The organism is Enterobacter cloacae complex sp. ECL352 (assembly GCF_020149545.1).
GTDB classification, from domain to species: Bacteria; Pseudomonadota; Gammaproteobacteria; order Enterobacterales; family Enterobacteriaceae; genus Enterobacter; species Enterobacter asburiae_B.
On record NZ_CP083709.1, the window covers coordinates 3,043,915 to 3,101,585 of the forward strand.

General features: G+C 52.3%; 50 protein-coding genes (2 of these 50 only partly in view). 30 read left to right on the forward strand and 20 right to left on the reverse strand.

The genetic code is table 11. The annotated features are described in order from the left end of the window. The 17 genes from ftsL to mutT form a co-directional block, all read left to right on the forward strand. A protein-coding gene (gene ftsL / locus LBF07_RS14795) for a cell division protein FtsL (protein ID WP_008501989.1) crosses the window boundary here: on the forward strand, nt 1–218 show its 3' portion. 148 nt of this gene lie to the left of the window's left edge; 218 of the gene's 366 nt are visible here — the last part of the coding sequence; its start codon lies beyond the left edge, outside the window; its stop codon occupies nt 216–218. Nucleotides 219–233: 15 nt separating this feature from the next. After that, nucleotides 234–2,000, forward strand: coding sequence for a peptidoglycan glycosyltransferase FtsI (locus LBF07_RS14800; protein WP_033144627.1), 1,767 nt, complete (start codon nt 234–236; stop codon nt 1,998–2,000). Beyond that, nucleotides 1,987–3,474, forward strand: a complete 1,488-nt coding sequence (gene murE / locus LBF07_RS14805) for a UDP-N-acetylmuramoyl-L-alanyl-D-glutamate--2,6-diaminopimelate ligase (protein ID WP_048979011.1) — start codon at nt 1,987–1,989, stop codon at nt 3,472–3,474. The genes LBF07_RS14800 and murE overlap by 14 nt, the downstream gene beginning before the upstream one ends. Continuing rightward, on the forward strand, nt 3,471–4,829 hold the full coding sequence (gene murF, locus LBF07_RS14810) for a UDP-N-acetylmuramoyl-tripeptide--D-alanyl-D-alanine ligase (RefSeq protein ID WP_069303666.1): 1,359 nt from the start codon (nt 3,471–3,473) through the stop codon (nt 4,827–4,829). Before murE ends, murF begins: the two co-directional genes overlap by 4 nt. After that, nucleotides 4,823–5,905 carry a phospho-N-acetylmuramoyl-pentapeptide-transferase gene (gene mraY / locus LBF07_RS14815; RefSeq protein ID WP_008501985.1) on the forward strand — a complete coding sequence of 361 codons (1,083 nt, stop codon included), beginning with the start codon at nt 4,823–4,825 and terminating at the stop codon, nt 5,903–5,905. Before murF ends, mraY begins: the two co-directional genes overlap by 7 nt. Before the next feature lie 2 nt (nt 5,906–5,907). Next, nucleotides 5,908–7,224 (forward strand): UDP-N-acetylmuramoyl-L-alanine--D-glutamate ligase, encoded by a 1,317-nt coding sequence (murD, locus tag LBF07_RS14820; RefSeq protein ID WP_087823387.1) that lies wholly within the window; start codon nt 5,908–5,910, stop codon nt 7,222–7,224. Next, nucleotides 7,224–8,468 (forward strand): cell division protein FtsW, encoded by a 1,245-nt coding sequence (gene ftsW / locus LBF07_RS14825; RefSeq protein WP_023310395.1) that lies wholly within the window; start codon nt 7,224–7,226, stop codon nt 8,466–8,468. Before murD ends, ftsW begins: the two co-directional genes overlap by 1 nt. Next, the gene (murG, locus tag LBF07_RS14830; RefSeq protein ID WP_094934514.1) at nt 8,465–9,529 is read left to right on the forward strand and encodes an undecaprenyldiphospho-muramoylpentapeptide beta-N-acetylglucosaminyltransferase; all 1,065 of its coding nucleotides are present in this window, start codon (nt 8,465–8,467) and stop codon (nt 9,527–9,529) included. The genes ftsW and murG overlap by 4 nt, the downstream gene beginning before the upstream one ends. Before the next feature lie 56 nt (nt 9,530–9,585). Further along, nucleotides 9,586–11,061 carry a UDP-N-acetylmuramate--L-alanine ligase gene (murC, locus tag LBF07_RS14835; protein WP_033144631.1) on the forward strand — a complete coding sequence of 492 codons (1,476 nt, stop codon included), beginning with the start codon at nt 9,586–9,588 and terminating at the stop codon, nt 11,059–11,061. Beyond that, nucleotides 11,054–11,974: a D-alanine--D-alanine ligase gene (locus LBF07_RS14840; RefSeq protein ID WP_094934516.1), complete on the forward strand. Its 921-nt coding sequence runs from the start codon at nt 11,054–11,056 to the stop codon at nt 11,972–11,974. Before murC ends, LBF07_RS14840 begins: the two co-directional genes overlap by 8 nt. 1 nt (nt 11,975) lies before the next feature. After that, on the forward strand, nt 11,976–12,818 hold the full coding sequence (gene ftsQ, locus LBF07_RS14845; RefSeq protein WP_023310399.1) for a cell division protein FtsQ: 843 nt from the start codon (nt 11,976–11,978) through the stop codon (nt 12,816–12,818). Then, on the forward strand, nt 12,815–14,071 hold the full coding sequence (ftsA, locus tag LBF07_RS14850) for a cell division protein FtsA (RefSeq protein ID WP_023334508.1): 1,257 nt from the start codon (nt 12,815–12,817) through the stop codon (nt 14,069–14,071). Before ftsQ ends, ftsA begins: the two co-directional genes overlap by 4 nt. Before the next feature lie 63 nt (nt 14,072–14,134). Further along, nucleotides 14,135–15,286: a cell division protein FtsZ gene (gene ftsZ / locus LBF07_RS14855; RefSeq protein ID WP_008501978.1), complete on the forward strand. Its 1,152-nt coding sequence runs from the start codon at nt 14,135–14,137 to the stop codon at nt 15,284–15,286. A gap of 101 nt (nt 15,287–15,387) precedes the next feature. Further along, the gene (gene lpxC / locus LBF07_RS14860) at nt 15,388–16,305 is read left to right on the forward strand and encodes a UDP-3-O-acyl-N-acetylglucosamine deacetylase (RefSeq protein WP_008501977.1); all 918 of its coding nucleotides are present in this window, start codon (nt 15,388–15,390) and stop codon (nt 16,303–16,305) included. Nucleotides 16,306–16,585: 280 nt separating this feature from the next. Next, a complete protein-coding gene (gene secM / locus LBF07_RS14865; protein WP_058840578.1) occupies nt 16,586–17,089 on the forward strand; it encodes a secA translation cis-regulator SecM in 504 nt (167 codons plus the stop codon). Between the two features lie 58 nt (nt 17,090–17,147). After that, a complete protein-coding gene (gene secA / locus LBF07_RS14870) occupies nt 17,148–19,853 on the forward strand; it encodes a preprotein translocase subunit SecA (protein WP_023310402.1) in 2,706 nt (901 codons plus the stop codon). Nucleotides 19,854–19,910: 57 nt separating this feature from the next. Continuing rightward, nucleotides 19,911–20,303, forward strand: a complete 393-nt coding sequence (gene mutT / locus LBF07_RS14875; RefSeq protein WP_045888157.1) for an 8-oxo-dGTP diphosphatase MutT — start codon at nt 19,911–19,913, stop codon at nt 20,301–20,303. A gap of 34 nt (nt 20,304–20,337) precedes the next feature. On the opposite strand, the gene yacG is transcribed toward mutT, so the two are convergent. The 3 genes from yacG to coaE are packed head-to-tail and all read right to left on the reverse strand — an operon-like array spanning nt 20,338 to nt 21,905. Next, entirely contained in the window at nt 20,338–20,532 is a 195-nt protein-coding gene (gene yacG / locus LBF07_RS14880) for a DNA gyrase inhibitor YacG (protein ID WP_023310404.1), read from the reverse strand. Between the two features lie 9 nt (nt 20,533–20,541). Beyond that, nucleotides 20,542–21,285 carry a cell division protein ZapD gene (gene zapD, locus LBF07_RS14885; protein ID WP_023310405.1) on the reverse strand — a complete coding sequence of 248 codons (744 nt, stop codon included), beginning with the start codon at nt 21,283–21,285 and terminating at the stop codon, nt 20,542–20,544. Then, the gene (coaE, locus tag LBF07_RS14890; RefSeq protein WP_039260810.1) at nt 21,285–21,905 is read right to left on the reverse strand and encodes a dephospho-CoA kinase; all 621 of its coding nucleotides are present in this window, start codon (nt 21,903–21,905) and stop codon (nt 21,285–21,287) included. The genes zapD and coaE overlap by 1 nt, the downstream gene beginning before the upstream one ends. Nucleotides 21,906–22,133: 228 nt before the next feature. Here coaE and LBF07_RS14895 point away from each other — a divergent pair, with 228 nt between their 5' ends. After that, nucleotides 22,134–23,177, forward strand: a complete 1,044-nt coding sequence (locus tag LBF07_RS14895) for a GMP reductase (RefSeq protein WP_033144634.1) — start codon at nt 22,134–22,136, stop codon at nt 23,175–23,177. 43 nt (nt 23,178–23,220) lie between these two features. On the opposite strand, the gene hofC is transcribed toward LBF07_RS14895, so the two are convergent. The 3 genes from hofC to ppdD are packed head-to-tail and all read right to left on the reverse strand — an operon-like array spanning nt 23,221 to nt 26,189. Further along, nucleotides 23,221–24,405 carry a protein transport protein HofC gene (hofC, locus tag LBF07_RS14900; protein ID WP_094934517.1) on the reverse strand — a complete coding sequence of 395 codons (1,185 nt, stop codon included), beginning with the start codon at nt 24,403–24,405 and terminating at the stop codon, nt 23,221–23,223. Then, entirely contained in the window at nt 24,395–25,777 is a 1,383-nt protein-coding gene (gene gspE / locus LBF07_RS14905) for a type II secretion system protein GspE (protein WP_094934518.1), read from the reverse strand. The genes hofC and gspE overlap by 11 nt, the downstream gene beginning before the upstream one ends. A 10-nt stretch (nt 25,778–25,787) precedes the next feature. Further along, nucleotides 25,788–26,189 carry a prepilin peptidase-dependent pilin gene (gene ppdD / locus LBF07_RS14910; protein WP_049016022.1) on the reverse strand — a complete coding sequence of 134 codons (402 nt, stop codon included), beginning with the start codon at nt 26,187–26,189 and terminating at the stop codon, nt 25,788–25,790. A gap of 44 nt (nt 26,190–26,233) precedes the next feature. Here ppdD and LBF07_RS14915 point away from each other — a divergent pair, with 44 nt between their 5' ends. Further along, nucleotides 26,234–27,886, forward strand: a complete 1,653-nt coding sequence (locus LBF07_RS14915; RefSeq protein WP_094934519.1) for a recombinase family protein — start codon at nt 26,234–26,236, stop codon at nt 27,884–27,886. A 1,280-nt stretch (nt 27,887–29,166) separates the two neighbouring features. Here LBF07_RS14915 and LBF07_RS14920 read toward each other — a convergent pair. Next, entirely contained in the window at nt 29,167–29,778 is a 612-nt protein-coding gene (locus LBF07_RS14920; protein ID WP_224435045.1) for a LexA family transcriptional regulator, read from the reverse strand. 99 nt (nt 29,779–29,877) lie between these two features. On the opposite strand from LBF07_RS14920, the gene LBF07_RS14925 reads away from it, so the two are divergent. The 3 genes from LBF07_RS14925 (at nt 29,878) to LBF07_RS14935 (ending at nt 31,620) form a co-directional block, all read left to right on the forward strand. Next, nucleotides 29,878–30,141 carry a helix-turn-helix transcriptional regulator gene (locus tag LBF07_RS14925; protein ID WP_094934521.1) on the forward strand — a complete coding sequence of 88 codons (264 nt, stop codon included), beginning with the start codon at nt 29,878–29,880 and terminating at the stop codon, nt 30,139–30,141. A gap of 186 nt (nt 30,142–30,327) precedes the next feature. Next, a complete protein-coding gene (locus tag LBF07_RS14930; RefSeq protein WP_094934522.1) occupies nt 30,328–31,188 on the forward strand; it encodes an NADH-quinone oxidoreductase subunit J in 861 nt (286 codons plus the stop codon). 15 nt (nt 31,189–31,203) lie between these two features. Further along, nucleotides 31,204–31,620 carry a lysozyme inhibitor LprI family protein gene (locus LBF07_RS14935; protein ID WP_094934523.1) on the forward strand — a complete coding sequence of 139 codons (417 nt, stop codon included), beginning with the start codon at nt 31,204–31,206 and terminating at the stop codon, nt 31,618–31,620. Nucleotides 31,621–31,827: 207 nt separating this feature from the next. Here LBF07_RS14935 and LBF07_RS14940 read toward each other — a convergent pair whose 3' ends face one another. The 6 genes from LBF07_RS14940 to nadC form a co-directional block, all read right to left on the reverse strand. Then, nucleotides 31,828–32,460, reverse strand: a complete 633-nt coding sequence (locus tag LBF07_RS14940; RefSeq protein WP_206461980.1) for a recombinase family protein — start codon at nt 32,458–32,460, stop codon at nt 31,828–31,830. Between the two features lie 291 nt (nt 32,461–32,751). Beyond that, the gene (locus LBF07_RS14945; protein ID WP_094934526.1) at nt 32,752–34,437 is read right to left on the reverse strand and encodes an ADP-ribosylglycohydrolase family protein; all 1,686 of its coding nucleotides are present in this window, start codon (nt 34,435–34,437) and stop codon (nt 32,752–32,754) included. A gap of 9 nt (nt 34,438–34,446) precedes the next feature. Further along, nucleotides 34,447–35,112: a DarT ssDNA thymidine ADP-ribosyltransferase family protein gene (locus tag LBF07_RS14950; RefSeq protein WP_094934527.1), complete on the reverse strand. Its 666-nt coding sequence runs from the start codon at nt 35,110–35,112 to the stop codon at nt 34,447–34,449. After that, the gene (locus tag LBF07_RS14955; RefSeq protein ID WP_094934528.1) at nt 35,113–36,510 is read right to left on the reverse strand and encodes a 3'-5' exonuclease; all 1,398 of its coding nucleotides are present in this window, start codon (nt 36,508–36,510) and stop codon (nt 35,113–35,115) included. Nucleotides 36,511–36,681: 171 nt separating this feature from the next. After that, entirely contained in the window at nt 36,682–36,744 is a 63-nt protein-coding gene (locus LBF07_RS24745) for a prepilin-type N-terminal cleavage/methylation domain-containing protein (protein WP_094934557.1), read from the reverse strand. 174 nt (nt 36,745–36,918) lie between these two features. Beyond that, nucleotides 36,919–37,812: a carboxylating nicotinate-nucleotide diphosphorylase gene (gene nadC / locus LBF07_RS14965; RefSeq protein ID WP_038417651.1), complete on the reverse strand. Its 894-nt coding sequence runs from the start codon at nt 37,810–37,812 to the stop codon at nt 36,919–36,921. Between the two features lie 87 nt (nt 37,813–37,899). On the opposite strand from nadC, the gene ampD reads away from it, so the two are divergent. Both ampD and ampE read left to right on the forward strand, forming a co-directional pair. After that, on the forward strand, nt 37,900–38,451 hold the full coding sequence (ampD, locus tag LBF07_RS14970; RefSeq protein ID WP_094934529.1) for a 1,6-anhydro-N-acetylmuramyl-L-alanine amidase AmpD: 552 nt from the start codon (nt 37,900–37,902) through the stop codon (nt 38,449–38,451). Between the two features lie 9 nt (nt 38,452–38,460). Then, on the forward strand, nt 38,461–39,315 hold the full coding sequence (gene ampE, locus LBF07_RS14975; RefSeq protein WP_094934530.1) for a beta-lactamase regulator AmpE: 855 nt from the start codon (nt 38,461–38,463) through the stop codon (nt 39,313–39,315). An 18-nt stretch (nt 39,316–39,333) separates the two neighbouring features. Here the strand turns inward: ampE and LBF07_RS14980 are convergent, their stop codons facing one another. The 4 genes from LBF07_RS14980 to LBF07_RS14995 all read right to left on the reverse strand — a co-directional run bounded on the left by LBF07_RS14980 (nt 39,334) and on the right by LBF07_RS14995 (nt 43,501). Next, a complete protein-coding gene (locus LBF07_RS14980) occupies nt 39,334–40,284 on the reverse strand; it encodes a family 43 glycosylhydrolase (RefSeq protein WP_094934532.1) in 951 nt (316 codons plus the stop codon). 10 nt (nt 40,285–40,294) lie between these two features. After that, nucleotides 40,295–41,692: a glycoside-pentoside-hexuronide (GPH):cation symporter gene (locus tag LBF07_RS14985; RefSeq protein ID WP_094934533.1), complete on the reverse strand. Its 1,398-nt coding sequence runs from the start codon at nt 41,690–41,692 to the stop codon at nt 40,295–40,297. Nucleotides 41,693–41,856: 164 nt separating this feature from the next. Continuing rightward, complete coding sequence (aroP, locus tag LBF07_RS14990) at nt 41,857–43,227, reverse strand: aromatic amino acid transporter AroP (RefSeq protein WP_045355157.1); 1,371 nt, start codon at nt 43,225–43,227, stop codon at nt 41,857–41,859. 46 nt (nt 43,228–43,273) lie between these two features. Continuing rightward, nucleotides 43,274–43,501 (reverse strand): hypothetical protein, encoded by a 228-nt coding sequence (locus tag LBF07_RS14995; RefSeq protein WP_080934400.1) that lies wholly within the window; start codon nt 43,499–43,501, stop codon nt 43,274–43,276. 263 nt (nt 43,502–43,764) lie between these two features. Between LBF07_RS14995 and pdhR the strand changes: the two genes are divergently transcribed. The 4 genes from pdhR (at nt 43,765) to lpdA (ending at nt 50,947) form a co-directional block, all read left to right on the forward strand. Beyond that, nucleotides 43,765–44,529, forward strand: coding sequence for a pyruvate dehydrogenase complex transcriptional repressor PdhR (gene pdhR / locus LBF07_RS15000; RefSeq protein WP_008501960.1), 765 nt, complete (start codon nt 43,765–43,767; stop codon nt 44,527–44,529). A 244-nt stretch (nt 44,530–44,773) separates the two neighbouring features. After that, entirely contained in the window at nt 44,774–47,437 is a 2,664-nt protein-coding gene (gene aceE, locus LBF07_RS15005; RefSeq protein WP_023310418.1) for a pyruvate dehydrogenase (acetyl-transferring), homodimeric type, read from the forward strand. 14 nt (nt 47,438–47,451) lie between these two features. Continuing rightward, nucleotides 47,452–49,347, forward strand: coding sequence for a pyruvate dehydrogenase complex dihydrolipoyllysine-residue acetyltransferase (gene aceF, locus LBF07_RS15010; protein ID WP_094934534.1), 1,896 nt, complete (start codon nt 47,452–47,454; stop codon nt 49,345–49,347). Nucleotides 49,348–49,522: 175 nt separating this feature from the next. After that, on the forward strand, nt 49,523–50,947 hold the full coding sequence (gene lpdA, locus LBF07_RS15015; RefSeq protein ID WP_003856313.1) for a dihydrolipoyl dehydrogenase: 1,425 nt from the start codon (nt 49,523–49,525) through the stop codon (nt 50,945–50,947). A gap of 53 nt (nt 50,948–51,000) precedes the next feature. Here lpdA and LBF07_RS15020 read toward each other — a convergent pair whose 3' ends face one another. Continuing rightward, a complete protein-coding gene (locus tag LBF07_RS15020; RefSeq protein ID WP_094934559.1) occupies nt 51,001–51,792 on the reverse strand; it encodes a DUF2950 family protein in 792 nt (263 codons plus the stop codon). 10 nt (nt 51,793–51,802) lie between these two features. Then, nucleotides 51,803–53,359, reverse strand: coding sequence for a DUF3300 domain-containing protein (locus tag LBF07_RS15025; RefSeq protein ID WP_094934536.1), 1,557 nt, complete (start codon nt 53,357–53,359; stop codon nt 51,803–51,805). Nucleotides 53,360–53,757: 398 nt separating this feature from the next. Between LBF07_RS15025 and acnB the strand changes: the two genes are divergently transcribed. Together acnB and yacL are read left to right on the forward strand one after the other, a co-directional pair. Then, nucleotides 53,758–56,355: a bifunctional aconitate hydratase 2/2-methylisocitrate dehydratase gene (gene acnB / locus LBF07_RS15030; RefSeq protein WP_033144650.1), complete on the forward strand. Its 2,598-nt coding sequence runs from the start codon at nt 53,758–53,760 to the stop codon at nt 56,353–56,355. A gap of 190 nt (nt 56,356–56,545) precedes the next feature. Beyond that, entirely contained in the window at nt 56,546–56,908 is a 363-nt protein-coding gene (gene yacL / locus LBF07_RS15035; protein WP_023310423.1) for a protein YacL, read from the forward strand. Between the two features lie 31 nt (nt 56,909–56,939). On the opposite strand, the gene speD is transcribed toward yacL, so the two are convergent. Then, nucleotides 56,940–57,671: the 3' portion of an adenosylmethionine decarboxylase gene (speD, locus tag LBF07_RS15040; RefSeq protein ID WP_032649781.1), read on the reverse strand. 63 nt of this gene lie beyond the right edge of the window; only the last 732 of its 795 coding nucleotides appear in the window; its start codon lies beyond the right edge, outside the window; it ends in the stop codon at nt 56,940–56,942.

Sequence of the window (57,671 nt, forward strand, 5' to 3'; positions counted from 1 at the left end):
CAGTTACGGTGGTGACCACCGCCCACCATACACGTTTATTGACTGCGCAACGCGAGCAGATGGTACTGGAACGCGATGCGCTGGATATTGAATGGCGAAATCTGATCCTTGAAGAAAACGCGCTCGGCGATCACAGCCGGGTTGAACGGATCGCAACGGAAAAGCTGCAGCTGCAGCATGTTGATCCTTCGCAGGAAAATATCGTAGTACAAAAATAAGGGAAAACGCGACGCATGAAAGCAGCGGCAAAAACGCTAAAACCAAAACGTCAGGAAGAACAGGCCAACTTTGTCAGTTGGCGTTTTGCGTTGCTTTGCGGCTGCATTTTACTCGCTCTGGGTTTTCTGCTGGGACGCGTGGCCTGGCTGCAAATCATCGCCCCTGACATGCTGGTGCGTCAGGGCGACATGCGCTCCCTGCGCGTCCAGGAAGTGTCGACATCCCGCGGGATGATCACCGACCGTTCGGGTCGTCCGCTGGCGGTGAGCGTGCCGGTGAAGGCGATCTGGGCCGATCCTAAAGAGCTGCACGACGCTGGCGGTATCACGCTTGATAACCGCTGGAAGGCCCTTGCGGATGCGCTGAAGATGCCGCTGGACCAGTTAGCTTCACGCGTAAATACGAACCCGCGAGGGCGGTTTATCTATCTGGCGCGTCAGGTTAACCCTGACATGGCGGACTACATCAAAAAATTGAAGCTGCCGGGGATCCATCTGCGTGAAGAATCCCGTCGTTACTATCCATCCGGCGAAGTGACTGCTCACCTCATTGGCTTTACTAACGTTGATAGCCAGGGGATTGAAGGCGTTGAAAAAAGCTTTGATAAATGGCTCACCGGCCAGCCCGGCGAGCGTATTGTGCGTAAGGACCGCTATGGTCGCGTGATCGAGGATATTTCCTCTACGGACAGCCAGGCCGCGCACAATCTGGCCCTGAGTATTGATGAGCGGCTACAGGCGCTGGTTTACCGCGAGCTGAACAATGCCGTGGCCTTCAACAAAGCGGAATCGGGCAGTGCCGTGTTAGTCGATGTCAACACGGGTGAAGTGCTGGCGATGGCCAATAGCCCGTCCTACAACCCTAACAATCTTACCGGTACGCAGAAGGATATTATGCGTAACCGTACCATCACCGACGTGTTCGAACCGGGTTCGACCGTTAAGCCGATGGTGGTCATGACTGCCCTTCAGCGCGGTATCGTCAATGAAAACACCGTCCTGAATACCATTCCATACCGAATTAACGGCCACGAGATCAAAGACGTGGCGCGCTACAGCGAATTGACCCTGACCGGGGTGTTACAGAAGTCGAGTAACGTCGGTGTTTCAAAGCTGGCGTTAGCGATGCCGTCCTCAGCGTTAGTAGAGACTTACTCACGTTTTGGGCTTGGAAAGGCGACCAATTTGGGGTTGGTCGGAGAACGCAGTGGCTTATATCCTCAAAAACAACGGTGGTCTGACATAGAGAGGGCCACCTTCTCTTTCGGCTACGGGCTAATGGTGACACCGTTACAGTTAGCGCGAGTCTACGCAACGATCGGCAGCTATGGCGTTTATCGTCCGCTGTCGATTACCAAAGTTGATCCACCGGTTCCCGGCGAGCGTATCTTCCCGGAATCAACCGTCCGTACGGTTGTTCATATGATGGAAAGCGTGGCGCTGCCCGGCGGCGGCGGCGTGAAGGCGGCAATCAAAGGTTATCGCATCGCCATCAAGACCGGCACGGCGAAAAAAGTAGGGCCGGACGGCCGCTATATCAACAAATACATTGCCTATACCGCAGGCGTTGCGCCTGCAAGCAATCCGCGTTTTGCGCTGGTGGTCGTGATAAACGATCCACAGGCGGGTAAATACTACGGCGGCGCCGTCTCCGCGCCTGTGTTCGGGGCTATCATGGGCGGCGTGTTACGCACCATGAACATCGAACCGGATGCGCTGGCGACGGGCGAAAAAAGTGAATTTGTAATTAATCAAGGCGAGGGTACAGGTGGCAGATCGTAATTTGCGCGACCTTCTCGCTCCGTGGGTGCCAAATGCACCGGAGCGAGCACTGCGAGAGATGGTACTGGACAGCCGCGTGGCTGCTTCTGGCGATCTTTTTGTGGCGGTGGTCGGTCATCAGGCGGACGGGCGTCGTTATATCCCGCAGGCGATTGCGCAAGGTGTGGCTGCCATTATTGCTGAGGCCAAAGATGAGGCAACCGACGGTGAGATCCGTGAAATGCACGGGGTGCCGGTCATCTATCTCAGCCAGTTAAACGAGCGTCTTTCCGCGCTGGCGGGACGTTTTTATCACGAACCTTCCGACCAGCTGCGCCTGGTAGGCGTCACGGGTACGAACGGTAAAACCACTACCACGCAGCTGATGGCGCAGTGGGCCCAGCTGCTGGGTGAAACCGGTGCGGTGATGGGTACCGTGGGTAACGGCCTGCTGGGCAAAGTGAGCCCGACGGAAAACACCACCGGCTCGGCCGTAGACGTACAGCATGTGCTTGCCGGTCTGGCAGGGCAGGGGGCAACCTTTGCTGCGATGGAAGTCTCTTCGCACGGTCTGGTTCAGCACCGCGTCGCGGCGCTGAAATTTGCCGCTTCCGTGTTTACCAACCTGAGCCGCGATCATCTTGATTATCACGGTGATATGGAGCATTACGAAGCCGCGAAATGGCTGCTGTTCTCTACTCACCATTACGGACAAGCCATCATCAACGCCGACGACGAAGTGGGCCGCCGCTGGCTGGCGAAGCTGCCGGATGCGGTTGCGGTGTCGATGGAAGACCATATCAATCCCAACTGCCACGGCCGCTGGCTGAAGGCGGTTGAGGTGAATTATCACGACAGCGGGGCGACAATCCGCTTTGCCTCTTCTTGGGGTGAAGGCGAAATTGAAAGCCGCCTGATGGGCGCGTTTAACGTCAGCAACCTGCTGCTGGCGCTGGCAACGCTGCTGGCGCTGGGTTATCCGATGGCTGAACTGCTGAAAACCTCAGCGCGTCTGCAGCCGGTTTGCGGCCGTATGGAAGTGTTCAGCGCGCCGGGCAAACCGACCGTTGTGGTTGATTATGCCCACACGCCGGATGCGCTGGAAAAAGCGCTGGAAGCGGCGCGCCTGCACTGCGCCGGTAAGCTCTGGTGCGTGTTTGGCTGCGGCGGCGATCGCGATAAAGGCAAACGCCCGCTGATGGGGGCTATTGCCGAGCAGTTCGCAGATATTCCGGTTGTGACCGATGACAACCCGCGTACCGAAGAGCCGCGCGCCATCATTAATGACATTCTGGCGGGCATGCTGGACGCGGGCCGCGCTCGCGTGGTGGAAGGGCGTGCGGAAGCCGTGACCAACACCATCATGCAGGCGCAGGAGAATGATGTTGTCCTGCTGGCGGGCAAAGGCCATGAAGATTATCAGATCGTTGGCAATCGCCGTCTGGACTACTCGGACCGCGTAACGGCAGCACGCCTGCTGGGAGTCGTGGCATGATTAGCATCACGTTAAGCCAGGCCGCTGCTATTCTGCAGGGCGACCTCCACGGGCAAGACCTGACCATTGATGCCGTAACGACGGACACCCGCAAAATCACCGCAGGCTGTCTGTTTGTGGCGCTGAAAGGCGAGCGTTTTGACGCGCATGATTTTGCGGAACAGGCCAAAGAGAACGGCGCCGGTGCGCTGCTCGTCAGCCGCAAGCTCGATATCGATCTGCCACAAATTGTGGTGAAAGATACGCGTCTCGCGTTCGGTGAGCTGGCCGCCTGGGTTCGCCAGCAGGTCCCTACGCGCGTTGTCGCCTTGACCGGTTCATCAGGCAAGACGTCGGTGAAAGAGATGACGGCGGCGATCCTCAGCCAGTGCGGGAATACGCTTTATACCGCGGGCAACCTCAATAATGACATCGGCGTGCCGATGACATTACTCCGCCTGACCAAAGAACATGAATTTGCGGTGATCGAGTTAGGGGCAAACCACCAAGGCGAAATCGCCTGGACCGTGAGCCTGACTCGCCCGGAAGCCGCGCTGGTGAATAACCTCGCGGCGGCGCATCTGGAAGGCTTTGGCTCGCTGGAAGGCGTAGCGAAAGCCAAAGGTGAGATTTACACCGGTCTGCCGGATGACGGTATCGCCATTCTGAACGCCGACAACAACGACTGGCTGAACTGGCAAAGCATTATTGGTTCGCGTAAAACCTGGCGCTTCTCGCCGAATGCGGCCAACAGTGATTTTACCGCGACCAATATCCATGTGACGTCGCACGGTACGGAGTTCACCCTCACCACCCCAACGGGTGGCGTAGATGTGCTGCTGCCGCTGCCGGGTCGCCATAATATCGCCAATGCGCTTGCGGCGGCGGCGTTGTCGACGGCAGTGGGCGCGTCGCATGAAGCGATTAAAACCGGGCTGGCGAACCTGAAAGCCGTGCCGGGGCGTCTGTTCCCGATTCAGCTTTCGGAAAACAAGCTGCTGCTTGATGACTCCTACAACGCGAACGTGGGCTCGATGACGGCGGCGGTGCAGGTGTTATCTGAAATGCCGGGCTACCGCATCATGGTGGTGGGCGATATGGCAGAGCTGGGCGACGAAAGCGAAGCCTGCCATACCCAGGTCGGTGAAGCGGCGAAAGCGGCAGGGCTGGACTGCGTGCTGAGCGCAGGAAAACTGAGCCAGGCGATTAGCCAAGCCAGCGGCGTTGGCGAGCATTTTGCTGATAAAACCGCGTTGATAGCGCGCCTTAAGGCGTTGATTACAGAAAAACAAATTGTGACTGTGTTAGTGAAAGGTTCACGTAGTGCCGCCATGGAAGAGGTTGTGCACGCATTACAGGAGAACGGGACATGTTAGTTTGGCTGGCCGAACATTTGGTCAAATATTATTCAGGCTTTAACGTCTTTTCGTATCTGACGTTTCGCGCCATCGTCAGCCTGCTGACTGCGCTGTTCATCTCGCTGTGGATGGGCCCGCGCATGATTGCCCGTCTGCAAAAACTCTCTTTCGGCCAGGTTGTGCGTAACGACGGTCCGGAATCGCACTTCAGCAAGCGCGGCACGCCGACCATGGGCGGGATCATGATCCTGACCGCCATCGTCGTTTCCGTGTTGCTGTGGGCCTATCCCTCCAACCCGTACGTCTGGTGCGTTCTGACGGTACTGGTGGGTTACGGGATCATCGGTTTTGTGGATGATTACCGCAAAGTCGTCCGCAAAGATACCAAAGGCCTGATCGCGCGCTGGAAGTATTTCTGGATGTCGGTGATCGCGCTGGGCGTGGCCTTTGCGCTGTATCTGGCAGGCAAAGACACGCCTGCCACCGAGCTGGTCGTGCCGTTCTTTAAAGACGTGATGCCACAGCTGGGGCTGTTCTACATCCTGCTGGCCTACTTTGTGATTGTCGGTACCGGCAACGCCGTTAACCTGACCGACGGTCTGGATGGCCTGGCCATTATGCCAACCGTCTTTGTGGCCGCCGGTTTTGCGCTGGTGGCATGGGCGACCGGTAACATGAACTTTGCGAACTACCTGCACATCCCTTATTTGCGCCACGCGGGTGAGCTGGTGATCGTCTGTACGGCGATTGTCGGCGCGGGGCTGGGCTTCCTGTGGTTCAACACCTATCCGGCGCAGGTCTTTATGGGTGACGTCGGTTCTCTGGCTTTGGGCGGTGCGCTCGGCATTATCGCCGTACTGCTGCGTCAGGAGTTCCTGCTGGTGATCATGGGCGGCGTATTTGTGGTTGAAACCCTGTCGGTGATTTTGCAGGTCGGTTCCTTCAAGCTGCGCGGTCAGCGCATCTTCCGTATGGCGCCGATTCACCACCACTATGAACTGAAAGGCTGGCCGGAGCCGCGCGTGATTGTGCGCTTCTGGATTATTTCGCTGATGCTGGTGCTGATTGGCCTGGCAACGCTGAAGGTACGTTAATCATGGCAGATTACCAGGGCAAAAAAGTCGTTATCATCGGGTTGGGCCTCACGGGGCTCTCCTGCGTGGACTTTTTCCTCGCACGCGGCGTGACGCCACGCGTGATGGATACGCGTGTCTCTCCGCCGGGTCTGGACAAACTGCCGGAACAGGTTGAACGCCACCTTGGTGGTCTGAATGATGACTGGCTGCTGGCAGCCGATCTGATTGTCGCCAGCCCGGGTATGGCGCTGGCGCATCCTTCGCTGAGCGCTGCTGCGGATGCGGGCGTTGAGATTGTCGGCGATATCGAGCTGTTCTGCCGCGAAGCGCAGGCGCCTGTTATCGCCATTACCGGTTCTAACGGTAAAAGCACCGTCACCACCCTGGTGGGTGAAATGGCGAAAGCGGCGGGCATGAACGTCGGCGTTGGCGGTAACATTGGTTTACCCGCTCTGATGCTGCTGGATAAAGGCTGCGAGCTGTATGTTCTCGAGCTTTCCAGCTTCCAGCTGGAAACCACCTCCAGCCTGCACGCTGCGGCTGCGACGATCCTCAACGTGACTGAAGATCATATGGACCGATATCCATTTGGTCTGCAGCAGTACCGTGCCGCCAAGCTGCGCGTTTATGAAAATGCCAAAGTCTGCGTTGTAAACGCCGATGACGCGCTGACCATGCCCGTACGCGGTGCAGACGATCGCTGTATCAGCTTCGGTATCACGATGGGGGATTACCACCTGAACCGTCAGCTGGGCGAAACCTGGCTGCGCGTGAAGGGTGAGAAAGTGCTGAACGTGAAAGAGATGAAGCTCACTGGTCAGCACAACTATACCAATGCCCTGGCGGCGCTGGCGCTGGCGGATGCAGTAGGGCTGCCGCGCTCCTCCAGCCTGAAAGCATTAACCACGTTTTCTGGTCTGGCGCACCGTTTCCAGCTGGCGCTGGAGCACAACGGCGTGCGCTGGATCAACGACTCCAAAGCCACCAACGTGGGCAGCACCGAGGCCGCGCTCAACGGTCTGCACGTTGACGGCACCCTGCATTTACTGCTGGGCGGCGACGGTAAATCAGCTGATTTCTCCTCCCTGAAGCCGTATCTCGCCGGCGATAACGTCCGTCTGTACTGCTTCGGGCGTGACGGCAGCGAGCTGGCTGAACTGCGCCCTGAGGTTGCCGAGCAAACCGAAACCATGGAACAGGCGATGCGGCTGATTGCCCCTCGCGTGAAGCCAGGCGATATGGTGCTGCTCTCTCCGGCCTGTGCCAGCCTCGATCAATTCAAGAATTTCGAACAGCGTGGTGATGTCTTTACCCGCCTGGCGAAGGAGTTAGGCTAATGCGTTTATCTCTCCCTCGCCTGAAAATGCCGCGCCTGCCAGGATTTGGGATCCTGGCATGGGTGTTTGCGGCGCTCAAAGGCTGGGTGATGGGCTCTCGTCAAAAAGATAACGACAGCCTGGTCATGTACGATCGCACGCTGTTCTGGCTCACGATGGGGCTGGCGGCGGTCGGCTTTATTATGGTGACGTCAGCCTCAATGCCTGTCGGGCAGCGTCTGGCGAACGATCCTTTCCTGTTTGCCAAGCGCGATGGTCTTTACATCATCCTGGCGTTCTGCCTGGCGCTGGTGACCTTGCGTCTGCCAATGGAGTTCTGGCAGCGGCACAGTACGGCGATGCTGATCGCCTCGATTATTATGCTGCTGATCGTTCTGGTGGTGGGGAGCTCTGTTAACGGGGCATCACGCTGGATCGCCTTTGGCCCTCTGCGCATTCAGCCTGCGGAATTTACCAAGCTCTCCCTGTTCTGCTATCTGGCTAACTACCTGGTGCGTAAGGTTGATGAAGTGCGTAACAACCTGCGCGGCTTCTTAAAACCGATGGGCGTGATTCTGGTGCTGGCGGTATTACTGCTGGCGCAGCCTGACCTCGGTACCGTTGTCGTGCTGTTCGTTACCACTCTGGCCATGCTGTTCCTGGCGGGCGCGAAGCTGTGGCAGTTCATCGCTATCATCGGGATGGGGATTTCGGCGGTTGTGCTGCTGATCCTCGCCGAGCCTTACCGTATTCGCCGTGTGACCTCGTTCTGGAACCCGTGGGAAGATCCGTTCGGCAGCGGCTATCAGCTGACGCAGTCGCTGATGGCCTTTGGTCGCGGTGAAGTCTGGGGGCAGGGGCTGGGTAACTCGGTACAGAAACTGGAGTATTTACCGGAAGCGCATACTGACTTCATCTTCTCCATTATTGCGGAAGAACTGGGTTATATCGGTGTGGTATTAGCGCTATTAATGGTATTCTTCGTCGCTTTCCGCGCCATGTCCATCGGCCGGAAAGCGCTGGAGATCGATCACCGCTTCTCAGGATTCTTAGCCTGTTCAATTGGTATCTGGTTTAGCTTCCAGGCATTGGTTAACGTCGGGGCCGCAGCAGGTATGCTGCCGACCAAAGGTCTGACGCTGCCGTTGATCAGTTATGGTGGTTCGAGTCTGTTGATTATGTCGACGGCCATCATGTTTTTGTTGCGCATAGATTATGAAACACGTCTGGAAAAAGCCCAGGCGTTTACACGAGGTTCACGATGAATCAACCGAAGCGGTTAATGGTGATGGCAGGCGGTACCGGCGGACACGTGTTCCCGGGGCTGGCGGTTGCGCACCATTTAATGGATCAGGGCTGGCAGGTACGCTGGCTGGGAACCGCAGACCGCATGGAAGCCGACCTGGTGCCGAAGCACGGTATTGAGATCGACTTTATTCGTATTTCCGGCCTTCGGGGCAAAGGCCTCAAGGCAATGCTGCTGGCACCTGTGCGTATTTTTAACGCCTGGCGCCAGGCGCGCACCATCATGAAGCGCTTTAAGCCAGATGTGGTGCTGGGCATGGGCGGCTATGTCTCTGGTCCTGGCGGGCTGGCGGCGTGGTCCTTAGGCATTCCCGTTGTGCTGCATGAACAGAACGGTATTGCCGGTCTGACCAACAAGTGGCTGGCGAAAATCGCTACCAAAGTTATGCAGGCGTTTCCCGGTGCGTTCCCGAAAGCGGACGTGGTGGGTAACCCGGTGCGTGTGGACGTGCTGGCGCTCCCGCTGCCGGACGCTCGCCTGACGGGCCGTGAAGGGCCGGTTCGTGTACTGGTCGTCGGCGGCTCTCAGGGGGCGCGTGTTCTAAACCAGACGATGCCGCAGGTTGCCGCAAAGCTGGGGGATACCGTGACCATCTGGCACCAGAGCGGAAAAGGCGCTCAGCAGACCGTTGAGCAAGCTTACGCAGACGAAGGCCAGCCGCAGCATAAAGTCACAGAATTTATCGACGACATGGCGGCAGCGTATGCCTGGGCCGATGTCGTGGTCTGTCGTTCAGGCGCGCTGACGGTGAGCGAGATCGCCGCCGCCGGTCTGCCGGCCCTGTTTGTGCCGTTCCAGCACAAAGACAGACAGCAGTACTGGAATGCGCTGCCGCTTGAGAAAGCCGGTGCCGCGAAGATTTTTGAACAGCCACAATTTACCGCCGACGCGGTCGCCACCACCCTGGCGGGCTGGAACAGAGACGCACTGCTGGAGATGGCGCAACGCGCACGCGCGACCGCTATCCCTGATGCGACGGAACGGGTGGCAAAAGAAGTGAGCCTGGCAGCCCAGGCTTAACCCTCGCAGCGCGTGTTGCGCTGCACGAATTTTAAGTAGTCGATGGCGTTTAGAGAATGAATACACAACAACTGGCAAAACTGCGTTCAATCGTGCCCGAGATGCGTCGCGTCCGGCACATTCACTTTGTTGGCATCGGTGGTGCTGGCATGGGCGGTATTGCCGAAGTGTTAGCTAACGAAGGTTATCAGATCAGCGGGTCTGACCTGGCGCCAAACCCTGTTACGCAGCAGCTGGCGTCGCTTGGGGCGACTATCTATTTCAACCATCGTCCGGAAAACGTGCGCGATGCGAGCGTGGTGGTGGTCTCCAGCGCCATCTCCTCTGACAACCCGGAAATCGTTGCCGCACATGAAGCGCGCATTCCGGTGATCCGCCGTGCAGAAATGCTGGCGGAACTGATGCGTTTCCGTCACGGCATCGCCATTGCCGGGACCCACGGTAAAACCACGACCACGGCGATGGTCTCCAGTATTTATGCGGAAGCGGGTCTCGACCCGACGTTCGTCAACGGCGGTCTGGTCAAAGCCGCGGGCGTACACGCGCGTCTGGGCCACAGTCGTTATCTGATTGCCGAAGCGGATGAGAGCGACGCGTCGTTCCTGCACCTGCAGCCGATGGTGGCGATTGTCACTAACATCGAAGCTGACCATATGGATACCTACCAGGGCGACTTCGAGAACTTAAAGCAGACCTTCATCAACTTCCTGCACAACCTGCCATTCTATGGACGTGCGGTGATGTGCGTAGACGATCCGGTGATCCGCGAGCTGCTGCCGCGCGTGGGTCGTCAAATCACCACTTACGGCTTCAGCGAAGACGCTGACGTCCGCGTGGAAGAGTACAAACAGATTGGTGCGCAGGGGCATTTCACGCTGGCGCGTCAGGACAAAGAACTGCTGCACGTCACGCTGAATGCGCCAGGTCGCCATAACGCCCTCAATGCCGCAGCTGCTGTGGCCGTCGCGACGGAAGAAGGCATTGATGATGATGCCATTCTGCGCGCGCTGGAAAGCTTCCAGGGCACCGGCCGTCGCTTCGACTTCCTCGGTGAATTCCCGCTGGACGCCGTGAACGGTAAAGCCGGCACTGCGATGCTGGTGGACGACTATGGCCACCATCCGACCGAAGTCGACGCGACCATTAAAGCCGCACGTGCAGGCTGGCCGGACAAAAATCTGGTGATGGTCTTCCAGCCGCACCGCTTCACGCGTACGCGCGATCTGTACGACGATTTCGCCAGCGTCCTGTCACAGGTAGACACCCTGTTAATGCTGGACGTGTACGCCGCAGGCGAGACGCCGATTCCGGGGGCCGACAGCCGTTCCCTGTGTCGTACCATCCGTGGACGCGGTAAAGTTGACCCTATTCTGGTTTCTGACCCAGCACAGGTGGCGGAAATTTTGGCACCGGTCCTGACAGGTAATGATTTGATTCTGATTCAGGGCGCGGGAAATATCGGCAAAATCGCCCGTACCTTAGCTGAAATCAAACTGAAGCCGCAAACCCAGGAGGATGAGCATCATGGCTGATAAGATTGCTGTCCTGTCTGGCGGCACCTCCGCCGAGCGCGAGGTTTCCCTGAATTCCGGCGCGGCTGTGCTGGCGGGCCTGCGCGAAGGTGGCGTCAATGCGCACCTGGTCGACCCAAAAGAGGTCGACGTGACGCAATTAAAAGCCATGGGTTTCGATAAAGTCTTTATCGCTTTGCATGGTCGCGGCGGCGAAGACGGCACCCTGCAGGGGCTTCTGGATTTGCTCGGCATGCCGTACACCGGCAGCGGCGTGATGGCCTCCGCTATCTCTATGGACAAACTGCGCAGCAAGCTTCTGTGGCAGGGCGCGGGGTTACCCGTTGCGCCATGGGTAGCACTGACGCGTCGCGAATTTGAATTGGGCCTGCCGGATAGCGTTAATACACGCATTGCTGAGCTGGGCTTACCGGTTATTGTAAAGCCCAGCCGGGAAGGTTCGAGCGTGGGAATGTCCAAAGTCGAGAAAGCTGAAGATCTTTCGTCCGCTTTAGCACTGGCATTTCAACATGATGAAGAAGTTCTGGTTGAAAAATGGCTCAGCGGGCCGGAATTTACCGTCGCGATGCTTGGCGAAGAAATTTTACCGTCAATTCGTATCCAACCGGCCGGAACCTTCTATGATTATGAGGCGAAGTATCTCTCTGATGAGACGCAATATTTCTGCCCTTGTGGTCTTGAAGCTGAGCGTGAAGCAGATTTACAGTCCCTGGTGCTTAAAGCCTGGCATATTCTGGGTTGTCAGGGCTGGGGACGCATCGACGTGATGCAGGACAGTGACGGACAATTTTATCTGCTGGAAGCGAATACCTCTCCGGGAATGACCAGCCACAGCCTTGTGCCGATGGCCGCGCGTCAGGCGGGGATGAGCTTCTCGCAGTTAGTCGTACGCATTCTGGACCAGGCGGGCTGATATGTCTCAGGCTGCATTGAACACGCGCAACCGCGATGACGAGGACGAATACGCCTCCTCACGCCGCAGTAATGGAACGCGTCTTGCAGGCATCATTTTCCTGCTCGGGGTGCTGTGCACCGTGTTTATCAGCGGCTGGATGGTCCTGGGCTGGATGGAAGATGCGCAGCGGTTGCCGCTTTCTAAGCTGGTGGTCACCGGTGAGCGTCACTACACGCGTAACGACGATATTCGCCAGTCAATTCTGGCGCTGGGCTCGCCTGGCACTTTTATGACGCAGGACGTCAACATTATCCAGAGCCAGATAGAACGTCTGCCATGGATAAAACAGGCGAGCGTAAGAAAGCAATGGCCTGATGAATTGAAGATTCATCTGGTTGAATATGTGCCCATTGCGCGTTGGAATGATCAGCACATGGTTGACGCAGACGGAAACTCCTTCAGCGTCCCGGCCGATCGTGTCAACAAGCAAAATTTACCGATGTTGTATGGCCCGGAAGGTAGCGAAAACGAGGTGTTACAAGGTTTTCGCGAAATGGGTCAGGTGCTGGCGAAGGACAGGTTTACGTTAAAAGATGCTGCCATGACGGCGCGCCGTTCCTGGCAGCTGACGTTAACGAACGGCATTAAGCTCAACCTGGGACGCGGCGACACAATGAAGCGTCTGGCGCGTTTTGTCGAACTTTACCCGGTTTTACAGCAGCAGGCACAGACTGACGGCAAACGGATAAGCTACGTTGATTTGCGCTATGACTCAGGCGCAGCAGTCGGTTGGGTACCGGCTCCGGTCGAGGAACCTAATCAGCAACAGAATCAGGCACAGGTACAGGCAGAACAACAATGATCAAGGCGACGGACAGAAAACTGGTAGTTGGACTGGAGATTGGCACCGCGAAGGTTGCCGCTTTAGTAGGGGAAGTTCTGCCCGACGGTATGGTCAATATCATTGGCGTAGGCAGTTGCCCGTCCCGTGGTATGGATAAAGGTGGGGTAAACGATCTTGAATCGGTGGTGAAATGCGTTCAGCGCGCCATCGATCAGGCTGAACTGATGGCAGATTGCCAGATTTCTTCTGTCTATCTGGCCCTTTCTGGTAAGCACATTAGCTGCCAGAACGAAATCGGTATGGTGCCGATTTCCGAAGAAGAAGTGACGCAGGAAGACGTTGAAAACGTCGTGCACACGGCGAAATCCGTGCGTGTCCGCGACGAGCATCGCGTGCTGCATGTCATTCCGCAGGAATATGCGATTGACTACCAGGAAGGGATCAAGAACCCGGTCGGTCTTTCTGGCGTACGTATGCAGGCAAAAGTGCACCTGATCACATGTCACAACGATATGGCGAAGAACATTGTAAAAGCCGTTGAACGTTGTGGCCTGAAAGTTGACCAACTTATTTTCGCCGGTCTGGCGGCAAGTTATTCCGTGCTGACCGAAGATGAACGTGAACTGGGTGTCTGTGTGGTCGATATTGGTGGTGGTACAATGGATATCGCCGTGTATACCGGCGGTGCGTTGCGCCACACGAAAGTGATCCCTTATGCCGGGAACGTTGTGACCAGCGATATTGCTTACGCTTTTGGTACGCCGCCGAGCGATGCAGAAGCGATTAAAGTGCGCCACGGCTGCGCGCTGGGGTCTATCGTTGGCAAAGATGAGAGCGTTGAAGTGCCGAGCGTCGGTGGTCGTCCACCGCGTAGCCTGCAGCGCCAGACGTTGGCAGAGGTGATAGAGCCGCGCTATACCGAGCTGCTCAACCTGGTCAACGAAGAGATTTTACAGTTACAGGAACAGCTTCGTCAGCAGGGCGTTAAACATCATCTTGCGGCGGGGATTGTATTAACCGGCGGTGCAGCGCAAATTGAAGGTCTTGCGGCCTGTGCTCAGCGCGTGTTCCATACGCAGGTGCGTATTGGTGCGCCGCTGAATATCACCGGTTTAACGGATTATGCTCAGGAGCCGTATTATTCAACGGCTGTGGGCCTGCTCCACTACGGGAAGGAATCTCATCTCAGTGGTGAAGCAGAAGTGGAAAAACGCGTCTCAGTGGGGTCGTGGGTCAAACGACTGAACAACTGGTTGCGAAAAGAGTTTTAATTTTTTTAAGAGACCGGAGAGAATTAGCGGTCTCGGGCGACAGGCACAACGGAGAGAGAAATTATGTTTGAACCTATGGAACTGACCAACGACGCGGTGATTAAAGTCATCGGCGTCGGTGGCGGCGGCGGTAACGCCGTAGAGCATATGGTGCGTGAACGCATTGAAGGTGTTGAATTCTTCGCAGTTAACACCGATGCGCAGGCACTGCGTAAGACAGCTGTTGGCCAGACTATCCAGATCGGCGGTGGTATCACCAAAGGGCTGGGAGCAGGAGCTAACCCGGAAGTCGGCCGTAATGCGGCTGAAGAAGATCGTGAAGCGCTGCGCGCTGCACTGGAAGGTGCGGACATGGTCTTCATCGCAGCAGGCATGGGTGGCGGTACCGGTACCGGCGCAGCACCTGTTGTGGCTGAAGTGGCAAAAGATTTAGGTATCCTGACCGTTGCTGTCGTGACCAAGCCTTTCAATTTTGAAGGCAAGAAGCGTATGGCCTTCGCGGAGCAGGGTATCACCGAGCTGTCCAAGCATGTGGACTCGCTGATCACCATCCCTAACGACAAGCTGTTGAAAGTTCTGGGTCGCGGTATTTCCCTGCTGGACGCATTCGGTGCTGCAAACGACGTGCTGAAAGGCGCGGTTCAGGGTATCGCTGAACTGATTACCCGTCCTGGCCTGATGAACGTTGACTTTGCAGACGTTCGCACCGTGATGTCCGAAATGGGCTACGCGATGATGGGCTCTGGCGTGGCGAGCGGTGAAGACCGTGCTGAAGAAGCGGCTGAAATGGCTATCTCTTCTCCACTGCTGGAAGATATCGATCTGTCTGGTGCGCGCGGCGTGCTGGTCAACATTACCGCTGGCTTTGACCTGCGTCTGGATGAGTTCGAAACCGTGGGTAACACTATCCGTGCGTTCGCCTCTGACAACGCGACCGTGGTAATCGGTACTTCCCTTGACCCTGAAATGAACGACGAGCTGCGTGTTACCGTTGTTGCGACCGGTATCGGTATGGACAAGCGTCCTGAGATCACCTTAGTGACCAACAAGCAGACTCAGCAACCGGTAATGGATCGTTACCAGCAGCACGGTATGTCTCCTCTGACTCAGGAGCAGAAACCGGCCGCGAAAGTGGTGAACGACCCAACGCCGCAAACGGCGAAAGAGCCAGATTATCTGGATATCCCGGCGTTCCTGCGTAAGCAAGCTGACTAAGAATTGGCTGGAATTAGGGGATTTGCGCTCTTTGTGCTAAACTGGCCCACCGTTAGTGATATACACTCTCGGTTGGATAGTTAATTTGGCGAGATTATACGATGATCAAACAAAGGACACTTAAACGTATCGTTCAGGCGACTGGTGTCGGTTTACATACCGGCAAGAAAGTCACGCTGACGTTACGCCCTGCGCCGGCCAATACCGGGGTCATCTATCGTCGCACCGACTTGAATCCACCGGTAGATTTTCCGGCCGATGCCAAATCTGTGCGTGATACTATGCTCTGTACTTGTCTGGTGAACGAGCATGACGTGCGGATTTCTACCGTAGAGCACCTGAACGCCGCCCTGGCGGGTCTGGGTATCGACAACATTATTGTTGAAGTCGATGCGCCAGAAATCCCGATTATGGATGGCAGTGCTGCACCGTTCGTCTATCTGTTGCTGGATGCCGGCATCGAAGAACTGAACTGCGCGAAGAAATTTGTACGCATCAAAGAGACCGTTCGCGTCGAAGATGGCGACAAGTGGGCTGAATTCAAACCGTACAATGGTTTCTCGTTGGACTTTACCATCGACTTTAACCATCCGGCGATTGACTCCAGCACCCAGCGCTATGCGATGAACTTCTCTGCCGATGCGTTTATGCGCCAGATCAGCCGAGCCCGTACATTTGGCTTCATGCGTGATATCGAATATCTGCAGTCCCGCGGCCTGTGCCTGGGCGGCAGCTTCGATTGTGCCATCGTTGTTGACGATTATCGCGTACTGAACGAAGACGGCCTGCGTTTCGAAGATGAATTCGTTCGTCACAAAATGCTGGATGCTATCGGCGACCTGTTCATGTGTGGTCACAACATCATTGGTGCATTTACCGCGTTCAAATCCGGTCATGCGCTGAACAACAAACTGTTGCAGGCCGTCCTGGCAAAACAGGAAGCCTGGGAATATGTGACCTTCGAAGACGAAGCTGAACTGCCGCTGGCTTTCAAAGCACCAAGCATGGTTCTGGCGTAACGGTTCAAACCGTTTCGTAAAAAAATCGACTGGTTAACCTGGTACTCTCTCCGACCAGGAAGACCAGTCGTTTTTATTTTTACCCTTCTTCGTTTACCCCTGCGGTATCTCTCGTTTGTCTTACTCAGAAAATTATGTGCGTTAGCTGCATTCTTGACCGTTTTTCTCCGCGGCGGCACCTCATTCCTGCTGATGTATATTGGCTTTAGTGGTACTATCTGGGCGCTAAAATGAATAACTGAACTCAGCCTCTGCAAGGCTGGCTTATTGGGTGGAGCAGGTGAGCGGAATACTGACGCGCTGGCGACAATTTGGCAGACGTTACTTCTGGCCGCATCTCTTATTAGGGATGGTCGCGGCGAGTTTCGGCTTGCCTGCGCTCAGCAACAGTGCCGAAGCGGCGGCGCCCGCAAAAACCTCCACCACTAAACACGATCTCAACACGCGGGTTAACTTTACTAACCTCGCGTGGCTTGAAGCCAGTCGCCGCCCAAACTTCACCGTCGATTACTGGCACCAGCACGCTATCCGCACCGTTATCCGCCATCTGTCCTTTGCGATGGCACCGCAGGCCATGCCTGTTGCGGAAGAGGCGCTGCCGGTGCAGGCTCAGCATCTTGCCCTGCTGGACACGCTCAACGCGCTGCTCACGCAGGACAGCCAGCCGCCGGTCATGGTTCGTCAGACAACGCAGCGTGCGTTTGTTTCACCAGCTTCATTCTCTGTTTCAACCTGGATTAGCCAGGCTCACGGCATTCGTGCCGGGCCGCAACGCCTCAGCTAAATTAACTTTTTCAATACCTTAATTTATCTGCCCACAATGGGGCGTTTGAGAATTTATTATGCTAATCAAATTGTTAACTAAAGTTTTTGGTAGTCGTAACGATCGTACCCTGCGCCGTATGCGCAAAGCTGTTGCCGTCATCAACGGTATGGAACCGGCGATGGAGAAGCTCTCTGATGACGAGCTAAAAGCGAAAACGGCGGAATTCCGTGCGCGTCTGGAAAAAGGTGAAACCTTAGAAAGCCTGATCCCGGAAGCGTTTGCTGTCGTGCGCGAAGCGAGTAAGCGTGTATTCGGCATGCGTCACTTCGACGTTCAGCTGCTGGGTGGTATGGTGCTCAACGAGCGCTGCATCGCGGAAATGCGTACCGGTGAAGGTAAAACCCTGACCGCAACGCTGCCGGCTTACCTGAACGCGCTGACCGGTAAAGGCGTTCACGTGGTTACCGTCAACGACTATCTGGCGCAGCGTGACGCCGAAAACAACCGTCCACTGTTCGAATTCCTCGGTATGACCGTCGGCATCAACATGTCCGGCCTGCCTGCGCCAGCCAAGCGCGAAGCGTATAACGCGGACATCACCTACGGCACCAACAACGAATACGGCTTCGACTACCTGCGTGACAACATGGCGTTCAGCCCGGAAGAGCGCGTACAGCGTAAGCTGCACTATGCGCTGGTGGATGAGGTTGACTCCATCCTGATCGATGAAGCGCGTACTCCGCTGATCATCTCCGGCCCGGCTGAAGACAGCTCAGAGATGTACCGTAAGGTCGACAAAATCATTCCACACCTGCTGCGTCAGGAGAAAGAGGACTCGGATACCTTCCAGGGTGAAGGTCACTTCTCCGTAGATGAAAAAGCGCGCCAGGTGAACCTGACCGAACGTGGTCTGGTGAAAATTGAAGAGCTGCTGGTAGCTGAAGGCATCATGGAAGAGGGCGAGTCCCTGTACTCTCCGAGCAACATTATGCTGATGCACCACGTGACCGCTGCACTGCGCGCCCACGCGCTGTTCACCCGCGACGTCGATTACATCGTTAAAGACGGCGAAGTGATCATCGTCGATGAACACACCGGCCGTACCATGCAGGGACGTCGCTGGTCTGACGGTCTGCACCAGGCTGTGGAAGCCAAAGAAGGTGTGGATATTCAGAATGAAAACCAGACGCTGGCGTCTATTACCTTCCAGAACTATTTCCGTCTGTACGAGAAGCTGGCGGGGATGACCGGTACTGCTGATACCGAAGCGTTTGAATTCAGCTCCATCTACAAGCTGGATACCGTGGTCGTTCCAACCAACCGTCCGATGATCCGTAAGGATATGCCGGATCTGGTGTACATGACCGAAGCGGAAAAAATTCAGGCGATCATCGAAGATATTCGCGACCGCACTGCCAATGGCCAGCCGGTTCTGGTGGGGACCATCTCCATCGAGAAATCTGAAGTGGTTTCTCACGAGCTGACTAAAGCAGGTATCAAACATAACGTTCTGAACGCCAAATTCCACGCCAAAGAAGCGGACATTGTTGCGCAGGCGGGTTATCCGGCTGCCGTAACCATTGCCACCAACATGGCGGGTCGAGGTACCGATATTATGCTGGGCGGTAGCTGGCAGGCTGAAGTGGCGGAGCTTGAAAACCCAACGCCAGAACAGATTGCGCAGATCAAAGCCGACTGGCAGGTTCGTCATGACGCCGTCCTGGCTTCCGGCGGTCTGCACATTATCGGTACAGAGCGTCACGAGTCTCGTCGTATCGATAACCAGCTGCGTGGCCGTGCGGGTCGTCAGGGTGATGCCGGTTCATCCCGCTTCTACCTGTCTATGGAAGATGCGCTGATGCGTATTTTCGCCTCCGACCGTGTGTCCGGCATGATGCGTAAGCTGGGGATGAAACCTGGCGAAGCCATCGAGCACCCTTGGGTGACTAAAGCGATCGCTAACGCACAGCGTAAAGTGGAAAGCCGCAACTTTGATATTCGTAAGCAGCTGCTGGAATATGATGATGTGGCTAACGATCAGCGTCGTGCAATCTATACTCAGCGTAACGAACTGCTGGACGTGTCCGACGTGAGCGAAACCATCAACAGCATTCGTGAAGATGTGTTTAAAGCCACCATCGACGCGCATATTCCACCGCAGTCTCTGGAAGAGATGTGGGATATCGAAGGCCTGCAGGAACGTCTGAAAAATGACTTTGACCTCGATCTGCCAATCAAAGAGTGGCTGGATAAAGAGCCTGAGCTGCACGAAGAGACCCTGCGCGAACGTATCTTTGAAACCGCGCTGGACGTCTACAAGCGTAAGGAAGAGGTTGTTGGCGCTGAAATGATGCGTCATTTCGAAAAAGGCGTAATGCTGCAGACGCTCGACTCCCTGTGGAAAGAGCACCTGGCGGCGATGGACTACCTGCGTCAGGGTATTCACCTGCGTGGCTATGCGCAGAAAGATCCGAAGCAGGAATACAAGCGTGAATCCTTCTCCATGTTTGCCTCGATGCTGGAATCACTGAAGTATGAAGTGATCAGCACCCTGAGCAAGGTTCAGGTGCGTATGCCGGAAGAAGTGGAAGCGATGGAGCAGCAGCGTCGTGAAGAAGCCGAGCGTCTGGCACAGATGCAACAGCTGAGTCATCAGACCGACGACAGCGAAGCCGCAGCGGCGATCGCCGCGCAGACCGGCGATCGTAAAGTGGGTCGTAACGATCCTTGCCCGTGTGGTTCCGGTAAAAAGTACAAGGCGTGCCACGGCCGCCTGAGCTAAGTTCATAAAAAAACAAAAAGGCGCAGATATCTGCGCCTTTTTTATGGAAGTGACAATATGAAAATACTGCAAATTGCCGTCGGGATTATTCGCAACCCGCAAAACCAAATCTTCATCACCCAGCGCGCTGCCGACGCCCATATGGCAAACAAGTGGGAGTTTCCAGGCGGTAAAATCGAGTCAGGTGAAACGCCGGAAGAGGCGCTGGTTCGGGAGCTTCAGGAAGAGGTGGGGATCACCCCGCTTAGCGCAACGCTGTTTGATAAGCTTGAGTACCAGTTTCCGGACAGGCACATTACGCTGTGGTTCTGGCTGGTGGAAAACTGGGAGGGAGAACCCTGGGGAAAAGAGGGACAGCCGGGTAACTGGGTGGAACTTCAGGCAAGTGATGCCGAAAAATTCCCGCCAGCTAATGAGCCCGTGATCCTGCGGTTAGTCGCACAACCGTAGGCCTGCTGAGCGAAGCGCCAGCAGGCTTTACAGATTACTGCTGGGTTTCACTCCAGTCATCGCTGTCCGAGAGATCGCCTTCGCTAGGTATGCGTTTCTCTTCCGCCGCCCATTCGCCCAGGTCAATGAGCTGGCAGCGCTTGCAGCAGAATGGGCGGAACGGACTGACTTCGCCCCAGACAACGGTTTTGCCACAGGTTGGGCAGCTTACGGTGGTGACATCAGACATCGGCACTCCTTAACAACAGGCCAGTTCAAAATCGAGACGTTCCGGCACGGTGCCATTTTCACTGTCCAGCGGCATAAAGCGAATCGCAAAGCGGCTCTTATGCCCGGAAATCTGTGGGTAAAGCTGTTCGCCGAGAGACAGATTGAGACGCAGAAGATCGGCATCATCACCGTTATCCTGGAAGAAACCATTCAGGCTGGTTTGCTTGCGGAACGGCGCAGAGTTACGGATCAGATCGAGGATCAACGACAGCGTCTGGTGCATTGGCTCCAGGCTTGCCAGCCAGCTGTTCACCTGTGCGTCACGCTGCGCCTGTGGCATATGTAGCCACATATGCAGCGTCGGCAGGTCGAAGCTACAGCAGCCGCCAGGGATGCTCAGACGCTGGCGCACCAGGCCAATCAGGCGGTCTTCACGCAAAAACTGCCCGACGCGCGGCGCGGCCATCAGGACGGCACTGCTGCTTTTCAACTGCTGGCGGAGCGCATCGATACGGCTCTGATCTACGCCGGGGACCTCCGTCCATGCCTGCAATTTACGCTGCTGGCGCTCCAGCTCTTTGAGTAATTCTGTGCGGACATCGCCGCGTTCAATCACATCCAGCAGATCGCCTACGTTGCGGAAGAAGTGCAGCGCGGTGGCATGATCGTTAACAGGCAGATGTTGTGAAAGTTGTTGAATAAGGAATTCGATGCGCAGCCAGGTGCGCATTTTTTCGTTGAGCGGATGCTCAAAAAGGATGTGTGTCGACATTATGGTTTTTCCTGTGCAACGGCCTGCGCGGCGAACGTCAGATACTGCGCGTGCAGACGGGCAACATCCGATGCAATGGCATCTGGTGCGCCGTTATTATCAATAACATCATCCGCCACGGCAAGGCGCTGAGCGCGCGTAGCCTGAGCGGCAAGAATTTGTTCAGCATGCTCCCGCGAGACGCGATCGCGCGTCATGGTTCTCTGGATTTGCGTTTCGGGTGCGACATCAATCACCAGCACACGATCGGCTTTCTTCTGCAGCTGATTTTCAACCAGTAGCGGAACCACCCACAGGACATAGGGCGAGCGGGCTGCGGCTATCTGACGTTGAGTTTCCTGGTGGATGATGGGGTGGAGCAGGGCATTAAGCCAGTCTTTTTCCGCAGAATCAGAAAAAATACATTCGCGAAGCTGACGGCGATTCAGTGTGCCATCGGCACTGATGACTGCCTGACCAAAATGTTCTGCGATGGCCTTTAGCGCGGGTGTATTGGGCTCTACCACCTGGCGGGCAATGATATCGGCATCAATAATCGTGATACCCAAACGAGAGAACGCGTCCGCAACGGTACTTTTGCCACTACCGATGCCGCCGGTTAATGCGACGATATACCCCATTAATTCAAATCCTGGGAATTATTCATTATTAAAATCAATTAATTAAAACGCTTAGGTGCGCCGGCAACTGTTTGGCCCTATTTACCTGCTTTTTACCAGGTAAATTTATAGGATTGTAGCGTAAAAAAAGAGAATTTCGCAGTCTTGCGGAGCAGGTATTAGTGCGTATGATAACGTCACTGGAGTTGTGCTTTTAACATATTTGCCTCTAACCCCAGGAATCCGCACATGCGTATCGAAGAAGATCTGAAGTTAGGTTTCAAAGACGTTCTTATCCGCCCTAAACGCTCTACACTGAAAAGTCGCTCAGACGTTGAACTCGAACGTCAATTCACCTTTAAGCATTCCGGTCAGACCTGGTCTGGCGTGCCGATCATCGCTGCCAACATGGATACTGTGGGAACCTTTGAGATGGCAACCGCCCTGGCACAGTTCGACATTCTCACCGCCGTGCACAAACATTACAGCCCTGAAGAGTGGAATGCGTTTGTTGCGTCCGCGCCTGCTGACGTGGTGAAGCATGTGATGGTTTCTACCGGCACTTCCGATGCCGATTTCGAGAAGACCAAACAGATCCTGAACGCTAACCCGGCGCTCAACTTCGTTTGTATTGACGTGGCGAACGGTTACTCCGAGCACTTCGTGCAGTTCGTCAGCAAGGCGCGGGAAGCCTGGCCGACGAAAACCATCATCGCGGGCAACGTGGTGACCGGTGAAATGTGTGAAGAGCTGATCCTTTCCGGTGCAGATATCGTGAAAGTGGGTATTGGCCCGGGCTCCGTGTGCACGACCCGCGTCAAAACCGGCGTCGGTTATCCGCAGCTTTCCGCCGTCATTGAATGCGCCGATGCGGCGCACGGTCTGGGCGGTCAGATCATCAGCGATGGCGGCTGTACCATGCCGGGTGATGTTGCGAAAGCCTTCGGCGGCGGCGCAGACTTCGTAATGCTCGGCGGTATGCTGGCTGGACACGAAGAGAGCGGTGGTACCGTTGTGGAAGAAAATGGCGAGAAATTTATGCTCTTCTACGGCATGAGCTCTGAATCCGCGATGACCCGTCACGTCGGTGGCGTGGCAAAATACCGTGCGGCAGAAGGTAAAACCGTGAAGCTACCTCTGCGCGGCCCGGTGGAATACACCGCGCGCGATATCCTCGGCGGCCTGCGCTCGGCCTGCACCTACGTTGGGGCATCCCGCCTGAAAGAGCTGACGAAACGTACGACGTTTATTCGCGTTCAGGAACAGGAAAACCGCGTGTTCAATAGCCTGTAATGGCTTCTGCTGGCGCATGCCCGTGCGCCAGCACTGTTTAGCCCTAACCCGCGCTCATCGCATCCCCCAGATGGAAAATCGGCAGGTACATTGCCACTACCAGCGTGCCGATGATGACCCCTGTCACAATCAGAAGCACTGGCTCGAGAAGTGCCGCCAGATTATCTGCCCGCTGAAAGGTCTGTTCCGCGTGATGCCGGGCGAGGTTTGCCAGCATGATGTCCAGCGCACCTGACATTTCACCGGTTCGTAAAAGCTGAATACACAGCGGGGTAAAGATGGCCGCTTTCTGAAAGGATGACCAGACGGGGAGACCTTTTTCAATGTCCTCCCGAACGCTGCGGAGTATTCCCCGCCAATAGCGACTTTCAACGGTCTCCTCTGCGCTCTCCAGTCCCTGTAAAAAGGGGATACCTGCCTGCTGCGTGAGTGACAGCACGGTAAAGATGTGTCCCAGCTTTTGGCCTTTTGCCAGCGCGCCCATCACGGGCGTATGGATCAGCATGCGCTGCCAGCGAGGGTTCTGCCGCAGAGCCCAGGCGGCGGCTAAGGGCGTTAATAACGCTGCGAACAACGCGAGGGCATAAGACTGGATAAATGCGGCCATCCCCATGACCATTTGTGTCAGCATCGGAAGCGGCGTGTTAAACGTTTTGTAGATCGCGGCAAACTCGGGCAAGACCAGGGTGACCATTGCCAGCACCACGAGTACGGCCAGCGTCAGGACGATCGCCGGGTAGCGCAGCGCCTTTCTCACTTTCGCACTGAGCTGCTGCTGCGCTTTTTGCTGCTGCGCGAGCTGACGACAGCACTCCTCCAGCTTTCCTGTGAGCTCACCGGTTTTCACCATCGAGACATGCAGTGGGCTAAAAACGGCTGGCCACTTTTTTAGCGACTCAGAAAAGGGGGATCCCTCACTGAGCTCATCGGCAATGCTTTGCAGCAGCGCCTGCCACGGTTTTAACGGATGTTGCTCTGCCAGCATCTGCAGGCTGTGGGATAACGTCAATCCCGCCTGCAGAAGCGTTGCGAGCTGGCGAAACATCTCGTAGCAGTGATGCGGTCGCCAGCGGTGCCGCTGAGCGCATCGGGTCAGCGCCAGAGGATGGAGATCGCTACGCATCAGCCTGGTGAAGGCGGCATTGCGGTCTGTGGCCCAGAGTGTTCCGCTTTGGGGTTCACCTTCTTTGGTGAGCGCTCGCCAGCGCCAGAGCTGATTAGCAGCCATCCGGCATTCCCAGCACGCGCACCAGCTCTTCGATCGTGGTCAGCCCTTTTTCGACGGCCATGCAGCCGTGCTCAAAAAGAGAAATCATTCCCGCCTGCCGGGCGCTCGCCTCTATCACTTCGATTCCCGCCCCGCTGGCAATGGCCTCGCGCAGGGCATTGTCGATCGCCAGTACTTCAAAAATGGCAACGCGGCCATAAAAACCGTGATAACAGCGATCGCAGCCGGTGGGCTGCCAGCGTGGAAGCGGTCTTGACCATACGGCGCGGGGTAATTCAGCATGCTCGCTGGCTTCCCGGCGACAGTGCGGGCACAAACGCCGGACCAGCCGCTGGGCAATCACCATCGACAGCGCGGAAGATATCATCCAGCGCGCGACGCCCATCTGCTCCAGGCGAATCAGGGTTTCCGTCGTCGAGTTGGTGTGCAGTGTTGACAGCACCAGATGACCGGTCTGGGCGGCATTAATGGCAATTTCTGCCGTTTCGCCGTCACGGATTTCGCCGACCATAATGATGTCTGGATCCTGACGCAGCAGCGCCCTCAGCACGCTCTGGAATGTTAAACCCGCCCGGGGATTAATCTGCGTCTGGTTTAATCCCGCAAGGGGGATCTCAATGGGATCCTCCACGCTACAGATGTTGACGTCTGGGGTGTTACGCGCCTGCAGCGCGCTGTACAGCGTCACGGTTTTGCCGCTGCCGGTAGGGCCAGTGACCAGAATCAGCCCCTGCGGCTGGTGGAGAATCTCATTGAAACAGGCCAGTTGTTCTGCGCTCATGCCAAGCGCTTTCGGCTCAAGAGCCTGCTGAACCTGATGCAGCAGACGCAGAACAATTTTCTCACCACCGCTACAGGGAAGCGTCGCGATCCGAAACGAGACCGGCTCGTTTGCCAGCTCAATCGTAAACTGACCGTCCTGAGGTAAACGACGTTCTGCAATATCAAGATTACCCAGCACCTTTAAACGTGCGCTGAACAGGCTTGCCAGCGAGGCGGAAAGCGGAGGCTGGGGGCAAAGAACCCCGTCGATGCGTAACCGAATCTGGCATGCATGCTCCATCGGTTCGATATGAATGTCGGAGGCGCGCTGGTTGATTGCCTGCTGCAGCGTGTGGTTGAGGATATCCACCGTCGAGTGTGTTTGCGAAACGACGGGCAGATGCGATTGTGACGTTAGCTGCCGGTGTTTTTCCATGCGCTCAGCGCTCCAGCACTCAATATCAATCCGTTTCTGGGTCGCGAAGCGCAGCGCCTCCATGAGTTCAGCCGCGGGGCTGCCCACGACGGCGATGCTGACCATGTCACTGTCGCTGGTGAGCAGCAGAGCGTGATGGCGCTGACAAAGCGCCACGAGTTGATCGGTATTCATTATCCGCTCCTCAGTTATTGTCGAAGCGGAAAACGTCTTCGCAGGCCTGTTTCAGGGCGCTGTCAGCACTGATGTTGCAGTCGCGCGTCCAGCCCGTCATACCGTTGCCGTCGCTCCACCGTGGCGTCATGGTTACCGTCAGCCCGTTAAGACTCTCCTGTCCTGTTAAGGTCACGGTCCCTTTCGCCACGCTCATTCCTGAAACGTAGCGTGTCGTGGTGGGGGAAGGGATACCGTTACTGCCAGCGTCGCAGCTCTCCACGCCACCGTGATCCAGCGCGCAAAGCTCAATGGCCGTGCGGTAGGGAACGAAAGTTTGCAGCATATCGGTCAGCGCCGCCTTGCGCAGGTAGTTCTGATAGGCGGGAACGCCGATGGCGCTCAGAATCGCAATGATGCCAATGACCACCATTATACGTGTTATTATATAGTAAAAAATTTGAAGGATTTTTCATCATGGGTATCAAAACAGCCTTCTGCTATTGCCGTGTAAGTTCAGGACGCCAAAAGACTGAGAAAGGTGGATTTGGTATGAGTCGTCAGCAAGCCTTGCTAACGACTTATGTCGAAGAATATGAGGACAAGGATGGTTTAGGGTACGAATTAAATGTTGACAATATAGTATTCTTAAAAGCTGAAGGAGTTAGTGGTTTTAGTGGGAAAAATATTGAAAAAGGATCTGTACTTCATTCCTTTATAGCTGATTATAAAAGCGGAAAGATCAAAAATGCTGTATTGATTATTGAAAACATAGATCGGTTTTCAAGAGCAAATCCCAATGAAGCAGCTGAACTCTTTTTAGGTTTGATTAATAAAGGGTGTGATGTACATGAAATTGATACAGAGACAGTACATCATAGATGTAGTGACTTAAATCAAATATCAGCAGGATTAACTCGTAGCCATAAAGAATCACTCAGAAAGCAAAAGCTTTCAATTAAAAATTGGGATGAACGTTTTGAAAAAACAGTAAAAAAACATGTTCCTTTAACAGGTCGTTGCCCAGGTTGGTTAAAAGTTGAAAATGACCTATACCAAGAAATACCAGAAAGAGTTGCACCAATTCGTCTCATTTTTGAATGGTATAATAATGGTTATGGTCAGGCATATATCCGAGATAGACTTAATAGTGAAGGATACAAATACAATGGTAAAACTTGGAGTAATTGGAGCGTACATAGAGTACTAAAAGATGAGAGAGTCACAGGTAAACATAGAACTCAATCAACACTACGCAATAATTTTGATGGGATTATGATGTATCCTGCTATTATTACTGAGCTTCAATTCAAAAGAGCTGAGCAGCGATTAACAAAGCCAGGTCGTGATAAAAAAATAAACCGTAGAGCTAATACGCTATTTTCAGGGGTGTTAATTTGCGGATTATGCAAGGCAGGCCATATTTTAATTAATAATGAAAATGGAAATCGCTTTGGTCGATGTTCTCATGCTATCGCGGGGAACAAACGATGTGTTGCTAACGGGTTCAAGTATAATGTCGTTGAGAATACACTAATAAAGTATTTGAGGCATTTAGATTTTGGCAGTCTTAACAATTCATCTCATGCGGTAGAACTTGAAAATTTGAGTAGTGAATTAATTCATTACTCTAACTATTTGGCAAATGTCCAAAGAACAGTAGACTCTGTGGATATTCCAAGTGAAACTGATTATAAGGTACTAAAAAATCTTGAGGCAAAAGTTAGGGAATTACAAGGTAAAATTGATGATATAAAAGCATTAGAGAATGTTAGTGTTAGTTATGAAGAGATAGTAAAAAAAATTAATAATGAGTTGATGGATGTTAGTAATATTGAGGTTAGACAAGAATTTAACATAAAAATAAGAAAGATCATTAGAGAGATTCAAATACTGAAAATACAGAAAAACATTGTTTTAGTATCGGTGTCATTTTATGTTAGCAATGATGTACAATGGATAACCATTAGTCTTAAAGAAGGGCTTTTATTAAGTAATACATATGTAGAAAACAAAGTTTTAGTAGTTACACTTGGCAATGAAATAATGACATACGATATTGAAAGTAAACAGTATTATTTAAATTCTAAACCGATTAGTAATGAAGATGCATATGCATTATTTGATTGACTTAGTTAGGAAGGCACCTTGGTTTTTTTTGAGCGTAGTTGAAGTATCCATGTAGATTGGAATAAATTTTACTCAGTAAAAAACAAAGCTCATTTTTTTTACTGTTGAATGGAACCTTAATTTTGTTATTGAAGAAGTAATAGTCCACATATGATTATTATTACAAACCTAAAGGCGGGTTCTTTAGCGAAGCTTATCTTATAATATGGCTTTTTAAGCATCAAAAAATAATGATTTAGATTTGTTTTTTCTAACCTATAAATATCGGTAGATATTTATAGGGAGAGAAGAAAAAAATGAAATGAATTTAAATTATGTCCTATACTATATGTATAGTTAAAATCCTGTTGGTGTACCCGTTAGTCGTGGGGTAATGATAAGAGCGTCATTATCCTTGGTATAATAAATTAAAACCTGATCCTATCGACAAGTAGATGGCAGATGAGTTGTTCAACAGAACGCAGTGCAAATGAAACCCGTGCAAATTTCCCGAGCGTAAATTCCAGACAAAAAAGACGAAAACGCAGGAGTCACGGCAATGTGGCACTATAAAGGAATCGGATAATACCCCGTAGATTCCCTTGATAGACATATAAGGCCAATCCTTACCAAATGGTATAAGGGAGTCTATTACTTCTAATAGATTCAGTGACGAATTTATACAATATAGATCCGTCCAGAATTTGAGATGTACTTAGACGCTTATAGGAGTTATTCATACAGCTTTTATAAGAAGAGTAGTGATGAGCTACGACCGTTGCAAAGAATGGCGATAGGAAGAAACAGGGCAACCCGCTTCCGCTTGAGTACAATATAGTTGTATCCAAAATTCGCTGTATGAAATGTTGATGAGTATCAGCGTCAAGAAGTACAAATTAATTGTATATCTTGAGTATCTTCCCCCCGCAGTGGGGGATCGAAATGTATCCAAGAAATCCCGTCAAGGGGTAACGCTGCTAAAGCTAATCAATATTTGATAAATGTCCTATCAAAAAATTAATATCCAATGAATTGATATTCGAGTTGAAGCGAACGCCGTGAGATTCAATCGAGTGAAATTCCTGGCTCGCTTGTAAAGCGGGACAGTCAAAAAATAACATTAAATGGAAATATTAATTCAATTAGATATCGTTAGGATTGAAGGTAATGATCTCGGCTTGTAGCGACCTCTTGCTATGATCTCCTAATTAATTGTGTCATGTACTATAATAGTTACAACTTCCACCTTTCACTACCTTGGGTAGGTTTGTTAACGGTAATTGGTGGAAGTACTAATTATGCTAATTAATTTTGTTAATAATCATCACTACAGCACCAACGACATTGATACTTTTCATATCTTCAAAAGGTACTGCGATTGGTGGATAGCTATCATTATCACTCAATAAGCGTACTCCATCTATGAGCACCTGTACTCTCTTAAACAAATAATTCCCGCTCTGTTTTAATACAACAAGTTTGCTATCGGTTAAATTTATATCATTAGTATCAATTATGATTACTCCTCCCGTAAGAAAAGTAGGGGTCATTACATCGGTATTGACCTTGATAGCACGGAGAGAGTGTAAATCCTTCACATCAAGCAGTTGAACATCAAGTTTCAGCATTTCATCGGCATGATCAATAAAAGGTACATATATGACATCTGAATCAGTACTGCACATGCTCGATTGTTGGCCTGTTGCCAGCCACTCAATAGATACATTGCCTGCTTTTGCCAAGAGTACTAAGTTATCCAGTGTAGGGCTTGATGAACCGTGCATGTAGTTGTGAACAGTGCTATAGCCAATACCCGCACGTTTTGAGAACTCTCTACCCGTTGTTCCAAGTGCTGCTATGACGTGCTTTAAGCGTTCACTGAACTCTTTAGTACTTTGCTTTTTATTGATCATTCTATCGCCATTCAACTTAAGGAATTGTATTCCTAATTCGATTTGACTTGTTCATTTTATTGATCAATCATGTTCATGATTAAGTAATGAGTGATCATAATGAAGAATCATAAACAAGAAGGATCTCAAAAAAAGGAATCAAATGCCAGTACTCGAAACTGGCATCGAGCCGATGTGCTTGCAGCTATACGCAAAAGAGGTAGCTCGTTGGCTAAGTTGTCCCGAGACAACGGCTTGCATGAACGAACGCTATACAACGCCCTTGAGAGACATTGGCCAAAAGGTGAGCAGATTATTGCCGATTATATTGGGGTGACCCGAGAAGAAATCTGGCCAGAACGTTACAGCAATAGTGAGGAATAAATTGTGGCATACGCAACATATACAGTGGTTTGTCCGCATTGTGGAAGTACTACGACAGTTAACACCGGAATAAAAAGCAGTGGTACAGGTGTAGGTTCGTGCGGAGCATGTAGAAAACTTGTCAGAGTAGAAGTTGACTCTCTCGGTAATATAAAACGAGTATTAAAATAACAAGGGAAAATAAAAATGAAGAAAATACAGTTTTTTGTTTATATGGGATTCGGCTTAATCATGGTGTTCATGGTTTATAGTTATTTTAGTACATTCAATGAACCAGGGATGTCATTTGCTACAGTATTACTTGCATTAGTTACTTTAGCATTTTGGAGTATGGTTATGATCATTTCATTTTGGTGGTCAATTATAGCCATTCCATCTGTGCAAGAAAATTACCCCGCATTAATACAAAAACTTCCAAAGTTTTTTAATAACTTTCTTCTACCTGTCATTATTGTAATTTTATTATTAATAGCTGGGCAAGCTAATGTTCATATGATGAATCTGCAAGGAAAGAATCTTGGTTTTATGATCGAAGATCAATTCTCTGAAGCGAAGAGTGCCGGGATCTTTAACAGAGAAAAGTGGATTGAGGTTAAAGCTAAGCAAGATGAGTCAATGAAATTAGCCGATAAACATGCCGCCGCTGTAGCATTAGAAAAAAAGAACAAAGACTACATCGAAAGTAAGATTAATAGTCTCGACAAGAGTAGTGGTAAGTACTTAGTAGCTGAAAATATCTACAAGCAACATGGTGTTTGGGTCGATGATTACATTGCTATTCAAAAGAAGTCATGCTCACGTGAATTCAATCGATTGTTAGCTGCTAATGCAGCGTCTGAGCAAGCCATTGAGTACTGGAATGAAACCTCTGATTCTTTAACCCGGTCGGGTATTTCGCCATTTGCAGGGGGGAGGAGTCCTACAACCGATCCAGATATCCAGAGAACCAGCAATGATATTAGATTTGCCCGTTCTCAATTAGAAAATTGTGGTATAGCTCATCTTAACGAGATAGAACATCGTGTTACAGTACAAACTGATAATTGAAATGGGTTCAGTATTATGTATTTCAAAGCGGTGGTTATAAGTTCAAGCTTACTATTGTGTTTATCAGCCTCTGCTGAAGAACTGAAGCAAAATATTGATAGTACATTACAAAAATGCAAAATGGATGCCGTTAGTACTATTGATTCACAGAATTGCTATATCAAAGCTACTACAGCTTGGGATACTGAGCTTGGGAATCAGTACAAACTGCTAATGAAAGATCAGCCTGAAAATGTGCGTACAACCCTAAGAGATTCACAAAGGCAATGGATAAAATACAGAGATTTGTATAATAAAGGAATTGAGGCTTTTTATCAAAAAGAAGAGGGTACTATCTGGAGTTTAATTGCGGCTGAAAGCAAAATGAATATCATCCGCGATAAAACATTAGATCTTTATCGACTAAGGAATAGTACAAATCTTGGTGGTTGATGTTAAAAGGTAGCGTAGGCTACCTTTTTTATTGCCATCGATGCGTCAGGGCTGGTGGGAACCCGCTATTAATAATTCTTGCAGTATTTTCATCGTTCCATTCACAAAGAAGTATACCAAATATTAAATAATCATCCGTTTTTTCATCAAAGTACATGTGCATTACTCTATGGAGTAAGCGTTCGGTCTCACTGAAATAACTATGAATCATAGCTTATCTCTTATTTCATCTGTTTGTAGCTTTGAAGCTTTAGAAATAGTAGCTCTTGAACAACCCAACAACTCCTGAATTCGATTCCAGCTTTTACCATCTGAAAGCAATTCCTTAACCTTCTTTCTGAGATTTTCATCTACAGGACGGCCTTTGTACTTTCCTTCACTTTTAGCTTTGTCAATTCCTTGTTTTTGGCGACGTCTGCGATCTTCATAATCCTTACGGGCGAATGCTGCCAGAAAATCTAACATCATCGTATTCATTGATTCGAACATTCGAGAAGTTAGTGAATCAGTACTTCCTTTCAATAATTGGTGGCTGGTTGGAAGATCTAACGATACTACTCGAATTCCTTTTGACTCGATGAGTGTGCGAAGAGTTTTCCAATCATTGGTAGTCAGCCTGGCCAGGCGGTCTACCTGTTCACATAGAAGTACATCGCCCGATTCTGCAATATCGAGTAATTGAAATAGTTGAGGACGTTGCAACGTTGCACCAGATACATTCTCGATAAAGTATTTTGAGACTTTCATACCATGTGTGCTTACGAATTCATCAAGTTCCACTTTCCCTCGTAAAGCATTTTGTTCTTGGGTTGAAGCCCTTAAATAGCCCCAAATACGCATTGTATCTTCCTTCAGTTCGTTTTACATGGTTCATTATATTTGGTCCTTTTTAAGTTGTAAAATAGATTTAGTGAACCAATATACAAAGGCAAATTGTAAGTCTGCTTGGGGTATACATGTCGGGAACCATAGGGAAGTGTAAGAAACATACTCATTTAAATAGATTCATGCCAAGTATGTATTAGCGGAAATGCATGTGCCTTTTAAAGGAATTGATAAAACTTATGTAAGATATTAATCATTGCTTATAGAAAAAGGCCCAAAACTTGTTGCTTTAGGCCGTTATATAGACTATTGCTTTTTCTTTCTTGTGATAAAAGCCTTACCAATGATTGCTGCAAATGCTATACAGGAATCGAGACCTTTTTTATCAGCAAGCCTTATAAGATAATGACCTACTTCACGTTCACTAAAACCGTTTTTGATTAAGTTTGTAGTTATCTCATCGAGATCTAAATTATCAGAGTCGGCATAATCATAATTAAAACTGTTTTGTTCATACTTATATGAACTTGTAACAGGTTGTACAACTTTTTTGACCTCTGTTTGTTGTTCAGGCTCTTTTGATATAGCCATTTGTTCTGACTGAATATCATTTTTTAGAGTCAAATCATTTTGGCGAAGTTGAGTAGGTTCAGCGAATTTGATATCGCCTATTCTACTCTTTACTAAAATAGTCTGACCATATTCGAGTTGCATCCATTGCCACTCATAATTTTTATTCTTCCAACCACCAGATTTTGATAAGGTGACTTTACCCAATCCAATAATATGGTAAATGCCATCCTTATTTTTGACTAATGTATCGCTTTGCGTTTGTGGCGATTGCCATTTGTTTATATTAGGGTAGTCAAAGTTTACAGTTGGAATTCCTTCCGCTATATCACTTAATCTACTGGCTTCGCTAATAATATATTTGCTATCTTGAATGTCCCATTCAGGAAGGCTACTGTAACATCCCAATATAGCTCCTGCCATACTTCCAATTGAATCTGTATCAGTGCCTAATAAATTGACACATGAAATAATTGCTTCGTATGGGTTTGCGTTTTTATAAAAATGACAAAGCAAGGCACTCGCAATTGCTGTATTAGTTGCAGTACCTCTCCTTGATTCTTTGTTGCATTCAAGTGCATCAATTACTGATTTGTATTTATCAGAGAGGTCATTATATTCTTTAGCTGCATTCAGAGATTTTGATAGATATGCTTTTGATTCAATGCGAACTCTCTCTACTTCTTCTTGCAGTTTTTTCCCTGAAATAATCTCCCAGTTAGGAAGCCAGAAATTATTTAACTCGTAGATCTCGTTAATAATTTGAGGGATAGCAGTGAAGTTATCAATAAAACCATTGATTTCTGTAGGGCCAGCAGGTTTTCCATTTATTAAAGCGTACTGTAAAGTATCAGCATGTAATAGGGCTCCACACACTGCTAATACATGACCATGAGTCACTAACGAATCTTTGATTACTGATGCAACATATTTTCTTTCTAAGATGTTTTTACAACTCCATACATGAGGTTGTATTCTCATGGCGGTTCCATTTCCACCTGAGTTTGTGTAATCAATCCCGTTAACTTTATAGAAATTAGAAAACCAATTTGTATCTTTACGCATGAGGTTTGTAGCGGCTAATTTGGTTGCTCTGCCAGCACCTAAAGCATAAGATAACCACACAGGAAGTTCTATTTTTGCAAATGACTCCGTGTCAAATTCACCATTACTTCTTATAGATCTCGATACGGCTAATCTTAATTGTGTATCATCTGAGTATGTCCCTGCTGGGAGGCTTACAGTTACTCCTGAGTAACCTCCAATTTTTCTGTTCCAGCTGACAGGCTTGAGGAGGTAGGAATCATTAATCCTTCGCTTTAAGCCACTTTCGTCGGTAAGTTCAGAAATCCAGCCAATAGCATCACCAGCGGCGGCCCACAGTGCGGAATTTATGACTTTTTGTTTTCTGAGTGAGTTCATTTTTCCCTCTTAGAATGTGTTAGGCACACCTAAAAATTTTTCTGGACAAATAATAACATTTACAGAAAGAAAACCAAAGCTCCTCAGTGTCCCATGTATAGATGCAGCCTGCTCTTGGTTTTGTACGTAAACGCTTCTAAGGAATTTCATATCAAGAGGATTAGGATACAGAACTTCAGCCTGTTCGCAGGTGGTTAATCTTTGCTGTCTTCCATTTCTACTAACTGTCTTTCCTCTCCATCGAGTGATTGTTTCCACAAACATAGATTGAAGTCCTGCACAACCTGGTGTTCGTATTACGGAAGTATAGATATTATTAGTAGTTGTAAAATATACCTTTGGGTGAGTTAGGATAATGGGATCAAAAGCCATTATACACCACCATCTGTCTTCACCTCTAAACCAATTTCTGGCTGCATTAAAATAACTTGTGTTTATTTCACTTATGGAAAGGTTTATATAATCTAACCAATCTTCATCTTTGTTGAATGTATCCTGTGCTTCTTTTCTCTCACTTGATACAGGTGATGCAATATAACTAAGAAATTGTTCTTCGTTTAAAGCTTTGCGAGATAAAACTAAACCTGTGCCTGCACAACCCGTTAAACCTCTTTCAGTCGTAAAGTGCAGGATTTCTGAGATCCCTTTCTCAAATATAAATTGTTCAATGTCCATTTATAAATCTACCTCATCGAAAGTACCACGGGTAAAATAGTCAACCAAATCTGATTTTTCCGATTCTTTATATCCGATAACTACAGACTCTCTGGCTCGACTGATAGCCATTGCAAGCAATCTTCTTAATTGCTGTAATTTATCATCATTTTCATCTTGTTGATGCTGCATATTTGCATCGCTTAGGCCTAAAATTATAACATGATCAAATTCAAGACCTTTAGCTGAATTCATTGTGGACAATGCAATATTTTCAGGTCCTCTTGACCAAACTTTATTTTTAGTTATGGTTACATAAGGAAGTCCATGACGTGTAAGCTGTTTTTGAATTTCTTCAAACCATTGCCCACCTTTAGGTTTAAGAAATGCGACAGATTCATTTGCAAGGTTAACATTCCTTTGAATGTAATCAATGGCATATCTTACTTGTTGCGAGTATAGCCCTTTGCACACAACTGGTTTTGGCCCATGCCTTGTAGCTCTTGTAAAGTCGCTAATGCTTCCATCATCATCGATTGTTAATCCATGGGTAATAGACGCAGCAAATGCAGCAATTTCTACTGTGTTTCTATGATTTTCACCTAATCTGAAATAGGCCGCATTACGCATATCTAATCCAGTTTCTACCCATGTGAAGCCTCGCGGGTATAATCGCTGTATAGTATCAATTACAAACGTTAAGTAATAATCATCCGTAAGATGTTTTAATATTGCTCTAATTTGATTGGCTGAAAAATCTTGCGTTTCATCAACGACAATTATGTCATACCCCAGACATTCATGAGAGATCATTTTCTCGCACTGAGTATGCCAATCGTCTAACTGATGCTCTTCAAGATATTGTACATAGGAGCGAACAATATCAATTAAACGCTGGCGAGTCTGTCTTGTTACTTGTGGCGACAATCCTCTACCAGTTCTCTCAACTGTTAGGTAATTATCTAATTCGTGATGGCGGAATCTGCCTCGAAAATAGTCTATTTCATCGAGTACAAAATTTAAATCAAGCCCAAGTGTTAAACATTTATTTAAAAGATAAGAATCTCGAGTTGTATCCTTAATCAAAGGTGTATTGAGGTGCCTTCGAGCCCAATTAGAAAATGTATCATTTTCAACCTCTACTGGGATAGCTTTAGCTTGGATGCTGTCATCAATTAGCCCCTCAATATATCCGGCAAGGGTTCGGTTAAATGACAGCACTAATGTTTTGATAGGTGTATTGTCATTGTTAAGATTTCTTCGATATGTTAACGCATTGACTATTGCTGTGAGTCTAAGTAAAGCACTTGTGGTTTTACCACTACCTGCGGCACCCCTGATAACGACTATGCCTGCTGTATTCCGACTGACTATTGGCAGCTGTTCAGGTGTAGCACGATGGTTCGAAAGAATTTTCAAACTTATCTCCTTAAAGTTTCTTTTTCCGTTTTTTACCTTCAACTGAAGGTGTTATAGAGAAGACATCATTTAGTAATGTCTAATTAGTATTAATCTTATATACCTGATGGATGAAGCCTTCAAGCGGAGGATATAACTTATCTTTCAAACGGTTAGTGATCACAAATTTTACTATATAATAACTACACTAATCACCATCAGCTCAATGAGTGTGAAGCCTTGTTGTCTGTCCATATCTGCTCCTTATGCAAAGTGGCGCTACTTTGTCAGCGGGAAAGAGCAGAAACGAGAGGCAAAAAAGGGAACGGGAAGGAGGCTTCAGAGAATTTACTCAGTGTTGCAGGGAAGAACAGCGGATCTGCGAGCGGGGCTGAAATTCCCCTCTCCGGGTGGAGAGGGGAGAATGCGTTATTTGAAGCGCATTGAGAGGTCGAGGGCGCGAACGTGTTTGGTCAACGCGCCGACGGAGATGTAATCCACGCCGGTTTCGGCGAATTCACGGATCGTTTCGAAAGTGACGTTCCCGGACACTTCAAGCTGGGCCCGGCCGTTAGTCAGTTTTACCGCCTCGCGCATCTGCTCTGTTTCGAAGTTATCGAGCATGATGATATCGGCCCCGGCCTTGATCGCCTGCTCCAGCTCTTCCAGGCTTTCGACCTCTACCTCGACAGGCACATCCGGGTGCAGCCAGAAGGCTTTCTCCACCGCCTGACGCACGGAGCCAGAGGCAATAATGTGGTTCTCTTTAATCAGGAAGGCGTCGGATAAGCCCAGGCGATGGTTTGCGCCGCCGCCGCACAGCACCGCATACTTCAGCGCGGTGCGCAGGCCCGGCAGCGTTTTGCGGGTATCCAGCAGCTGGGTGCGGGTACCGGCCAGCAGGTCAACGTAGCGACGCACTTCGCTGGCCACGCCAGAGAGCGTTTGTACAAAATTGAGCGCGGTACGTTCGCCGGTCAGCAAGACGCGGGAAGGACCGTCCAGTTCAAACAGCGGCTGGTTTGCCGTAATTGCATCGCCGTCTTCAACGTGCCAGATAATCTGCACATCATCACCCGCCAGCTGGGTAAAGACCTCTTCAACCCAACGCTTGCCGCAAAAAACGCCCTCTTCACGGGTGATAATGACCGCGTGCGAGCGCGTCTCTTTTGGCAACAATTGTGCGGTAATATCCTTATCAGCGTTAACGTCACCGCCCAGATCTTCTTTCAAAGCATGGGAGACGCTTGCCGGAATATCCATATTAATACGTTCCAGAAGCGCTTCACGTCGGTGGTCGGGGTTGTAGCGGCGAGGCGGCATGATAAAACTCCAAATTGGTAACGAATCATAATATTGAAACATGCTACTCTGAACCGAGTCATTGCACCATACAGAAGGAGTTCCAGCATGTTGTTAGAAAACGGATGGCTGGTGGATGCGCGGCACGTGCCCTCGCCGCACCACGATTGCCGCCCGGAGGATGAAAAGCCCACACTGCTGGTGGTTCATAATATTAGTCTCCCGCCGGGTGAATTTGGCGGCCCGTGGATCGATGCGTTATTCACGGGAACGATTAATCCCGATGCTCATCCCTTCTTTGCTGAAATTGCACATCTGCGCGTATCGGCTCACTGCCTGATTCGTCGCGATGGTGAAGTGGTTCAGTATGTTCCCTTTGATAAGCGCGCCTGGCATGCCGGCGTGTCGATGTATCACGGGCGCGAACGGTGCAACGATTTTTCTATCGGAATCGAACTGGAAGGCACGGATACGACGCCCTACACCGATTCACAGTATCAACAGCTAGCGGCAGTGACCCGCACGCTTATCGGACTCTACCCGGCTATCGCCGAAAATATCACGGGACACAGTGATATAGCCCCGGAGAGAAAAACCGATCCCGGCCCGGCCTTTGACTGGTCCCGGTTTCGCGCCATGCTCACCGCGTCGTCAGAATAAGGAGATACCATGACGTTGTTTACCATGCTGCTGGTTATCATCGCTGAACGCCTGTTTAAGCTCGGCGAGCACTGGCATCTGGATCACCGGCTGGAGGTATTATTCCGCCGTATCAAACATTTTTCCATGCTGCGCACGCTGCTGATGATGGCAGGGGTGATGGCCATTACGTTCCTGCTCCTGCGTTCGCTGTACGGACTCTTTTTCAACGTGCCGCTGCTGGTGGTATGGATCCTGCTTGGGGTGCTGTGCATTGGCGCAGGCAAGGTGCGTTTACACTATCACGCATACCTGAAAGCCGCCTCCCGTGACGATGCCCATGCGCGCGGTGCCATGGCGAGCGAGCTGACGATGATCCACGGCGTGCCGCCGGACTGTGACGAGCGCGAATTCCTGCGCGAGCTGCAAAACGCGCTGCTGTGGATTAACTTCCGTTACTATCTTGCGCCGCTGTTCTGGTTTGTAGTGGGGGGCCCGCTGGGGCCGGTACTGCTGATGGGATATGCGTTCCTGCGCGCCTGGCAGACCTGGCTTGCCCGTTATCTGACGCCGCATGAACGCCTGCAGTCCGGTATTGATGCCATCCTGCACGTGATCGACTGGCTCCCGGTGCGTCTGGTAGGCGTGGTGTACGCGTTAATTGGTCACGGTGAAAAAGCGCTGCCCGCATGGTTCGCTTCTCTTGCCGATCGCCATACGTCGCAGTACCAGGTGCTAACGCGTCTGGCGCAGTTCTCGCTGGCGCGTGAGCCGCATACCGACAAGATTGAAACGCCGAAAGCCGCTGTTTCCATGGCGAAGAAAACGTCGTTTGTGGTGGTGGTTATCGTGGCGCTGCTGACTATCTACGGCACGCTGGTGTAGGCCAGCGCGCCGCAAAGGCTAAAGCGTATCCGCGGGCGGGATGCCGAAATCAGGCATCCCGCTTTCATTCCAGCGGACAAGCTTCAGTCGGGTATGGCGATTCGGATCGTACAGCGGGTCGCCCTCAATTTCGGTGTAATTCCGCGCGTGATACACCAGCACATCGTCCCCTTCCGGCGTTTGCGTAAAGCTGTTATGGCCCGGGCCGTACTGGCGATTTTCGTAGCTGGTCACGAATACGGGATGCGGAGATTTTTGCCAGTTCAATGGGTTTTGCGGATCCGCGTTCAGGTCTATCCACAGCAGCCCCATGCAGTAGTTCTCGTCGGTAGCGCTGGCGGAATAGCTGATAAACAGCTTATCGCCGTGAACCAGTACCGCCGGGCCTTCGTTGACCCAAAACCCGCGACACTCCCAGTCGTATTCCGGCTTGCTGAGCATCACCGGCTCGCCTTTCAGCGTACACGGGTCCGCCATTTCACACAGATAAAGGTTGGAGTTTCCGGTGATATCCGGCGCTTTTTGCGCCCACAGATACCAGCGTTTCCCCTGATGCAAAAAGGTGGTGGCGTCCAGGGCGAAGGTATCGAAAGGCGTTTTGATCTGCCCTTTTTCCACCCACGTGCCGGTAAGCGGATCGCTGTCGGCACATTCAATGGCAAACATGCGGTGCTGGAACATCCCGAGCGCGTCGAGCGCCTGGGTGTGCGCCGCAGCAAAATAGATGTACCACTTCCCGTCAATGTGGTGCAGTTCCGGCGCCCAAATCAGCTGGCTCATTGGTCCGGTCTCGGGTTTACACCAGACCACCACTTCTTCGGCATGACGTAAGCCTTCCAGCGACGCTGCGCGGCGGATCGCCAGCCTGTCGTACTCCGGCACGGAGGCGATAAAATAGTACTGCCCCTCGTGATGTAAAATGTACGGATCGGCGCGTTGTTCGATAAACGGGTTTGGCCAGGTTTGCATTCGGCTTTCCTTATTTAGTCTCAGCAGCTTTCAGTTCCTGATAATCGTTCAGCTCTTGATAGTTGTTGCGGCGTTTTTCCAGATCGGACTGGATCTGCTTCATGGTTTCACGATCCACCTTCAGCAGTCGTACTACACCCGCGGTAATTAAGTATCCAATGCCGGGAATGACGGTAAAGAGCAGCACGATCCCGTTAATGGCGTCCGCGCTCTGCGCTTTTGCTCCCGCATCATAACCGTACCAGGAGAGCAGGAAGCCGACCATCGCCCCGGCAATCGCTAGCCCCAGCTTCAGGAAGAAGATGTTGCCGGAGAAGCTGATCCCGGTGATGCGCTTACCGGTCTTCCACTCGCCGTAGTCGTCCACGTCGGCCATCAGCGACCAGTGCAGCGGAGACGGGATCTGGTGCAGGATGTTCAGCAGGAAGTAGAGCACCACGATGGTGGCGGTGGCTTTCGGGTCGAAGAAATAAAAGGCGCAGGAGAAAATCGCCAGCACGATATTGGTCCAGAAGAAGACCTTTAGTTTGCACCAGCGGTCGGTCAGCACTTTTGCCAGCACGCTGCCGAGCATCATGCCGACAACGCCCAGGCTGATAAACAGCGTGGCGAAATGAGTGCTCTGACCCATCACCCAGGTCACGTAATACATGGTGGCCGCCATGCGGATAAAGCCCGGGCAGACGTTGCAGAGCGTCAGCAGCAGAATGCGCACCCACTGGTCGTTTTTCCACACGTCTTTCAGGTCATTTTTCAGCTGGTCATTGGTCTGCACTGCCGGACGCACGCGCTCGCGCACGGTGGCGAAGCAGAACAGGAACATGCATGTGCCAATCAGCGCCAGAACGGTCATCGCCATCTGGTAGCCTTTGGCTTTGTTGTCCCCGCCAAACCAGTCGGCCATCGGCAGCAGCGTTAATGAGAGCAGCAGCGTGGCGATGCCGACCAGCACGAAGCGATACGACTGGCAGGCCACGCGCTCTTTTGGATCGTTGGTGATCACCCCGCCCAGCGAGCAGTAGGGAATGTTGATGGCCGTATAGGTTAAAGAGAGCAGGAAGTAGGTGACAAACGCATAGATAACTTTGCTGTTATAGCTCCACTCCGGCGTGGTGAACATCAGAATGCTGAACAGCGCGTAGGGGAAAGCGATCCACAGCAGCCATGGACGAAACCGACCATATTTGCTGCGGGTACGGTCAGCAATCGCGCCCATGATCGGGTCCGTTACGGCGTCAATCACCCGTACGGAAAGCAGCAGCACGCCAACCAGCGCAGGGGCGAGGCCAAAAATATCCGTATAAAAATAGTTAACAAACAGCATGATGGCGCCGAAGATGATATTGCATCCCGCGTCGCCCATCCCATAGCCGATCTTTTCTTTTACTGACAGTGTGTTGTTATCCATCGACAGCTCTCCGGTTTACGGTATGGAGAGAATTATTTGCTGGCAAAGGAATATATGCGTTGCAGTATCAGGGCGGTGATATGGATAAATGCGCTGTGGACGTGAAAGTGTGAAGGAGGTAACAACGCGCGGCACCCGCAAAAGCAGGTGCCGCGAAGAGAGGCTTAGTGTGCCTTCATGGCATTACGGCTTTTCTGACTGAAGAGATAGCCCACGCCAAGGATCGCAATCCAGACCGGGATCAGGTAGACGGAAATCGCCATACCCGGGGTGATCAGCATAATCACCAGCACGGCTGCCATAAACAGCAGGCAGATCCAGTTACCCAGCGGATAGAGCAGGGCAGGGAAGCGCGTGGTGACGCCCTGCTGCTGTTTTGCGCGGCGGAACTTCATGTGCGCCAGGCTGATCATCGCCCAGTTGATGACCAGGGCAGAGACCACCAGCGCCATCAGCAGGCCAAACGCCGATTCCGGTGCCATATAGTTAATGAGCACGCACAGCGCGGTTACGACCGCCGAAACAAGAATCGTGTTTACCGGCACGCCGCGCTTATCGACGTTGAGCAGCGCTTTTGGCGCGTTACCCTGCTGGGCCAGGCCGAACAGCATGCGGCTGTTGCAGTATACGCAGCTGTTGTATACGGAGAGCGCGGCGGTGAGTACAACGATGTTCAGGGCGTTGGCGACAAAGGTGTCGCCCAGCTCGTGGAAGATCAGCACAAACGGGCTAGTGTCGGCGGTGACACGCGTCCACGGCAGCAGGGAGAGCAGCACGGCCAATGAGCCCACATAGAAGATCAGAATGCGGTAGATAACCTGGTTAGTGGCTTTCGGGATGCTCTGCTCAGGGTTGTCGGCTTCAGCAGCGGTGATGCCCACCAGTTCCAGGCCGCCAAAGGAGAACATAATGATCGCCATCATCATCACCAGGCCGGTCATGCCGTGAGGCAGGAATCCACCCTGTTCCCAGAGGTTGCGCACCGTGGCCTGAGGGCCGCCGTTGCCGCTGAACAGCAGCCAGCCGCCGAAGATAATCATCGCCACCACGGCAATGACCTTGATGATGGCAAACCAGAACTCCATCTCCCCGAACACTTTAACGTTGGTCAGGTTAATGGCGTTGATAATGACGAAGAAGGCCGCAGCAGAAGCCCAGGTTGGGATTTCGGGATACCAGAACTGAATGTATTTCCCGACGGCGGTCAGTTCGGCCATGGCAACCAGAACGTACAGCACCCAGTAGTTCCAGCCCGAGGCGAAACCGGCAAAGCTGCCCCAGTATTTATAGGCAAAGTGGCTGAAGGAGCCTGCGACCGGCTCTTCAACGACCATTTCACCCAGCTGGCGCATAATCAGAAAGGCAATAAAGCCGGCAATCGCGTAACCCAAAATAATGCCGGGACCGGCTGACTGGATAACGGATGCGCTGCCCAGAAACAGGCCGGTACCAATCGCACCGCCCAGTGCGATGAGCTGTATATGGCGGTTTTTAAGCCCGCGCTTTAGCTGATCGCCGTGCTGTTGAGCTTCCATTTGAAACCTCGTGTGTGGTTGTTATGTTCACGCTGTGCGTGTGTAATTATGAAAATCCATATTCTGTATTTATTTCTTTACGGTTAACGAGACCGAAAAAAGCGGACATGACTTCCGTAAGCGCAAGAATAGTGGTAAGCGCCTGCGAATGCACCTGCTTTATGAAGGGGTGATGACGACTTGAATAAAAAGAAAGCATTTGTAAATCGGCCCGCTCATTCTTCCTAACCCAACCTATAGAATAGAAATGCTCCGTAAGTGGGCGAATTTTCATTATTTGCCTTGTTGAATCGCTTCAGATTGCAAAAACCCTCGTTTCATTATGGTTAAAACTCCCTCTTAAGGAGTAATCAACTCATTTGTGCAAAGTTACATTTCTGAAACGTTATTTCTGTAAGGTTGTTAAAATGTGCAGGGTTTACTGATTTCAATCAAAACCAATATGGACAGAAGGTGAATACTTTGTTACTTTAGCGATACGAAATAGAAATTGGTAAGACCAATTGACTCCGGGCAAAAAGGCGTAAGACAGGGAATATGGCCTACAGCAAAATTCGCCAACCAAAACTATCTGATGTGATTGAGCAGCAGCTGGAGTTTTTAATCCTCGAAGGGACTCTGCGCCCGGGTGAGAAACTTCCGCCAGAACGCGAGCTGGCAAAACAGTTCGACGTTTCACGTCCCTCTCTGCGTGAGGCGATTCAACGTCTCGAAGCAAAGGGCTTGCTGCTTCGTCGCCAGGGCGGCGGAACCTTTGTGCAAAACAGCCTGTGGCAGAGCTTCAGCGATCCGCTGGTAGAACTTCTCTCTGACCACCCAGAATCCCAGTTTGACCTGCTTGAGACCCGTCACGCGCTTGAAGGTATTGCGGCCTATTACGCCGCCCTTCGCAGCACTGATGAAGATCGCGTGCGTATCCGCGAACTGCATCAGGCCATTGAACGGGCACAGCAGTCCGGCGATCTAGACGCCGAGTCCAGCGCCGTCGTCCAGTATCAAATCGCCGTCACCGAAGCGGCCCACAACGTGGTGCTCCTCCATCTGCTACGCTGCATGGAGCCGATGCTGGCCCAGAACGTTCGTCAGAATTTTGAATTGTTGTATGCCCGTCGGGACATGCTCCCACTGGTAAGCAACCATCGCACCCGAGTATTCGAGGCGATAATGGCCGGGGAACCGGAGCAGGCGCGCGAAGCGTCGCACCGACATCTGGCTTTCATTGAGGAAATCTTGCTGGACCGCAGCCGTGAACAATCGCGTCGCGAACGTTCATTACGCCGCATACAGCAACGAAAGGATTAAGCGCCAGGTACTTTTAGAGCGCGGCAACTAAACGCAGAACCTGTCTTATTGTGCTTTTGGTTGTTCAAATAGTTCGGGTTATATCGCGGCGGCAAGCGCGCGAATCCCCGGGAGCATAGCGAACTATGTGACCGGGGTGAGAAAGCGCAGCCAACAAAGAGATAACCCGAAATATTAAGAACAAAGAGCACAATGGGACAGGTTCCAGACAAATCAACGTATTAGATAGATAAGGAATACCCCCATGTCAGAACGTCTCCAAAATGACGTGGATCCGATCGAAACTCGCGACTGGCTACAGGCGATCGAATCGGTCATCCGTGAAGAAGGTGTTGAGCGCGCTCAGTATCTGATTGATCAGCTGCTTTCTGAAGCCCGCAAAGGCGGTGTGAAGGTTGCTTCAGGTGCAGGGGCTAGCAACTACGTAAACACGATTGCCGTCGAAGACGAACCGGAATACCCGGGCAATCTGGATCTGGAACGTCGTATCCGTTCTGCAATCCGCTGGAACGCCATCATGACCGTTCTGCGCGCATCCAAGAAAGACCTGGAACTGGGTGGCCACATGGCGTCCTTCCAGTCTTCTGCAACCGTTTACGAAGTGTGCTTCAACCACTTCTTCCGTGCAGCGAACGAGAAAGACGGCGGCGATCTGGTGTACTTCCAGGGCCACATCTCTCCGGGCATCTATGCACGTGCATTCCTGGAAGGTCGTCTGACTGAAGAGCAGATGAACAACTTCCGTCAGGAAGTACACGGTAAAGGTCTGTCTTCTTACCCGCACCCTAAACTGATGCCTGAATTCTGGCAGTTCCCGACCGTATCTATGGGTCTGGGCCCAATCGGTGCGATCTATCAGGCTAAATTCCTGAAATACCTGGAACACCGTGGTCTGAAAGACACCTCTGAGCAGACCGTTTACGCCTTCCTGGGCGACGGCGAAATGGATGAGCCAGAATCCAAAGGTGCGATCACCATCGCAACCCGTGAGAAGCTGGACAACCTGTGCTTCATCATCAACTGTAACCTGCAGCGTCTGGATGGTCCGGTAACCGGTAACGGCAAGATCATCAACGAACTGGAAGGCATCTTCGCTGGTGCTGGCTGGAACGTGATCAAAGTCATGTGGGGCGGTCGTTGGGATGAGCTGCTGCGTAAAGACACCAGCGGTAAGCTGATCCAGCTGATGAACGAAACCGTTGACGGTGACTACCAGACCTTTAAATCCAAAGACGGTGCCTACGTGCGTGAGCACTTCTTCGGCAAATACCCTGAAACCGCAGCACTGGTTGCAGACTGGACTGATGAGCAGATCTGGGCTCTGAACCGCGGTGGTCACGATCCGAAGAAAGTCTACGCTGCACTGAAAAAAGCGCGCGAAACCAAAGGTAAAGCGACTGTAATCCTGGCCCATACCATCAAAGGTTACGGCATGGGTGATACCGCAGAAGGTAAAAACATCGCTCACCAGGTTAAGAAAATGAACATGGACGGCGTGCGTTATATCCGCGACCGTTTCAACGTTCCAGTGACCGATGAGCAGGTAGAAAACCTGTCTTACATCACCTTCCCGGAAGGTTCTGAAGAGCACAAGTACCTGCACGAACGTCGTCAGGCGCTGAAAGGCTACCTGCCAGCTCGTCAGCCTAACTTCACCGAGAAGCTGGAACTGCCAGCGCTGGAAGACTTCTCTCAGCTGCTGGAAGAGCAGAACAAAGAGATCTCTACCACTATCGCTTTCGTTCGTGCCCTGAACGTGATGCTGAAGAACAAGTCGATCAAAGATCGTCTGGTTCCAATCATCGCCGACGAAGCGCGTACTTTCGGTATGGAAGGTCTGTTCCGTCAGATCGGTATCTACAGCCCGAACGGCCAGCAGTACACCCCGCAGGACCGTGAGCAGGTTGCATACTACAAAGAAGACGAGAAAGGTCAGATCCTGCAGGAAGGTATCAACGAGCTGGGCGCAGGCGCATCCTGGCTGGCTGCTGCGACTTCTTACAGCACCAACAACCTGCCGATGATCCCGTTCTACATCTACTACTCCATGTTCGGGTTCCAGCGTATCGGTGACCTGTGCTGGCAGGCAGGCGACCAGCAGGCTCGCGGCTTCCTGGTAGGCGGTACCTCCGGTCGTACGACTCTGAACGGTGAAGGTCTGCAGCACGAAGATGGCCACAGCCACATTCAGTCTCTGACTATCCCTAACTGTATCTCTTACGATCCGTCTTACGCATACGAAGTGGCAGTCATCATGCATGACGGTCTGCAGCGCATGTACGGTGAAGCGCAAGAGAACATTTACTACTACATCACCACCCTGAACGAAAACTACCACATGCCGGCAATGCCAGCAGGTGCCGAGGAAGGTATCCGTAAAGGTATCTACAAACTCGAAACCATCGAAGGTAGCAAAGGTAAAGTTCAGCTGCTGGGCTCCGGCTCTATCCTGCGTCACGTACGTGAAGCAGCGCAGATCCTGGCGAAAGACTACGGCGTGGGTTCCGACGTGTACTCTGTGACCTCCTTCACTGAACTGGCGCGTGATGGCCAGGATTGTGAGCGCTGGAACATGCTGCACCCACTGGAAACTCCACGCGTTCCGTACATCGCTCAGGTGATGAACGACGCGCCAGCGGTGGCGTCGACTGACTATATGAAACTGTTCGCTGAGCAGGTTCGTACTTACGTTCCAGCTGATGATTATCGCGTTCTGGGTACTGACGGCTTCGGTCGTTCTGACAGCCGCGAAAACCTGCGTCACCACTTCGAAGTTGATGCTTCTTACGTGGTTGTAGCAGCACTGGGCGAACTGGCTAAACGTGGCGAAATCGATAAGAAAGTGGTTGCGGACGCAATCACCAAATTCAACATCGATGCAGAAAAAGTTAACCCGCGTCTGGCGTAAGAGGTAAAAGAATAATGGCTATCGAAATCAATGTACCGGACATCGGGGCTGATGAAGTTGAAATCACCGAGATCCTGGTCAAAGTAGGCGACAAAGTTGAAGCTGAACAGTCGCTGATCACCGTAGAAGGCGACAAAGCCTCTATGGAAGTCCCGTCTCCTCAGGCTGGCATCGTTAAAGAGATCAAAGTCTCTGTTGGCGATAAAACCGAGACCGGCAAACTGATCATGATTTTCGATTCCGCCGACGGTGCAGCAGCTGCTGCACCTGCGCAGGAAGAGAAGAAAGCCGCTCCGGCCGCCGCTGCTCCAGCAGCTGCCGCGAGCGCGAAAGAAGTGAACGTGCCTGACATCGGCGGTGACGAAGTTGAAGTCACTGAAATCCTGGTGAAAGTGGGCGACACCGTTGCGGCTGAGCAGTCACTGATCACCGTAGAAGGCGACAAAGCCTCTATGGAAGTGCCGGCTCCGTTCGCGGGTACCGTTAAAGAGATCAAGATCAACACCGGCGACAAAGTGTCTACCGGCTCCCTGATCATGGTCTTCGAAGTGGCGGGTGCTGCACCTGCTGCAGCGCCTGCGCAGGCCGCTGCTCCGGCTCCGGCTGCTGCACCAGCAGCTGCTGGCGGCGCGAAAGATGTTAACGTACCGGACATCGGCGGTGACGAAGTTGAAGTGACCGAAGTGATGGTGAAAGTGGGCGACAAAGTTGCCGCTGAACAGTCACTGATCACCGTTGAAGGCGACAAAGCTTCTATGGAAGTGCCAGCGCCGTTCGCGGGTACCGTTAAAGAGATTAAGATCAGCACCGGCGACAAAGTGTCTACCGGCTCTCTGATCATGGTCTTCGAAGTGGAAGGCGCTGCGCCTGCCGCAGCTCCGGCTGCCGCGGCTGCTCCAGCAGCGGCTGCACCGGCGCAGGCTGCTAAACCAGCCGCTGCCCCTGCTGCTAAAGCAGAAGGTAAATCTGAGTTCGCTGAAAACGACGCTTACGTCCACGCTACCCCGCTGATTCGTCGCCTGGCGCGCGAGTTCGGTGTGAACCTGGCGAAAGTGAAAGGGACCGGCCGTAAGGGTCGTATCCTGCGCGAAGACGTTCAGACCTACGTGAAAGACGCGGTGAAACGCGCCGAAGCTGCACCAGCTGCAGCCGCCGGTGGCGGTATCCCGGGCATGCTGCCATGGCCGAAAGTGGACTTCAGCAAGTTCGGCGAAATCGAAGAAGTGGAGCTGGGCCGCATCCAGAAAATCTCTGGTGCTAACCTGAGCCGTAACTGGGTGATGATCCCGCACGTTACGCACTTCGACAAAACCGATATCACCGATCTGGAAGCGTTCCGTAAACAGCAGAACGCTGAAGCTGAGAAGCGCAAACTGGACGTGAAATTCACCCCAGTGGTCTTCATCATGAAAGCCGTTGCCGCTGCCCTTGAGCAGATGCCACGCTTCAACAGCTCCCTGTCCGAAGACGGCCAGAAGCTGACGCTGAAGAAATACATCAACATCGGTGTTGCGGTTGATACGCCAAATGGTCTGGTTGTTCCGGTCTTCAAAGACGTGAACAAGAAGAGCATCACTGAGCTGTCCCGTGAACTGACCGTGATCTCCAAGAAAGCGCGTGATGGTAAGCTGACTGCCGGCGAAATGCAGGGCGGCTGCTTCACTATCTCCAGCATCGGCGGCCTGGGTACCACCCACTTCGCGCCGATCGTTAACGCGCCGGAAGTGGCTATCCTCGGTGTGTCCAAGTCCGCGATGGAGCCGGTGTGGAATGGCAAAGAGTTCGTGCCGCGTCTGATGATGCCAATCTCTCTGTCCTTCGACCACCGCGTGATCGACGGTGCTGATGGTGCGCGCTTCATCACCATCATCAACAACATGCTGAGCGACATTCGCCGCCTGGTGATGTAATCGAAAAGCCGGCCAGTCGGCCGGCTTTTTTCTGATAATCTCATGGTGTTTGTGAGGTTATTGGCGAAAGCGACAATTCGTGAGCCGTTTGTTGTTTCAAAATTGTTAACAATTTTGTAAACTGCGGGCGGATAGAACGACCCGGTGGACGACGGGTATAAATTAAGAGGTCATGATGAGCACAGAAATCAAAACTCAGGTCGTAGTACTTGGGGCAGGCCCGGCAGGTTACTCCGCAGCATTCCGTGCAGCGGATTTAGGTCTGGAAACCGTCATCGTAGAACGTTACAGCACCCTCGGCGGTGTTTGTCTGAACGTCGGCTGTATCCCTTCTAAAGCGCTGCTGCACGTAGCGAAAGTTATCGAAGAAGCCAAAGCGCTGGCTGAACACGGTATCGTCTTCGGCGAGCCGAAAACCGATATCGACAAAATTCGTACCTGGAAAGAGAAAGTTATCACTCAGCTGACCGGCGGTCTGGCGGGTATGGCCAAAGGCCGTAAAGTGAAAGTGGTAAACGGTCTGGGTAAATTCACCGGTGCGAACACCCTGGAAGTGGAAGGCGAAAACGGCAAAACCGTGATCAACTTCGACAACGCGATCATCGCGGCAGGCTCTCGCCCAATCGAACTGCCATTCATTCCGCATGAAGATCCACGCGTGTGGGATTCCACCGATGCGTTGGAGCTGAAAACCGTTCCTAAGCGTCTGCTGGTCATGGGCGGCGGTATCATCGGTCTGGAAATGGGTACCGTGTACCATGCTCTGGGTTCAGAGATCGACGTGGTTGAAATGTTCGACCAGGTTATCCCGGCTGCCGACAAAGACATCGTTAAAGTCTTCACCAAACGCATCAGCAAGAAATTCAACCTGATGCTGGAAACCAAAGTGACTGCCGTTGAAGCGAAAGAAGACGGTATTTACGTTTCCATGGAAGGCAAAAAAGCCCCATCCGAACCACAGCGTTACGACGCCGTGCTGGTGGCTATCGGCCGTGTGCCGAACGGTAAAAACCTCGACGCGGGCAAAGCTGGCGTGGAAGTGGATGACCGTGGCTTTATCCGCGTTGACAAACAGCTGCGCACTAACGTGCCGCACATCTTTGCTATCGGCGATATCGTCGGTCAGCCAATGCTGGCGCACAAAGGTGTTCACGAAGGTCACGTTGCCGCTGAAGTTATCGCCGGCATGAAGCACTACTTCGATCCGAAAGTCATTCCATCTATCGCGTACACCGAGCCAGAAGTGGCATGGGTGGGTCTGACTGAGAAAGAAGCGAAAGAGAAAGGCATCAGCTACGAAACCGCCACCTTCCCATGGGCTGCTTCTGGCCGTGCTATCGCTTCCGACTGCGCTGACGGTATGACCAAACTGATCTTCGACAAAGAGACTCACCGCGTCATCGGTGGTGCGATTGTCGGTACCAACGGCGGCGAGCTGCTGGGTGAAATCGGTCTGGCTATCGAAATGGGCTGTGACGCTGAAGACATCGCGCTGACCATCCACGCTCACCCGACTCTGCACGAGTCCGTTGGCCTGGCGGCAGAAGTGTTTGAAGGCAGCATCACCGACCTGCCAAACGCGAAAGCGAAGAAGAAATAAGTTTCTTCAGATGAAAAAAAGCGGCCAATGGCCGCTTTTTTTATGCGCTGCGTTCAGGGGGCCACAGGCTGCCAGGTTTTATCAGGGCTATAGGCGGCTAGCGCCCGGGCTTTCTGCTCTGAATCGCTGCCGAGATCGGACTGGTACACCTTGTCGTCCTGGTTTATCACAAAGCTCATGACGCCCGTCTGACCATAGCTGACCGGCCAGGCCACCATCGCGAAACCGTGATTGTCCGGCAGGATGCGGAAGCGATAGCCGTGATAGCCGGTACCTGGCTCTTTTGGGCTAAATGCCGGGCCGAGCGGGCTGGGCGCTTCGCCGGGCGAGGCAGGCCAGTACAAACCGTCTTTTTTGCCTTTCGAGCTGACAATCTTCTGCGCGTATTTCTGGTTCATCGCAAAATAGCTTTGCTGCGCATCAACATAGGCATGTAAGGCTTCAATGGCGGCGAGCTCATTACGCCCGATTTCACGGGTCAGGATCTCTTCTGCCCCTTCTTTGATGTCGAACTGCCAGCCTGCAGAGGTTTTGATCACCGGGATGGGAAGCTGCCAGCCGCTGTCTCCGACGACCAGATGCGCCGTATCTCCTTCGACAACCGTGGTATGACGGACGTTCCAGTCGCGCAGGAAGCGATCGACAGCATCCGGATCAACGCCCTCAGGCGGCAGAAAATCGCGCCAGTTCTCTCCAAGCAGGTTGGTCATCGCGCTCTCGTTTTGCTCATGGATGGCTTTGGTCAGCGCATCGGTTGCCTGAGCGGGTGTGCTAAAAGACTGCTGCGCCATCACCGAGGCCGAAAGCATAAATAACACCATTCCGCTGAGTAGTTTACGTTTCATGTCGGTTCCCTTAGCGATGTCGAATTTCACGGCGTTCAGCACGTCCACCAGACGCCTGACGTGGCTGCTGCTGGCGCGCAGCGAGCTGTCTGCTTTGCGCACCGCGCTGCTGCTGCGCCTGCCAGTTCGCCGAGCGGCTGTCGTTACCGCTCAGCGCATTGGCCCGGGGCTGGCTGCTTCGCTGCTGCAGAGTGCGTTGCTGCGCGGGCTGCGAAGCCCGCTTCTCTTGTCTCTGCGCGGTGGTCTGGCGATTTTCTCGCTGCTGCGCGGTGCTCCGCTTCGCCGTCTGCGGTTTAGTGTCGTAGCCACGGTAGTTATTGCGCTGCGAAATCTGCTTCAGCTGTTCACCTGAGGCCTGACGCTGCACGTCTTTCGTTCCGGTGCGCGCCGTTTGGGGGAAGGTTTTGCCCGTGGATTTCTCCATCTGGCTTAGCGCGGCCTGACGCTGGCTATCGCGGTTAACCGGTTTTTGCTGCGTTGAGCTGAGCCCTGTCGCCGTGTTGGTGGAGTGGAAGCGAGTGTTGAGCTGGTTAGTCGGATAGGGCACGCCTTCCCGATAGGCCGGGTTGTGCTGCCAGGTGCGGTTGGCGTCCGTCAGGCGCTGTCCGCTGATTTTATTGAAGTTCTCAACGTTGATATTGATATTGTTATCGCCGTTGCGGTTATAGCCGCCGTGATTATCCCAGTCGCCATGGTGATGATCCCAGTCATCGTCATCATCCCAGTCGATGTTGCTGAAGATGGCATAGGTTGTGGCGACGCCCAGGCTGAAGCCTAAACCGTTTACGAAGCTGTTGCCAAACTGCTCCCCGGGTGTAGGCGGAAGATAGGTGGGCGGATAGGCGGCGTTTGGCCAGGTCCCGTAAACCGTATTGGGGTTATAGGTCGGGACGTAAACAACCTGCGGATCGGCAGATTCAATTTTGATTACCGTTGGGGCGGGCGCGGACGTCGTGGTTGTCGTTGCCTCGGCGGTGCTGGTTTTCGCTGACGCCGGTTTTGTCACGGTGGTGACCGTCTGCTGAGGCGTGGATTGTAAAGCGCCGGTCTTCTGCGCCAGCGCGCGCAGGCGCTGAACGGAATCCATCACATCCTTCGGCTGCGCGAGAAACGCATCACCCAGATTTTGTACCCACGGCGGGTTTTCACCCATCAGGGACATAAGCTGAGGAAACGCGACCAGCGATTTTACGCTGGGATCCCAGGGCTGGCTGGCAACGGCCTGAATCGCGGCATCCCCTTCCATTTTAGGGTTGTCTTTGGACCACTGCGCCGCCTGGATCACGTTGGCCGGATAGGTCGACGCCATTAAAATTTGCGACAGCAGGGCATCCGGGTAGAGCGCGATGGGAGCAACCCATTGATCGATTTGCGTGGCAGTGTAGGCTGGCGCGACAACAGGGGCGGGCTGGGCTGCGGCAGGCGCTGGTGCAGCCGGTTGTTGTGCGACGGGAGCCTGCGCTGCGGGCTCCGTGGCGCGGCCTTTGACAAACATGACGCCCGAGGCGGCAAACAGCCCGGCACTGCACACAAGGACGAGCAGATGTGGCTTAAAGGGCAACTTCATAAATGACTCCAACGAGACAAGCGCTGTGCCGTGAGGCGTTACGGTTGGCGTGAGTATTATTCACCCGTCTTTTACTGTTTTGACTTTTATTGGGAAGCGTCCGGGACGTCCGGATAAAGAGTGTGAGTATTTATTACACAATTATATCTGATGAAGAAAAAACTGAAGCGTCACGGTGCAGAAGATATCGCAAAAAGATGCCCTGAATCCCCGCTACACCATGCTTAACGATTCAGCAAATTTTTTAATGTTGCTTTTTTGTAAACGGATTAACACTGTGCAGAAATCCTGCTATGCTGCCCGACGCGGTATCGGGCATTTACCCTACAAACTGCTGTCTCACAGGAGCGTGAAGAGAACGCCCGCCGCATATGACAATGAGAGCGAGGAGAACCGTCGTGCTAGAAGAATACCGTAAGCACGTAGCAGAACGTGCCGCCGAGGGAATTGTACCCAAACCTTTAGATGCAACCCAAATGGCCGCGCTCGTCGAGCTGCTGAAGAACCCGCCTAAGGGCGAAGAAGAATTCCTGTTAGATCTGCTGATCAACCGCGTACCGCCTGGCGTAGATGAAGCTGCCTACGTAAAAGCCGGATTCCTTGCTGCTATCGCCAAAGGCGAAGCCACCTCCCCACTGGTTACTCCTGAAAAAGCCATTGAACTGCTCGGCACCATGCAGGGTGGTTACAACATTCATCCGCTGATTGACGCGCTGGATAACGACAAGCTGGCACCGATTGCCGCTAAAGCGCTCTCGTCCACGCTGCTGATGTTCGATAACTTCTACGATGTGGAAGAAAAAGCCAAAGCAGGGAACGTCTATGCGAAGCAGGTGATGCAGTCCTGGGCTGATGCCGAATGGTTCCTGAACCGCCCAGCGCTGGCTGAAAAAATCACCGTTACCGTCTTTAAAGTGACCGGTGAAACCAACACCGATGACCTCTCTCCGGCACCGGACGCGTGGTCTCGCCCGGATATCCCTCTGCACGCCCTGGCGATGCTGAAAAACGCCCGTGAAGGTATTGAGCCGGATCAGCCGGGCAGCGTCGGCCCGATCAAACAGATCGAAGCCCTGCAGAAAAAAGGGTTCCCGCTGGCCTATGTGGGTGACGTTGTGGGTACCGGTTCTTCCCGTAAGTCCGCAACCAACTCCGTGCTGTGGTTCATGGGCGACGACATTCCGCACGTGCCGAACAAGCGCGGCGGCGGCCTGTGCCTCGGCGGCAAAATTGCGCCAATCTTCTTCAATACCATGGAAGATGCGGGCGCACTGCCGATCGAAGTGGACGTTTCTAACCTGAACATGGGTGACGTGATTGACGTTTACCCGTACAAAGGCGAAGTGCGCAACCACGAGACCAACGAGCTGCTGGCAAGCTTCGAGCTGAAAACCGACGTGCTGATCGACGAAGTGCGCGCCGGTGGCCGTATCCCGCTGATCATCGGCCGTGGCCTGACCACCAAAGCGCGTGAAGCGCTGGGTCTGCCGCACTCAGACGTGTTCCGTCAGGCGAAAGACGTTGCTGAAAGCAACCGCGGTTATTCGCTGGCGCAGAAAATGGTGGGCCGCGCGTGCGGCGTAGCCGGTATTCGTCCTGGCGCGTACTGCGAGCCTAAGATGACCTCCGTGGGCTCTCAGGACACCACTGGCCCAATGACCCGTGACGAACTGAAAGACCTGGCGTGCCTGGGCTTCTCTTCTGATCTGGTGATGCAGTCCTTCTGCCACACGGCGGCCTATCCGAAGCCGGTTGACGTGACCACGCACCACACGCTGCCAGACTTCATCATGAACCGCGGCGGCGTTTCCCTGCGTCCGGGTGACGGCGTCATCCACTCCTGGCTGAACCGCATGCTGCTGCCGGATACCGTGGGTACCGGCGGTGACTCCCATACCCGTTTCCCAATCGGTATCTCCTTCCCGGCGGGCTCCGGTCTGGTGGCGTTTGCTGCTGCGACCGGCGTGATGCCGCTGGATATGCCGGAATCGGTGCTGGTGCGCTTCAAAGGTAAAATGCAGCCGGGTATTACCCTGCGCGACCTGGTTCACGCGATCCCGCTGTATGCGATTAAACAGGGTCTGCTGACCGTTGAGAAGAAAGGGAAGAAAAACATCTTCTCTGGCCGCATTCTGGAAATTGAAGGTCTGCCGGATCTGAAAGTGGAGCAGGCGTTCGAGCTGACCGATGCTTCCGCCGAGCGCTCTGCGGCTGGCTGTACCATCAAGCTGAACAAAGAGCCGATTATCGAGTATCTGACCTCCAACATCGTGCTGCTGAAGTGGATGATTGCAGAAGGCTACGGCGACCGTCGTACGCTGGAGCGTCGTATCCAGGGCATGGAAAAATGGCTGGCCGATCCGCAGCTGCTGGAAGCCGATGCTGACGCAGAGTACGCGGCGGTGATCGACATCGATCTGGCGGATATCAAAGAGCCAATCCTGTGTGCGCCGAACGATCCGGACGACGCGCGTCCGCTGTCTGAGGTTCAGGGCGAGAAGATCGACGAAGTGTTCATCGGATCCTGTATGACCAACATCGGTCACTTCCGTGCTGCCGGTAAGCTGCTGGATACCCACAAAGGCCAGCTGCCAACCCGTCTGTGGGTGGCGCCGCCAACCCGTATGGACGCGGCACAGCTGACCGAAGAGGGCTACTACAGCGTGTTTGGTAAGAGCGGTGCGCGTATCGAAATCCCTGGCTGTTCCCTGTGTATGGGCAACCAGGCGCGTGTAGCCGACGGTGCGACGGTGGTTTCCACCTCTACCCGTAACTTCCCGAACCGTTTAGGTACCGGTGCGAACGTCTTCCTGGCCTCTGCGGAGCTGGCGGCGGTTGCGGCGCTGATTGGCAAACTGCCAACGCCGGAAGAGTACCAGACCTTTGTGGCTCAGGTGGATAAGACCGCGGTGGATACCTATCGCTATCTGAACTTCGACCAGCTTTCTCAGTACACCGAGAAGGCCGACGGGGTTATCTTCCAGACGGCGGTATAAACAGCAAAACCGTCTCCATGAGACGGTTTTTAGTGTTTGCACCCTCTCCCGTGGGAGAGGGACGGGGTGAGGGCATCAGGCCGCAGGGTCTTGCTCTCACCTTTTTATTTTCATTCCTCCCACCTCTCCCGCTTTTTTTCTTCCTCGCTGCTGCGATAATTACCTTAATGGCTTTGCAGAGGAAAACACTATGGATTACGAATTTCTGCGCGACATCACCGGAGTGGTGAAAGTGCGTATGTCGATGGGCCACGAAGCCGTTGGACACTGGTTTAACGAAGAGGTGAAAGAAAATCTCGCACTTCTTGATGAGGTTGAACAGGCGGCAAATACGGTGAAAGGCAGTGAACGATCCTGGCAGCGCGCCGGGCATGAATATACGCTGTGGATGGACGGTGAAGAGGTCATGGTGCGTGCCAACCAGCTCGAGTTTTCAGGTGACGAGATGGAAGAGGGGATGAGCTACTATGACGAAGAAAGCCTGTCGATGTGCGGCGTAGAGGATTTCCTTCAGGTGGTAAATGCCTACCGCGACTTTATGAAACAGAAATAACAGCCCGGAGCATCCCTGCTCCGGCTTGCTCTTACACGGCCGGAATATTGCGGCCGTAGTAAATCTCGCGCATCTCTTTCCAGAGCAGGTCAGTAATCGCCTTACGCTCTTCTTCGCTCAAATCTTCCGGCTTCGTGTGGAACATATAGTGCTTAAGGTCGAATTCCTTAAGTAACATCTTGGTATGGAAGATATTTTCCTGATACACGTTCACGTCCATCATGTCGTACAGCGATTTCATGTCCTCGGACATAAAGTTCTGGATGGAGTTAATCTCGTGGTCGATGAAATGCTTCATGCCGTTGATATCGCGGGTAAAACCACGCACGCGATAATCAATGGTGACGATGTCCGATTCCAGCTGGTGGATTAAATAGTTCAGCGCGTTCAGCGGTGAAATCACGCCGCAGGTCGACACTTCAATATCGGCGCGGAACGTGCACAGCCCGCCTTCCGGGTGACTCTCCGGGTAGGTGTGCACGCAGATATGGCTTTTATCCAGGTGGGCCACGACCACTTCCGGCAGCGGGCCCGGATGTTCAGTTTTGTCGATAAGCTTCGGATCGACCGGCTCTTCGCTGACCAGAATAGTCACGCTGGCGCCCTGAGGTTCATAATCCTGTCGGGCGATGTTCAGGATGTTTGCGCCAATAATGGAACAGGTTTCTGACAGGATCTCGGTCAGACGGTTGGCGTTGTAGAGTTCGTCGATATAGGCGATGTAACCATCGCGTTCTTCCGCTGTTTTGGCATAGCAGATATC

Coding starts and splice junctions, on each gene's coding strand:
- LBF07_RS14800 (WP_033144627.1), top strand. CDS start 234: ATGAAAGCAGCGGCAAAAACGCTAAAACCAAAACGTCAGGAAGAACAG.
- murF (WP_069303666.1), top strand. CDS start 3,471: ATGATTAGCATCACGTTAAGCCAGGCCGCTGCTATTCTGCAGGGCGAC.
- mraY (WP_008501985.1), top strand. CDS start 4,823: ATGTTAGTTTGGCTGGCCGAACATTTGGTCAAATATTATTCAGGCTTT.
- murD (WP_087823387.1), top strand. CDS start 5,908: ATGGCAGATTACCAGGGCAAAAAAGTCGTTATCATCGGGTTGGGCCTC.
- ftsW (WP_023310395.1), top strand. CDS start 7,224: ATGCGTTTATCTCTCCCTCGCCTGAAAATGCCGCGCCTGCCAGGATTT.
- murG (WP_094934514.1), top strand. CDS start 8,465: ATGAATCAACCGAAGCGGTTAATGGTGATGGCAGGCGGTACCGGCGGA.
- murC (WP_033144631.1), top strand. CDS start 9,586: ATGAATACACAACAACTGGCAAAACTGCGTTCAATCGTGCCCGAGATG.
- LBF07_RS14840 (WP_094934516.1), top strand. CDS start 11,054: ATGGCTGATAAGATTGCTGTCCTGTCTGGCGGCACCTCCGCCGAGCGC.
- ftsQ (WP_023310399.1), top strand. CDS start 11,976: ATGTCTCAGGCTGCATTGAACACGCGCAACCGCGATGACGAGGACGAA.
- ftsA (WP_023334508.1), top strand. CDS start 12,815: ATGATCAAGGCGACGGACAGAAAACTGGTAGTTGGACTGGAGATTGGC.
- ftsZ (WP_008501978.1), top strand. CDS start 14,135: ATGTTTGAACCTATGGAACTGACCAACGACGCGGTGATTAAAGTCATC.
- lpxC (WP_008501977.1), top strand. CDS start 15,388: ATGATCAAACAAAGGACACTTAAACGTATCGTTCAGGCGACTGGTGTC.
- secA (WP_023310402.1), top strand. CDS start 17,148: ATGCTAATCAAATTGTTAACTAAAGTTTTTGGTAGTCGTAACGATCGT.
- mutT (WP_045888157.1), top strand. CDS start 19,911: ATGAAAATACTGCAAATTGCCGTCGGGATTATTCGCAACCCGCAAAAC.
- yacG (WP_023310404.1), bottom strand. CDS start 20,532: ATGTCTGATGTCACCACCGTAAGCTGCCCAACCTGTGGCAAAACCGTT.
- zapD (WP_023310405.1), bottom strand. CDS start 21,285: ATGTCGACACACATCCTTTTTGAGCATCCGCTCAACGAAAAAATGCGC.
- coaE (WP_039260810.1), bottom strand. CDS start 21,905: ATGGGGTATATCGTCGCATTAACCGGCGGCATCGGTAGTGGCAAAAGT.
- LBF07_RS14895 (WP_033144634.1), top strand. CDS start 22,134: ATGCGTATCGAAGAAGATCTGAAGTTAGGTTTCAAAGACGTTCTTATC.
- hofC (WP_094934517.1), bottom strand. CDS start 24,405: ATGGCTGCTAATCAGCTCTGGCGCTGGCGAGCGCTCACCAAAGAAGGT.
- gspE (WP_094934518.1), bottom strand. CDS start 25,777: ATGAATACCGATCAACTCGTGGCGCTTTGTCAGCGCCATCACGCTCTG.
- ppdD (WP_049016022.1), bottom strand. CDS start 26,189: ATGGTGGTCATTGGCATCATTGCGATTCTGAGCGCCATCGGCGTTCCC.
- LBF07_RS14915 (WP_094934519.1), top strand. CDS start 26,234: ATGGGTATCAAAACAGCCTTCTGCTATTGCCGTGTAAGTTCAGGACGC.
- LBF07_RS14920 (WP_224435045.1), bottom strand. CDS start 29,778: ATGATCAATAAAAAGCAAAGTACTAAAGAGTTCAGTGAACGCTTAAAG.
- LBF07_RS14925 (WP_094934521.1), top strand. CDS start 29,878: ATGAAGAATCATAAACAAGAAGGATCTCAAAAAAAGGAATCAAATGCC.
- LBF07_RS14930 (WP_094934522.1), top strand. CDS start 30,328: ATGAAGAAAATACAGTTTTTTGTTTATATGGGATTCGGCTTAATCATG.
- LBF07_RS14935 (WP_094934523.1), top strand. CDS start 31,204: ATGTATTTCAAAGCGGTGGTTATAAGTTCAAGCTTACTATTGTGTTTA.
- LBF07_RS14940 (WP_206461980.1), bottom strand. CDS start 32,460: ATGCGTATTTGGGGCTATTTAAGGGCTTCAACCCAAGAACAAAATGCT.
- LBF07_RS14945 (WP_094934526.1), bottom strand. CDS start 34,437: ATGAACTCACTCAGAAAACAAAAAGTCATAAATTCCGCACTGTGGGCC.
- LBF07_RS14950 (WP_094934527.1), bottom strand. CDS start 35,112: ATGGACATTGAACAATTTATATTTGAGAAAGGGATCTCAGAAATCCTG.
- nadC (WP_038417651.1), bottom strand. CDS start 37,812: ATGCCGCCTCGCCGCTACAACCCCGACCACCGACGTGAAGCGCTTCTG.
- ampD (WP_094934529.1), top strand. CDS start 37,900: ATGTTGTTAGAAAACGGATGGCTGGTGGATGCGCGGCACGTGCCCTCG.
- ampE (WP_094934530.1), top strand. CDS start 38,461: ATGACGTTGTTTACCATGCTGCTGGTTATCATCGCTGAACGCCTGTTT.
- LBF07_RS14980 (WP_094934532.1), bottom strand. CDS start 40,284: ATGCAAACCTGGCCAAACCCGTTTATCGAACAACGCGCCGATCCGTAC.
- LBF07_RS14985 (WP_094934533.1), bottom strand. CDS start 41,692: ATGGATAACAACACACTGTCAGTAAAAGAAAAGATCGGCTATGGGATG.
- aroP (WP_045355157.1), bottom strand. CDS start 43,227: ATGGAAGCTCAACAGCACGGCGATCAGCTAAAGCGCGGGCTTAAAAAC.
- LBF07_RS14995 (WP_080934400.1), bottom strand. CDS start 43,501: ATGAAAATTCGCCCACTTACGGAGCATTTCTATTCTATAGGTTGGGTT.
- pdhR (WP_008501960.1), top strand. CDS start 43,765: ATGGCCTACAGCAAAATTCGCCAACCAAAACTATCTGATGTGATTGAG.
- aceE (WP_023310418.1), top strand. CDS start 44,774: ATGTCAGAACGTCTCCAAAATGACGTGGATCCGATCGAAACTCGCGAC.
- aceF (WP_094934534.1), top strand. CDS start 47,452: ATGGCTATCGAAATCAATGTACCGGACATCGGGGCTGATGAAGTTGAA.
- lpdA (WP_003856313.1), top strand. CDS start 49,523: ATGAGCACAGAAATCAAAACTCAGGTCGTAGTACTTGGGGCAGGCCCG.
- LBF07_RS15020 (WP_094934559.1), bottom strand. CDS start 51,792: ATGAAACGTAAACTACTCAGCGGAATGGTGTTATTTATGCTTTCGGCC.
- LBF07_RS15025 (WP_094934536.1), bottom strand. CDS start 53,359: ATGAAGTTGCCCTTTAAGCCACATCTGCTCGTCCTTGTGTGCAGTGCC.
- yacL (WP_023310423.1), top strand. CDS start 56,546: ATGGATTACGAATTTCTGCGCGACATCACCGGAGTGGTGAAAGTGCGT.